Annotated in this window: 47 protein-coding genes, 1 tRNA gene and 3 pseudogenes (1 of these 51 only partly in view); 26 read left to right on the forward strand and 25 right to left on the reverse strand. The window is 54.1% G+C overall.

The features are described from left to right. On the reverse strand, positions 1 to 514 hold the 5' end (the start) of the coding sequence (locus R3C20_12205) for an aldo/keto reductase (protein ID MEZ6041265.1). It extends 1,325 nt beyond the left edge of the window; the window shows 514 of its 1,839 coding nt (coding positions 1-514); the start codon lies at positions 512 to 514; its stop codon lies off the left edge, out of view. A gap of 306 nt (positions 515 to 820) precedes the next feature. Between R3C20_12205 and R3C20_12210 the strand changes: the two genes are divergently transcribed. The 7 genes from R3C20_12210 to R3C20_12240 all read left to right on the forward strand — a co-directional run bounded on the left by R3C20_12210 (position 821) and on the right by R3C20_12240 (position 11,404). Continuing rightward, positions 821 to 1,804, forward strand: a complete 984-nt coding sequence (locus R3C20_12210; GenBank protein MEZ6041266.1) for an MBOAT family protein — start codon at positions 821 to 823, stop codon at positions 1,802 to 1,804. A 1-nt stretch (position 1,805) separates the two neighbouring features. Continuing rightward, a complete protein-coding gene (locus tag R3C20_12215) occupies positions 1,806 to 2,213 on the forward strand; it encodes a hypothetical protein (GenBank protein MEZ6041267.1) in 408 nt (135 codons plus the stop codon). Between the two features lie 93 nt (positions 2,214 to 2,306). After that, positions 2,307 to 4,091, forward strand: coding sequence for a hypothetical protein (locus R3C20_12220; protein ID MEZ6041268.1), 1,785 nt, complete (start codon positions 2,307 to 2,309; stop codon positions 4,089 to 4,091). 744 nt (positions 4,092 to 4,835) lie between these two features. Further along, positions 4,836 to 6,536 (forward strand): hypothetical protein, encoded by a 1,701-nt coding sequence (locus tag R3C20_12225; protein MEZ6041269.1) that lies wholly within the window; start codon positions 4,836 to 4,838, stop codon positions 6,534 to 6,536. 31 nt (positions 6,537 to 6,567) lie between these two features. Next, a complete protein-coding gene (locus tag R3C20_12230; GenBank protein ID MEZ6041270.1) occupies positions 6,568 to 8,502 on the forward strand; it encodes a reverse transcriptase domain-containing protein in 1,935 nt (644 codons plus the stop codon). A gap of 41 nt (positions 8,503 to 8,543) precedes the next feature. Next, a complete protein-coding gene (locus R3C20_12235; protein ID MEZ6041271.1) occupies positions 8,544 to 10,154 on the forward strand; it encodes a WGR domain-containing protein in 1,611 nt (536 codons plus the stop codon). A gap of 56 nt (positions 10,155 to 10,210) precedes the next feature. Continuing rightward, entirely contained in the window at positions 10,211 to 11,404 is a 1,194-nt protein-coding gene (locus R3C20_12240) for a right-handed parallel beta-helix repeat-containing protein (protein ID MEZ6041272.1), read from the forward strand. A gap of 5 nt (positions 11,405 to 11,409) precedes the next feature. On the opposite strand, the gene R3C20_12245 is transcribed toward R3C20_12240, so the two are convergent. From R3C20_12245 to R3C20_12260, 4 genes are all read right to left on the reverse strand, one after another. After that, positions 11,410 to 12,396, reverse strand: coding sequence for a hypothetical protein (locus R3C20_12245; GenBank protein ID MEZ6041273.1), 987 nt, complete (start codon positions 12,394 to 12,396; stop codon positions 11,410 to 11,412). Between the two features lie 3 nt (positions 12,397 to 12,399). After that, positions 12,400 to 12,555 carry a hypothetical protein gene (locus tag R3C20_12250; GenBank protein MEZ6041274.1) on the reverse strand — a complete coding sequence of 52 codons (156 nt, stop codon included), beginning with the start codon at positions 12,553 to 12,555 and terminating at the stop codon, positions 12,400 to 12,402. Positions 12,556 to 12,644: 89 nt separating this feature from the next. Continuing rightward, a complete protein-coding gene (locus R3C20_12255) occupies positions 12,645 to 12,836 on the reverse strand; it encodes a hypothetical protein (protein ID MEZ6041275.1) in 192 nt (63 codons plus the stop codon). Between the two features lie 333 nt (positions 12,837 to 13,169). Then, positions 13,170 to 15,812, reverse strand: coding sequence for a heme-binding protein (locus R3C20_12260; GenBank protein MEZ6041276.1), 2,643 nt, complete (start codon positions 15,810 to 15,812; stop codon positions 13,170 to 13,172). A 300-nt stretch (positions 15,813 to 16,112) separates the two neighbouring features. Between R3C20_12260 and R3C20_12265 the strand changes: the two genes are divergently transcribed. Beyond that, the gene (locus R3C20_12265) at positions 16,113 to 17,048 is read left to right on the forward strand and encodes a hypothetical protein (GenBank protein MEZ6041277.1); all 936 of its coding nucleotides are present in this window, start codon (positions 16,113 to 16,115) and stop codon (positions 17,046 to 17,048) included. Positions 17,049 to 17,284: 236 nt separating this feature from the next. Here R3C20_12265 and R3C20_12270 read toward each other — a convergent pair whose 3' ends face one another. Then, a complete protein-coding gene (locus R3C20_12270) occupies positions 17,285 to 18,901 on the reverse strand; it encodes a family 16 glycoside hydrolase (protein MEZ6041278.1) in 1,617 nt (538 codons plus the stop codon). 301 nt (positions 18,902 to 19,202) lie between these two features. On the opposite strand from R3C20_12270, the gene R3C20_12275 reads away from it, so the two are divergent. Both R3C20_12275 and R3C20_12280 read left to right on the forward strand, forming a co-directional pair. Then, entirely contained in the window at positions 19,203 to 20,984 is a 1,782-nt protein-coding gene (locus R3C20_12275) for a sulfatase (GenBank protein MEZ6041279.1), read from the forward strand. Positions 20,985 to 21,294: 310 nt separating this feature from the next. Continuing rightward, positions 21,295 to 22,017: a sugar transferase gene (locus tag R3C20_12280; protein MEZ6041280.1), complete on the forward strand. Its 723-nt coding sequence runs from the start codon at positions 21,295 to 21,297 to the stop codon at positions 22,015 to 22,017. Between the two features lie 241 nt (positions 22,018 to 22,258). Here R3C20_12280 and R3C20_12285 read toward each other — a convergent pair whose 3' ends face one another. After that, a complete protein-coding gene (locus R3C20_12285) occupies positions 22,259 to 23,032 on the reverse strand; it encodes a hypothetical protein (protein ID MEZ6041281.1) in 774 nt (257 codons plus the stop codon). 634 nt (positions 23,033 to 23,666) lie between these two features. On the opposite strand from R3C20_12285, the gene R3C20_12290 reads away from it, so the two are divergent. The 3 genes from R3C20_12290 to R3C20_12300 all read left to right on the forward strand — a co-directional run bounded on the left by R3C20_12290 (position 23,667) and on the right by R3C20_12300 (position 26,454). Beyond that, positions 23,667 to 24,638 carry a polysaccharide biosynthesis/export family protein gene (locus tag R3C20_12290; protein MEZ6041282.1) on the forward strand — a complete coding sequence of 324 codons (972 nt, stop codon included), beginning with the start codon at positions 23,667 to 23,669 and terminating at the stop codon, positions 24,636 to 24,638. Positions 24,639 to 24,687: 49 nt separating this feature from the next. Continuing rightward, on the forward strand, positions 24,688 to 25,350 hold the full coding sequence (locus R3C20_12295; protein ID MEZ6041283.1) for a hypothetical protein: 663 nt from the start codon (positions 24,688 to 24,690) through the stop codon (positions 25,348 to 25,350). A 141-nt stretch (positions 25,351 to 25,491) separates the two neighbouring features. Beyond that, positions 25,492 to 26,454, forward strand: a complete 963-nt coding sequence (locus tag R3C20_12300; GenBank protein MEZ6041284.1) for a hypothetical protein — start codon at positions 25,492 to 25,494, stop codon at positions 26,452 to 26,454. A 367-nt stretch (positions 26,455 to 26,821) separates the two neighbouring features. On the opposite strand, the gene R3C20_12305 is transcribed toward R3C20_12300, so the two are convergent. Continuing rightward, complete coding sequence (locus R3C20_12305) at positions 26,822 to 27,007, reverse strand: hypothetical protein (GenBank protein ID MEZ6041285.1); 186 nt, start codon at positions 27,005 to 27,007, stop codon at positions 26,822 to 26,824. 140 nt (positions 27,008 to 27,147) lie between these two features. On the opposite strand from R3C20_12305, the gene R3C20_12310 reads away from it, so the two are divergent. Together R3C20_12310 and R3C20_12315 are read left to right on the forward strand one after the other, a co-directional pair. Then, positions 27,148 to 27,465, forward strand: coding sequence for a pyrimidine/purine nucleoside phosphorylase (locus tag R3C20_12310; GenBank protein MEZ6041286.1), 318 nt, complete (start codon positions 27,148 to 27,150; stop codon positions 27,463 to 27,465). A gap of 241 nt (positions 27,466 to 27,706) precedes the next feature. Next, positions 27,707 to 28,444: an isoprenylcysteine carboxylmethyltransferase family protein gene (locus R3C20_12315; GenBank protein MEZ6041287.1), complete on the forward strand. Its 738-nt coding sequence runs from the start codon at positions 27,707 to 27,709 to the stop codon at positions 28,442 to 28,444. A gap of 67 nt (positions 28,445 to 28,511) precedes the next feature. On the opposite strand, the gene R3C20_12320 is transcribed toward R3C20_12315, so the two are convergent. Beyond that, positions 28,512 to 28,584, reverse strand: a tRNA-Lys gene (locus tag R3C20_12320). A 746-nt stretch (positions 28,585 to 29,330) separates the two neighbouring features. On the opposite strand from R3C20_12320, the gene R3C20_12325 reads away from it, so the two are divergent. Further along, positions 29,331 to 30,851, forward strand: coding sequence for a carboxypeptidase M32 (locus R3C20_12325; GenBank protein MEZ6041288.1), 1,521 nt, complete (start codon positions 29,331 to 29,333; stop codon positions 30,849 to 30,851). A gap of 205 nt (positions 30,852 to 31,056) precedes the next feature. Here the strand turns inward: R3C20_12325 and R3C20_12330 are convergent, their stop codons facing one another. Beyond that, positions 31,057 to 31,947, reverse strand: a complete 891-nt coding sequence (locus R3C20_12330; GenBank protein MEZ6041289.1) for a hypothetical protein — start codon at positions 31,945 to 31,947, stop codon at positions 31,057 to 31,059. Positions 31,948 to 32,431: 484 nt separating this feature from the next. Here R3C20_12330 and R3C20_12335 point away from each other — a divergent pair, with 484 nt between their 5' ends. Then, positions 32,432 to 33,088: a hypothetical protein gene (locus tag R3C20_12335; protein ID MEZ6041290.1), complete on the forward strand. Its 657-nt coding sequence runs from the start codon at positions 32,432 to 32,434 to the stop codon at positions 33,086 to 33,088. A gap of 581 nt (positions 33,089 to 33,669) precedes the next feature. Here R3C20_12335 and R3C20_12340 read toward each other — a convergent pair. The 6 genes from R3C20_12340 to R3C20_12365 all read right to left on the reverse strand — a co-directional run bounded on the left by R3C20_12340 (position 33,670) and on the right by R3C20_12365 (position 39,800). Continuing rightward, the gene (locus tag R3C20_12340) at positions 33,670 to 35,280 is read right to left on the reverse strand and encodes a hypothetical protein (protein MEZ6041291.1); all 1,611 of its coding nucleotides are present in this window, start codon (positions 35,278 to 35,280) and stop codon (positions 33,670 to 33,672) included. Positions 35,281 to 35,321: 41 nt separating this feature from the next. Further along, positions 35,322 to 37,016 (reverse strand): hypothetical protein, encoded by a 1,695-nt coding sequence (locus tag R3C20_12345; GenBank protein MEZ6041292.1) that lies wholly within the window; start codon positions 37,014 to 37,016, stop codon positions 35,322 to 35,324. 1 nt (position 37,017) lies between these two features. Beyond that, positions 37,018 to 37,317, reverse strand: a complete 300-nt coding sequence (locus R3C20_12350; GenBank protein ID MEZ6041293.1) for a hypothetical protein — start codon at positions 37,315 to 37,317, stop codon at positions 37,018 to 37,020. Positions 37,318 to 37,436: 119 nt separating this feature from the next. After that, a complete protein-coding gene (locus R3C20_12355; GenBank protein ID MEZ6041294.1) occupies positions 37,437 to 38,588 on the reverse strand; it encodes a hypothetical protein in 1,152 nt (383 codons plus the stop codon). Between the two features lie 330 nt (positions 38,589 to 38,918). Continuing rightward, positions 38,919 to 39,281, reverse strand: a complete 363-nt coding sequence (locus R3C20_12360) for a hypothetical protein (GenBank protein ID MEZ6041295.1) — start codon at positions 39,279 to 39,281, stop codon at positions 38,919 to 38,921. A gap of 117 nt (positions 39,282 to 39,398) precedes the next feature. Continuing rightward, on the reverse strand, positions 39,399 to 39,800 hold the full coding sequence (locus tag R3C20_12365) for a winged helix-turn-helix domain-containing protein (GenBank protein ID MEZ6041296.1): 402 nt from the start codon (positions 39,798 to 39,800) through the stop codon (positions 39,399 to 39,401). 637 nt (positions 39,801 to 40,437) lie between these two features. On the opposite strand from R3C20_12365, the gene R3C20_12370 reads away from it, so the two are divergent. Together R3C20_12370 and R3C20_12375 are read left to right on the forward strand one after the other, a co-directional pair. Then, positions 40,438 to 42,042 carry a proton-conducting transporter membrane subunit gene (locus R3C20_12370; GenBank protein ID MEZ6041297.1) on the forward strand — a complete coding sequence of 535 codons (1,605 nt, stop codon included), beginning with the start codon at positions 40,438 to 40,440 and terminating at the stop codon, positions 42,040 to 42,042. A gap of 97 nt (positions 42,043 to 42,139) precedes the next feature. Beyond that, on the forward strand, positions 42,140 to 44,695 hold the full coding sequence (locus tag R3C20_12375) for a DUF2309 domain-containing protein (protein MEZ6041298.1): 2,556 nt from the start codon (positions 42,140 to 42,142) through the stop codon (positions 44,693 to 44,695). Between the two features lie 583 nt (positions 44,696 to 45,278). Here the strand turns inward: R3C20_12375 and R3C20_12380 are convergent. The 4 genes and pseudogenes from R3C20_12380 to R3C20_12395 form a co-directional block, all read right to left on the reverse strand. Beyond that, positions 45,279 to 45,419: pseudogene (locus R3C20_12380) on the reverse strand (tyrosine-type recombinase/integrase). Further along, positions 45,409 to 45,507, reverse strand: a pseudogene (locus R3C20_12385) (hypothetical protein). Before R3C20_12385 ends, R3C20_12380 begins: the two co-directional pseudogenes overlap by 11 nt. Positions 45,508 to 45,522: 15 nt before the next feature. Continuing rightward, positions 45,523 to 46,635 (reverse strand): integron integrase, encoded by a 1,113-nt coding sequence (locus tag R3C20_12390; protein ID MEZ6041299.1) that lies wholly within the window; start codon positions 46,633 to 46,635, stop codon positions 45,523 to 45,525. Next, positions 46,584 to 47,030, reverse strand: a complete 447-nt coding sequence (locus R3C20_12395) for a hypothetical protein (GenBank protein MEZ6041300.1) — start codon at positions 47,028 to 47,030, stop codon at positions 46,584 to 46,586. Before R3C20_12395 ends, R3C20_12390 begins: the two co-directional genes overlap by 52 nt. 212 nt (positions 47,031 to 47,242) lie before the next feature. Between R3C20_12395 and R3C20_12400 the strand changes: the two genes are divergently transcribed. The 5 genes from R3C20_12400 to R3C20_12420 all read left to right on the forward strand — a co-directional run bounded on the left by R3C20_12400 (position 47,243) and on the right by R3C20_12420 (position 50,520). Then, on the forward strand, positions 47,243 to 47,770 hold the full coding sequence (locus R3C20_12400; GenBank protein MEZ6041301.1) for a hypothetical protein: 528 nt from the start codon (positions 47,243 to 47,245) through the stop codon (positions 47,768 to 47,770). An 82-nt stretch (positions 47,771 to 47,852) separates the two neighbouring features. Further along, complete coding sequence (locus R3C20_12405; protein ID MEZ6041302.1) at positions 47,853 to 48,233, forward strand: hypothetical protein; 381 nt, start codon at positions 47,853 to 47,855, stop codon at positions 48,231 to 48,233. 131 nt (positions 48,234 to 48,364) lie between these two features. Beyond that, positions 48,365 to 48,982, forward strand: a complete 618-nt coding sequence (locus R3C20_12410; GenBank protein MEZ6041303.1) for a hypothetical protein — start codon at positions 48,365 to 48,367, stop codon at positions 48,980 to 48,982. A 57-nt stretch (positions 48,983 to 49,039) separates the two neighbouring features. Next, positions 49,040 to 49,789 (forward strand): hypothetical protein, encoded by a 750-nt coding sequence (locus tag R3C20_12415; protein ID MEZ6041304.1) that lies wholly within the window; start codon positions 49,040 to 49,042, stop codon positions 49,787 to 49,789. A gap of 119 nt (positions 49,790 to 49,908) precedes the next feature. Then, positions 49,909 to 50,520, forward strand: coding sequence for a hypothetical protein (locus tag R3C20_12420; GenBank protein ID MEZ6041305.1), 612 nt, complete (start codon positions 49,909 to 49,911; stop codon positions 50,518 to 50,520). Between the two features lie 61 nt (positions 50,521 to 50,581). Here the strand turns inward: R3C20_12420 and R3C20_12425 are convergent, their stop codons facing one another. The 3 genes from R3C20_12425 to R3C20_12435 form a co-directional block, all read right to left on the reverse strand. After that, positions 50,582 to 51,802, reverse strand: coding sequence for a group II intron reverse transcriptase/maturase (locus R3C20_12425; protein ID MEZ6041306.1), 1,221 nt, complete (start codon positions 51,800 to 51,802; stop codon positions 50,582 to 50,584). A gap of 930 nt (positions 51,803 to 52,732) precedes the next feature. After that, positions 52,733 to 52,918, reverse strand: coding sequence for a hypothetical protein (locus tag R3C20_12430; protein MEZ6041307.1), 186 nt, complete (start codon positions 52,916 to 52,918; stop codon positions 52,733 to 52,735). A gap of 26 nt (positions 52,919 to 52,944) precedes the next feature. Continuing rightward, complete coding sequence (locus tag R3C20_12435) at positions 52,945 to 53,082, reverse strand: hypothetical protein (GenBank protein ID MEZ6041308.1); 138 nt, start codon at positions 53,080 to 53,082, stop codon at positions 52,945 to 52,947. 2,324 nt (positions 53,083 to 55,406) lie between these two features. On the opposite strand from R3C20_12435, the gene R3C20_12440 reads away from it, so the two are divergent. Then, entirely contained in the window at positions 55,407 to 55,964 is a 558-nt protein-coding gene (locus R3C20_12440; protein ID MEZ6041309.1) for a hypothetical protein, read from the forward strand. A 309-nt stretch (positions 55,965 to 56,273) separates the two neighbouring features. Continuing rightward, a complete protein-coding gene (locus R3C20_12445; protein MEZ6041310.1) occupies positions 56,274 to 56,945 on the forward strand; it encodes a hypothetical protein in 672 nt (223 codons plus the stop codon). 218 nt (positions 56,946 to 57,163) lie between these two features. On the opposite strand, the pseudogene R3C20_12450 reads toward R3C20_12445, so the two are convergent. Further along, positions 57,164 to 57,352: pseudogene (locus tag R3C20_12450) on the reverse strand (group II intron maturase-specific domain-containing protein). 116 nt (positions 57,353 to 57,468) lie between these two features. Continuing rightward, complete coding sequence (locus tag R3C20_12455) at positions 57,469 to 57,603, reverse strand: hypothetical protein (protein ID MEZ6041311.1); 135 nt, start codon at positions 57,601 to 57,603, stop codon at positions 57,469 to 57,471. Positions 57,604 to 57,671: the final 68 nt, after the last annotated feature.

Below are 57,671 nucleotides of genomic sequence, written 5' to 3' on the forward strand. Positions count from 1 at the left end.
GATCTGCCGCCGCAACCATGGCTGAATCCGCATCCTGTTCAACGCCATTACTGTCAGGCGGAATTCGAGACTCTGGCTCTGTCGCATCCGGTAATTCGACGGAGGCAGCGGCAGTATTCTGGTCAGCCACAACGGCGCCTGGTGGGTTCGTGGTTTCCGAAGATACCAGACCTTCTGCAATGGCGTCGGATGGAGTCAAATCAGCAGCCTGATGACGATTCCCGGCGGATCGTTTTTCTGCCGACTTCTTCTTTTTGTGTTTCTTCGTTGCCTTTTTGGAGACCGGTTTGCCTGCCGCAGGTTTGCCATCCTTCTGAATGAGTGCATCAGCGTGATCTGAAGTCGTCCCAGCCTGATCCCCGGCCGCAGCACTTTTCGCAGTGCGATCTTTCTTCTTTTTCTTCACCTTCGGCGCAACAGGTTCGTCATCCATATCCCAGGCAAAACTCAGCTGACCCGGAAGCCTCACTGGTACAGAATCACTGGGGTCAGTTTTTTCGAACTCATCAGACATTGCGAACACTCTGATTTCAGGACACATCGAGACGCTGTTGCAGGCCAACCATTCCCTCCAGTGCATCCCTGCTGGCGCGTAACAGGATAACCAGGCTGCTGTCCAATGTGGCGGCGCAACCGAGGATTTTCCTAATTGGTTGGTAAGGGATGAATCGATTACGCAATGCAGTGGATATTTGCCCCCGCATTCCAGCCGTCTGTGACTGACTCAGTTCCGTCAATTGGAAAGCGGTAATTTCAGGAACCGTGCCTGAAAGCCGTTAAATGCATCTCGGTCACCCGGTTCGGATGCCGGGGTAAGAAAATGAACTCACGCCTGATTTGGATGACAGCCCTGCTGACACCGGGACTCTGGGGCCTGTGCGATGGGGTTTCCCCGTTCGTCAGGATGTGCCTGGTTTCATTTTCGCTGTTCTTTCTGATCAAACTGCATGTGCTGGTTGAATTCAGATTCAAATCAAATCCGCTGTCCAAGGTACGGAAGAATGGCGACAGAAATCCCCGTCAAAGCGGCCTGACTGCTCTTTCAAAGCGGGACCAGTGGTTCTGGTTCGTTGCCTGGCCAGGATTAAACGCGGCCGAATTCTTCACCACAGTGCCGGCAAGACACATTCCACGAGAAGACTGGGGGTTCGCTGGAAGCAAAACTGCTGCGGGAGGCTTCTTATTCTGGATTCTCGCCCCGAGAATGCTTTCATGGAATAAATGGGCGGCAGGATGGACCGCGCTCGCCGGTGTCGTCTTCATGCTTCACTTTGGTCTGTTCCACTGGATGGCATTGTTCTGGCAGTCGAAGGGGCGCAATGTTCGACCCATCATGAACTGGCCGGTCATGGCGAATTCACTTGCCGATTTCTGGAGCCGCCGCTGGAATCTTGCTTTCCGGGACTATGCTCACTCACAAATTTTCACACCTCTTTCGCGATGGTTTCAGGAATTCAGTTCGAAACATTCGTCAAAAGAAGACACGGGTCTGAGCAGGAGAATTCGTCGAATCGGCCCGATGCTGGCCATCCTTGTGGGCTATGCCTTTTCAGGCATCATTCACGAACTGGCTATCTCAGTTCCTGCAGAAGCTGGCTACGGGCTGCCGACGCTGTACTTCGCAATTCAGGGTGCAGGCATTGTGACTGAACGTATCGTGAGCCGGCAGCTCATTCGAATCAACGACGGGTGGCTCGGCCGATTCTGGGCACTTCTGGTGGCCGGAGTTCCAGCCGTCATTTTGTTTCATCACGCATTTGTCGTGAAAGTTGTGGTTCCATTGCTGCAGAATCGGGGGCACTAAGATGGCCAGTCTGGAAACGCTGATCTTTATTTCCGGCATCCTGCACCTGGGCACACTGCTTGGCAGCGCACAGGTGCCACGGGAACTTCGCTTCAGAGAAGAACTGCCGCAACTGAATCCGATGCTTCGGCACTGGGTCATTGTGGCCGGTGGCTACATCGTGCTGAACATCGCAGCCTTTGGTCTGCTTTCGTTGTGTCTGACGCGTCAGCTTTGCGATGGCAGTCTCCTGGCTCGGGCCGTGTGTGGGTACATCTGCATCTTCTGGGGCATTCGACTGATCATTCAACTTTTGTTTTTCGATGCGAAGCCTTACCTCAGAAATACCTTTCTGAAAGCAGGCTATCATGGACTGACGATCGTGTTTCTCTGGCAGACCTGCGTCTTTGGTTACGCAGCATTCTGTTAACAAAAGCCATCGCCGATCCTTGAACTCCCGGGAAGAATTCGTCAGCCTTTGCACCACGATCCAACTTCACTGGTGGTGGGGAGCAAACAGGTCATGGCTGCGAAACAGGCGATTCCGCAGGGATCATGGATTCTTGCGGAGGAACTACTGGAAAACGGTGACCCTCGTTTTCTCGACGAACTTCGAACCATACACGACGCTGATCGACTGGGCGCGTTTGCTGTCACATGGTTCAACGACAAGCGAGCTGCCTCTCGGCAACTGTTGCTGCAGTATCTTGAACTACCACTGAATGTTTACCGACACGAAGCGCTGGTCAAACGGCTCTACAAGAATGCCGAAGCAGCAAATGACACTGAGGTTCTGTCGCGATTCCTGCTGGCCTTTGATCGATCTGTCCGCCGCCTGAAGAAAACTCGATGGCGGTACGAATGGTTCAGACGTGAATCCTGGTCAGAGGAAACAATCAGCGTTCCAAACGGCACGATGATGCCCCGTGGAAAGAACGTTCAGCGGATCGATCGTTCAACAGGCAAAATCATTCTGGCCGACAATCAGAAGGCCCATGATCGCCTGCAGTTATTTTCCGTAGCGACACGCAAGTATCTGCGCCGGCGAGTCTGGCGATACTTCCGTAAACTCGCCGAAACAGATCCGCAGCAGTACATCAGCGCGATGTGCGAAACACTTGTTCGATATACAGATGCGGACTGTGCGGACGGACTGGCACTCATCGATAACTGGTCGCTGATGCATATTCTCTTCCATCACAGTGATGTCCTTCGGTATTCGCCCGGCGGCTGGAATCCTGTTGAGGGCAGGTCGCTCAGGGATCTGAAACCGGCGCCGGCATTTGCTGACGCATGGAAGATCTCGGGGCAGCCTTTGCTGAAGTTACTTGATCAGTCCCGATGTCGGCCCGTTCGACAATGGGCACTTGGCATGATCAGAGACCTGCATCCCGGTGTACTGAACTCGGTGCCTGTTGATTCTCTGATTCGATGGATTTCGAGTGAAGACGAATCACTTTCCGATCTTGCAATTGATTTGCTGAAGGCTGGCACGATTGCGGCTTCAGTATCCACGGAAACCTGGATGGAACTGCTGGAGCAGGCCAATCCAAACTCTCTCGACCGCCTTTGCAGTTTGATCGAATCCACACTGGATCCGGCCGCGTTGTCGCTGGTTGAAAAAGTTCGGGTTGCCAGTGCCAGACCGATTCCGGTAGCCAGACTCGGAATGGCCTGGCTGAAGCTGATTACGCCGACATCGTCTGGTGAATGTCAGGCACTCTTGCAGCTGCGCGAAGCACAGGCCGAAGCAATTCGCCCCGAGCTCATCGCGTGGCTTCAGCTGGTCCTGACAGATTCACCACACTTTCAACCACTCGATATTCTTGAACTACTCGACAGCCGACACCCTGATGTTCGGGAGGTAGCTTCGGCATGGCTGATGGGTGATGAACGACTCTCCGGAGACACCCGAATCTGGCAGCGATTGATGGAAAGCCCCTACGACGACATTCAACTACATATCGCGAGACTGCTGGAATTCGAAGCGAACAGGCCAGACCAAGAACCTCTTCTTCGCCAGAAGAATCTGGACCCCGATCTGGTTCGGCACCTTTGGGCGTGTGTATTGCTGAACGTCCATCGCGGGGGACGGCAGAAGCCGGGGATTGTCGCATCCATCATTGATCGTATTTCGAAGAATCCTTCCGAAACCGAATCTTTATTACCATTGCTGTCCATAGCTCTTCGCTCCGTACGATCGACGGAATGGCGAGCCGGACTGACTGGACTGGTTCGTCTGATCGAAACTTCACCAGCATTACGCACAGAATTAACGGCCGCGTTTCCTGAACTCACCCTGACTTAATCGCCCTGGTGAGCTTGCAAAGAGCAAACAGAATGTCGAGAACTACACGACTAACCTTCAGAGTATTGACCGTTGAATTTGTGAATTGAACGGTCGAAGATCAATCATCAATCAGACAACGAAACACAGAAGGAGGAAGAGCGACTACCGAGACTAATTTGCTGCGGTGTTCCGCCGTGGTGCGAGTTTGCCTTCACATGCTTTCCCGAGGTCGTTGTTCGTTCGCCAGACACGTCATTGTGCCGGCGACTGGAGCAACGAGGTTTTCACCAGCACAATGACGTGTCTGGCTTGAGTGAACGCCCTCGGTCGGCCCTTCGAAGTCGGTACCGTTCTCCTCCTTCTGCTTTTCAGGTGGATACTTTTCAAGTTGAATTGACATTTCGAGCCAGCCTGTCAGCGGACCAGCCGAACAACAGACCCAGCCAGAAAACCGATACACCGACCAACGGGAAGGAGATTGAACAACTACCGAGACTAATTTGCTGCGGTGTTCCGCCGTGGTGCGAGTTTGCCTTCACATGCTTTCCCGGAGTCGTTGTTCGTTCGCCACCCAGTCACCTGGCGTGGCAACTGGGGCAACATATTTAGGCCACACCAGGTGACTGGGTGGCTTGAGTGAACGCCTCCGGTCGGCCCTTCGAAGTCGGTACTGTTCATCTCCTTCCCGCCTTTTTCACCACTCGGCATCCGCCACAGAACGTGCCTCAGCCTCATCTCAAACGCCGACAGGAACCAGTCCCCATGGAAATGTCTTTTGCCTATCGTAAGAAAAGTGCGGTTGTGCAGGGGGCTTTTGGGGTTCAGATTGCGTTATCTCCAAACCTGCGACGAGACCGCGTGAGTTACAGTGGACGCCTCCGGGATCCCCTGCGATTCCGAGAGGCGATCGGAGCACTTCACGACATCGTCATCAACGATCTGCGTTACAAGCCGAAGGATCATTCCGCCTACGAAGAATGGAAAGCCGGAGAACGCGCACGTGAATCCGCCATTCGAAGCTCAGCATATCAACAGACAAAAAAAGAACTGACCTCGCAGCAAAGCGACCCGATGCCTCCGAATCTGGAAGGTCAGTTTTTTCAGCAGCGGAATCTCTACTGGAAGGCTCGCCAGCAGTATTCGAATTACCTGCTGCGACACGACAGAGAACTTTGGCGGCTCCTGATGCCTTGCGACCCTGTGATCACCGTCGCAAATGATTCCCTCTTCTTTGAGTGCTTCAGCGCCGATGAAAGCAGTTACGGCTGCCTGACCGTCATGCGGGACGGCTTCGACCACGAACAGGACGTCGCAGTCGGAACAACGAACGTCGACTATACTTGGTCGCTTTATGAACACTTTCAGACCTTGCGCAGTTATCGTGAAACACGATTTGAGGTCGATCCATCAGGATTCGAAGTTCAGACGACAGACACCACAGGACATCGTGAAGAAAAGATAGATCTGCCCAACAGCTGGCTGCGAGGTTTCATGCAGTTACAGTCAGCAATGAGTCTCCCGTTGCGGCGAGTTCCCGTCAGTCGTGAAGGACTTTATGCCGTCCTTGCATTCCTGAAGCGGCATCGAGCGGCCAGAAGCCCTCGCGCGATTCGCTTTGAACTGGAACCCGGCAGACCGGCCCGAATTGTCCTGGAACCCTGGGAGAAGCGAATTGAACTGCACGGCCAGCCCTATCAGGGAGCGAGAGCAGAATCCATTCGAGTCTGGGGACGCGACCGATTGCGGGTTCTGGCACGCCTTCTTCCGTTGACCGACCACGCGGATGTCTATCTGACTGGTTCCGGCCTGCCCAGCTTCTGGGCCATTCACATGGGTGAGATGCGGATGGTCCTGGGACTGAGCGGCTGGACAACCAATGACTGGACGGGGGCATCGGCACTTCAACAACTGGCTCCGCCGGGTGAAATTACTGAAGATTCCCTGAAATCCATCGCTCAGGGTTTTGTCATTGATCCGGCACGCTCTTTCATTCAGCTTCAGTCATCCACAGGAATGCAACCCGCACAACTGGCCGCGGGATTGAATCGCCTCGCGCTCCTCGGTCAGGTGATTCAGGACCTGCCAGCAAACCTCTATCGATGGCGGCAGGTCATGCCAGTACCACTCACCTCAGCACAGGTCGGCCAGGACGACTCCGAAACAACCGCGGCGGCAGCACTGCTGAAAGCGGCAAAGATCACGACGACCCGGGATGATGTTGTCAGTGGCGGACTTCGAGTTGTCGTGGGAAACATCAAAGAGAGCTGGGGCAGTCCCCGCACGATTGAACTGATTCTGGATGCGGACAGTCGAATAGTCCGTGGCAAATGCAACTGCTCACATCACTTCAGGAATGGTCTCCGCAAGGGTCCATGTCGGCACCTGCAGACACTCAGGAATCACTTGCTCAAGAGTGGTCCCGCTGATTCACTGGAAGGTTGGTTCAGGATGTTCGGCAGGTAAAGTTCTTCGACGACTCATCAGGATCTGACGAATGGCTGACGCACAAACGAACAACGCAGTTCAACAGGCGGTGCTTGATTTTGTTCGTTCAATGACAATGTTCACCGCTTACGATGTAACGCTGGCCGTCCGCAATCAGGGCGTCGTCGCGCGGCATGGTGAGGTTCGCGACGTTGTCCACTCGATGTTTCAGGATGGAATTCTTGGCGCAGCCTGGCAGCGGACCGCTGTCGACATCGGCACGGATACGCGCCCGCTGGTCTATCACCACTTCAACCAGGATCCCCGAACGTATAAGTCGCCATCGACAGGATCAGCAGCCAAACCCGCCACCAACAGCGGACAATCAGGGTCGCCAAGCCCGGGTTCTGCTGCGTCCGGAAGCGGAAAGGGATTCTTTCAACGCATCGTCGGAGCGTTTTTCGGCCAGGGACGCAGCCCCGGCACACCCTCGAATCATCCGGCATCCGGCGGGGCTCAGGTTCCCTCACAACCGTTGAGAACGCCGAAGCAACGCCCCCCCATAACCATCGACCTGGATGCATCCGCCTACTTGCCAATTAGTCGAAGTGACCTGTTGTCGGAAGCGAAGAAGACCAATCTTTGGGGAAGTCCCTGGTTCGGGCGTCGCGATCTGATTCCACCTGTAGAAGACGATCGAACGAAACTGATCGATCGAGCAATGTTGACGCAGGGTTTGCTGACCCCCGAACAGCTTACGGAAATCCACCGCGTTGGCGCGGAAATGGACAAGTACCGGCCGGACCAGTTACTGATCAATCAAAAATCTCAAAAGGCTGGTCAGGCCGCTGTCGATGAGGAACGGCAGAGCAAGGCTGCTTTGAAGAAACAGAAGAAGGAAGAGGCGGCTCTCCGAAAGCAACTGCATCGCCAGGCGGTCGCCGATCGAAAAGCGAATGACATCGTCTTTTTAGGACGAGGTGTCTCCTCGAGACTTGGCGATCGCACAAGCGACGACACCAAGCTGCAGGCAGCAGGACTTCCGGTGATGTCAACTCCCTCCGACCTGGCAAACGCACTGTCCATCACTGTGCCTCAGCTTCGCTGGCTGGCGTTTCATTCAGACGTCGCGAGTCGAACGCATTACGTCAACTTCACGATCCCCAGAAAGTCCGGTGGTGTTCGAATTTTAAGTGCACCTCACCGGCGCATCGCTGCTGTCCAGCAATGGATTCTGGCCGAAGTCGTGTCTCGTCTGCCCGTGGAAGACTGTGCTCACGGCTTTGTGCCCAACCGAAGCATCCTCACCAATGCTCGCCCTCACGTTGGGCAGCAGGTTGTGTTGAATATGGATCTGGAAAACTTCTTCCCGGGTATCACCTACCCACGTGTTCGAAGAATGTTCCAGACAATCGGATACTCTGGCAGTGTCGCTACCATTCTTGCACTCCTGTGCACCGAATGTCCAAGGAGAACAGTGACTTGGTCCGGTGAAGTCTTCCATGTGGCTTGTGGCCCGCGCGGGTTACCCCAGGGGGCCTGTACCAGTCCGGCCATTTCGAATCAGGTTGTAAAGCGGCTCGACAGGCGTTTGCAGGGTTTGGCTCGCAAACACAATCTCGTGTTCACTCGCTATGCCGACGACCTGACATTTTCAGGTGGCAGCGACTTTGATACGAATGTTGCCTGGGTGATGGCATGCGTTCGACACATTGCTGAAGACGAAGGTCTGGTCGTCAACGAAAAGAAGAATCGTGTCCTGCGAAGAAACACGGCGCAGATCGTGACTGGCCTGGTGGTCAACGACAAGCCCTCTGTCTCCCGTAAAAAACTTCGCCAGATCCGTGCGATCCTGCATCGCGCCCAGCAGGAGGGACTGGAATCACAAAACAGAGATGGCCACCCTAACTTTCGGGCCTATCTGGACGGGTACATTAGTTTCATTTCGATGACTCGCCCCGAGATCGCTGCAAGATTGAAAGAACAACTGGCAAATGTGTCGTAATGGGCGGTCGCAGATTCGGTATCTAACAAGGAGCGGAAGCAGTGGGGACAAAGCTGGCAAAAGGCGCGTATCCTGAACAGGGTGGACCATCAGACTTTCAGTGTTTTGGGCCTCCGGCGACTCGGGATGGCGAATTCGACGCCGTCAAAATCGCAGACCTCGGATGCTTTACTCAGGATGGTAAAGACAGCAACAAGTACTACCACGCCGCCGTCGTCCAGCATCGAACCAGCAAGAAATGGTACGCCTATTTTGAATGGGGTCGCACCGGAGCAGCGTCGCCCAGTTTTCAGTTTGTTGAATGCAGCACCGAACAGGACGCACAGAGAGAATTTGAATCGCAGCTGCATTCCAAGAATGATCGCCGGGGTGAATGGGTCACTGTTGCCGGACTTCGAACCCTGCGGGCGCGCGCGGGAAAAGACTGCTATCTGGTTCGTCCGATGGCAACTCGAAGTACCGGCCTGCCCGATGCACGCAGCATCAAGATTAACGAAGGGGCAAAGACAGACAAAAAGGCAGATCCTGCTGCAACCGAAGGCACTGGCAGCAAATCGTCAAAAAAGAAAGGCGTGAAGATCGATCAGCAGACGCGAGACCTGCTGCGTGATCTGAGCGTCGCGACGATCGCATATACGCGCGGCAGCATGGCCGACAGCAGTATCCCAACTCAAACAGCAATCGATGAAGCACGCACTATTCTTTCAGAAGCTCAAAACCGCCTGATCAAGGTTGGTGATGATGTAAAGAAGCAGGTAAAGGACAAAGAGCTTCTCGAGATGACAAAGATGATGTATGGCCGTATCCCCAAGAAAAAAGCCCGCAATGCCGAAGCTCATGAATGGCTGCTGACCAGAGACAACATCCTCGCATGGCAAAACGATCTGGATGCCTTCGAATCCGCCCTGTACGCGACAGATATCGACCAGAACAATGAGGCGGAAGTCAATCCGCTGGACGAACTGAATCTTCATATGGAATGGATTTCACCGACATCAACACTTGGCAAGTACCTCTATAAATGGTGGCCAACGGCGACCGCAAACCGCCATTCCTACATCGGGGATATGAAGATCCGGAACATCTGGCAGGTCGATCGACACGACGACAAGGACAAACTACCGCCGGTGCAGAAAAAGATTATCGAAGCGAAGCCTAAAATCGCTGAACGAGCTCTGTTCCAGCCGAAGACCAGAACCGATCTCGCGACGGCAGATCGCAAGCGATACAAAGATTCAAATACTGCATTGCTGTTTCACGGTACTCGAAGTGTTAACGTTCGAGGCATCATGAAAGAATCGCTTCGCCTTCCCAAGACCCTGGTCGGTGTTGTTATTACGGGAGCCATGTTTGGCCCGGGACTGTACTTCGCGGACGACTGGAAAAAATCGGCGGGGTACACCAGTCTTCACAACAGCTACTGGAGTCGCGGAAGCGGAGCAGTCGCCAGTCGTGGTGCATTCATGTTTGCAATGGACGTCGTCCTGGGAAATCCATTTGTCGCACCAGGAGCCAGAGGCTACACCGGCCCACCGGATGACCATCACTGTATCTTTGGTAAATCCGGTGCATCAGGCGTGCAGAACAATGAATATATCGTGTTTGACACGGCCCAGCACCAAATTCGCTACCTTGCCGAATTCGAAGTCTGACCAGGCGAAATACATTTCCAGATACATTGCTGAGATTCTGTTCGGAGACCTGATTCATGCTGAAGAAACTTCCGGCCCCCATTCTGCTGCTGACGACCAGTCTTCTGCCTGCGTTATTCGCTCAGCAGACTCCGCCGGATGTTCTTCCCGTCTCGACATCCATCATTGATGCCTCAAAATACAAGACCCTGCAGCAGGCGTTGGATGCGGTGCCGGCGGCCGGCGGAATGGTTCGAATACCGCCCGGAGAATGGCACCTCGACGCACCTCTGCACATCCACACCACGAATACCCGAATCGAAGGCAGTGGACCGGCCACAAACCTGATCAATCGCAATGAATCCGGAGAACCTGCCATTCTGATTGCCCACCCCGACCGGACGAAGGTAAAAAAAGAGGCGAGACTCTGGCGTGCCAATATTTCAAACCTGCGCATCACAGGAAACCCAAAGTCCGGTGATGGAATTCTGGCGGAATATGTAGAAGAAGTATTCGTGCAGGGTGTGACCGTCACCAAATGCGGCGGAAACGGAATTTACCTGAATCACTGTTATGAGGACCCGCGTATCAGCGACTGCCTGATCACTTACAACGCAAGAACCGGTCTCCATCTCCTGGGTTGCCATGACATCGTGATCTCAGCAAATCACTTTGAGGAAAACCAGGATGCCCTGCACTGCATCGACAGCTTCAATCTTTGTATGAACGGAAATAATCTGGATGATCACCTGGGCAAAGGTGTGCTGATTGAGAATACGTACGGATCAGTTCTGTCAGGTAATATGATTGAGGAATGTAATGGAATTGCCATCACGCTGGATCGAGACTGCTATGGAATTACTCTCAGCGCCAACGTCATCGCTCATAATGGCGGAGGCATCAGCCTGCTGGATGCCCACGGTTGTGCGGTGAGTGCCAACACTCTGACCATCATGAAGACAGATGCTCTGTTCATTGGGCCAAATAGTGGTCGCATCACGGTGACCGGAAACAACTTCAGCAACAGTCACATTGGTCAGGGACCAAAGCTGGTCAAACGTGCGGAGAACGATCTGGCGGCTGCAGGTATGGTGGCCGATGGCTGCCGGGACTGTGTAATCAGCGGCAACGTCTTTTCCGGCCTGACCACCAAAGCCATCGAACTTCGCAACTCGCCTTCAAATCTTCGGTTTGCTTCGAACCTGGTTGTGGACTGCACGTCTGATGTGACGGACGACCAGTCCATACCGGCCACAGCGGTTCAGGAGTGACGGACTCACTGGCTGGTTAACTGATCTAATCGTCGTGTCGCCTGCTGAGGATCATCAAGCACCTGCAGCATAAGTTCTTCGAGCGACATGGGATCCAGTTGAGCAATCATCATGATCGTGCGAGATAAGGGGACGCTCCGCGGTACCACGCTGAGCAGCCTTCGCCACATCGCCGGGCCGGCCTGGAGCAGCCAGGGTTCGTACTCGATTCGATCGGCTTCACTGATCACCGCCTGGTAAGTGGAATCATCAAGTGAGCTCAGACCACGAAGACAGATCAACTCCATCGTTCCCTTCACCAGTTCATGAATCAGCAGTGGAAAGAACCAGGCACGTGCCACGACGATGAACTGATCTCCACGAAGTTCGACCCCACCGTACCCAACGGCGGTCTGGCGAGCGATCTTTGCCTTTATTCCGGTTGTGGGCATGAGATTGCCGAACGCCACATTGCGAGTCATCGTCGCATCAAGCCGCTCTTCAGGAAGATCCCAGATTGTTGAAACGGCGCGGACTGCAAGGTCCTGAAGGAGCCCGGCATGGCCATCTTCCAGCCGCACCAGCTTCAGCGTCAATCGCAGCAACTGAATCCAGCTCAATACCGGAATTCCGGAGACGCCTTTCTGTCGTCCTTCTGTCCGCAAATGGCGCACTTCCTCACGGGCCAGCAGATTTCCGCGAGTCGCCAGCAATAAATGGTTTTCAAACGGCTTTTGTGGCTTAGAGGACCAACCCCACCATCGATTTGGTCGACCGTAAAGAACCGCAATATCACCAATGCTGTAGTTCAGCTGTCCAGCAATCGCGAATTGATCGTAAAGATGGGTGAGTCCCGTATGAATCTGTTCCAGTTCCCTTCTGACCAGGTGACTTGCACTCATAAAAGTGTGAGCTGCTGCTCCCTGAATCAACAGATTCAAAGTCAAACGCTTGTTGATCTCCGATCGTAAGTCGTCGTGCCAAACGGAATGTTCGTTCGATTTTTCAGTCATGGCCTATTGGAGCTTGACCATGGCCTTTGGCTGAGGTTCCTGACGCCCGGGTGGCCACGGAGGATTGAAAGGGTCATCCTTTGGACGCGTCTCCGGTTCATCAGGTGCAGGTCGAGTCCGGGGAGTCTCGGTTGGTGTTTCGACGGGTGCTTCCGGCATAACAATGAACCTGCCTGAGTTGGATTGTGCGAGGGTGAAATTCGACTTCAAGACAGCGTCTACGGTCGAACTGCCGGGTAAGAAAGCTCCTATCGTTCGTTGTATCCGGCCGTCAACCACGTTTGCCAGCGGAATAGTAACTCATACAACCAGTTCCCACATAGCAACCGTATCAGACTCCAGCCAAACACCTGCCGAAATCGAATCTTCGTATTCATCACGTGAACTTTGGATTGATCGCCGCGACCTTCCACTTCCTGTTGAAGGACTCGAAGACACACGATCGGATTCCGACGGACGAACGACCGATGCACGGCGTGGCCGAAGAATCGTTTGTTCGTGGGAAACCTGAACTCGGTCCAGGCGGTTTGTTCGACGCGGATGCCGGGCGGTTGGGATCCAAACCGCCTGTTGGAAAACGGGACTGGCTCGAGCAGGAGACCCGAAAACATGATGGTTTCCAGTCGTCCTGCTTGCCTGTCCCGGTTTTTCAACGGATAGCTAACCTTGAAAGGGAGGCAAATTCGTCAACGGGTAACCTGCCGGAGCCTGCAAGCGGGCGTAATCGCGTTTCCGCAAATCCTGCGCCCGCCTGCCCCTGAACTGGTCAGATCCTACTGTTTGAAATACTCATGAGCCATATCTCCCCCACTGATCAGGTAAGCCATAAGATCCAGAATCTCGTCTTTTGTCATCCGATTAAAGAGCCCGGCGGGCATCGGAGAGGTCGTTGAAACAATGAGTTCTTCAATCTGCTTCCGATCAATATTGACGCGTTGATTGGGATCGGTCAGATCCGTGTTCAGCGTCATCGAATCACCATTCAGATTTACAACAACACCGGTATGTGTCAGTCCATCTTCTGTCAGAACCGTGATTGCCGAAAACTGCTCGTTGATGACTTTGCTTGGGTTCAGCACCTGGTCGAGCAGGTCATGCGCAGAAAACCGTCGGCCCGCGGACGTCAGGTCCGGGCCTGTCATTCCCCCCACACTGCCGAATCGGTGACACGCATAACAACCAGCTGCAGCGAACATCTTCTGGCCATTACCAAAGTCACGCCCGGTCATCTCAGACTGAGCTGCCGCTGACAGCTCATCCAGCGTCCATTTGGTTTCACTGCGACCTTCAAACACAGCCCCAAGATTCTCCAGGGCCGATTTTTTCTCGGGCTTCTTTGCCAGCAAGTCAGCCATGGATTCTCGTTCTGCTTCCGTCAGCGATGCAACAGCATCTGTTCGAATAAACTCAATAAATTTGTCGAAGCTGGCCCCTCCCTTGTAATTGGCGGCCTTCAGGAACCATTCGAAGTAGGCGGTGTGTGTTTCCGGTGTCCACCCGGCCGTCAACAACCGAATAGATCGGGCATATTGCATCTGCTCCTCCTGAGTCGGTGCTGAAGCCATCAATGCAATGGCCTTTTCTGCGACTGTTGGAGACTGCAACCAGGCCAGCGTTTCGCACAACAACCAGTTCAGCTCGGGTGATGTTGATGGAAACATCGGATCAAAACGATGAATCAGCTTCTGCACCATAACATCATCCGGCCGGCCGAATCGGTTCAGAATGATCTGAATCGTTCGCTGCAGGGTCAGCTGTTGCTGCAGCTCCAGAGAAGAGGCGTCGATTGCGACAACTGCCGACAACAGTTGATCCCGCATCTCTTTGTTCACGGCGGGAGTGTCGTCTTTCCGATGCTGCGGACAAACCCCTGAAACGCGTGCCAGAGCCAACAAAGCCTCAACCTGTTTGGCGGGATCTTCTTCCGAAAACGCCTTGTCGGCCCACTCGCTGGTCGGCTGATGCTCAACAGCAACGCGAGCAGCCCATCGAATAAATCGATCATCGTCAGACAGGTATGGCCAGGCCGTCTGAATTGCTGCAGAATCCTGGTGACCATGAAACGATTCCAGAAGATGGCGCGTGTTGCGTGCTTCGCTTACCGAAGGCGCTGGATCTGCTGGCGCTGTGGACTCATCACCCACGTAGGTGACACGGTACAACCCGGACTGAACGCGACGGCCGCCGATTGTGAAATACATCGCCCCGTCACCCGGGTGGATAATTGCGTCCGTAATGGGCAACGGCGCGCCTGTGACAAACTCTTCTCGGGTCGCCTTATACGAAGATCCGTCCGGTTCCAGATGAACGGCGTATAACTTGCCCCAGCTCCAGTCCAGAGCGAACAAAGCGTTCTGGTATCGAGCTGGAAACTTAGCGCCGTAACCAAACGCCATTCCGGTAGGTGATCCTGGTCCGATATCCAGCACGCCCGGTAGATTGTCTGCATAGAAGGGCATTCGCTTGCCAGCACCATTGCGCCATCCGAACTCAGCCCCGCTGGTTACCAGGCATATCCGAGTAGGTCGATACCACGGAGTGTTAAAGTCGTATTCCATATCGGCGTCGTAGGTGAACAATTCACCATCACGATTGACCGCCGCATCGAAGACGTTCCGAAATCCTGACGCGTAAGCCTCGAACTGCCTGCCGTCGGGAGAAACTCGATAAATGATGCCGCCGGGAGCCAGTACACCACGGTTATGACCTCTCCCATCCGGCATGCTTGGCAACAAATGATCTTCTCCCCAGACCTGGGGGACCTGAGACGTTGCCGCCAATGGTGGTGGCGTCGTGTTGTTGCCCGTCACCAGATACAAAGCTTTTCCATCAGGTGTGGGAACAACAGCATGAACGCCATGATCACCCCTGGATTTCACTTCGTGCAGAAACTCAACCTTGTCCAACTGGTCGTCGCCGTCACTATCCGTGATACGATACAACCCGGATGGAATCTTCTGTTCGTAATCGTTGACACCCACATACAAGGCATCGAACGCCCAAACCATGCCGTTGACAGCACGAATATCCGCTGGAACACGCTCAACGGATGATCGCTCGACAGACTGGCCAGCCGCCGGAGGTGTGATGCGATACAAACCGCCAAACTGATCACTCACCAGTAACCGACCTTTGTTGTCGGTACACAGATTTACCCACGAACCCTGATCTTCCCCTGGCACAGAATACAGTAATTCGACCTGAAAGCCTTTGGCGGCCGTGATGCGATCGATGGGCGTTGCCTTGTTGCCGCCAATCGCCGGTCCCACCTTCTGTTCTCGTTTTGGGGGTGCCTTCTTTGCCGTTTTTTGCTTTGTCGCTTTCTCCTGCGCGCGACAGTCTTCGACAGAAATTCCCGGCAGAACAGAAGCCAGCAGGATGCTGGCCAGCAAGGTGAATGGAGAGCGTAAGATCATTTCTTTTCCCAGGTGTGCTTTTGAAACAGGTTGACGAATATTCATGGACATTAGATGTCCCGCTGCGATGAGCAGATTCCGCAAACAGGTGTCCCCTGACTCGGGCGTTGTCACTATGTATCGCAGTTTACCGCCACCCGCACCTCACGGCGAGTCAATACCTGGCAGGATCGGCGTCAACACAAACTGCCATTTTGCCCGCGATAACATCACTCCCGGCAATTCGACTGTCGAAGCTGCAAACAAACAACTATGTTTCGAAACGACAACAGAAGACAATCTGGCAAACAGGAGATTCGTATGTTGCGATTTGTTGTACCCCTCTGCATCGCAATTGCATCATCGGATTCTGCCGCTCGGAATCCGGCGTTTGGCCAGGAAGTCACACAACAGTCTCCGACACCCGCTGCCAGACAACGGGACGACGCAAAAGCTCCCCCTGCATTCGACAGACTGCAGGAAGCAAATCTGCCGTTCGCTCCCATCGAATTCCGTATGGGTCAGCTGCCTGTCCTGGCCCCGGCCGGAAGCTCATTCTCCAGGCCGGATCATGCATACAAATCTGCGGGTCTGGCGGTGGTGGCCACCCTCGACCAGCCGCTAAAGTGTGAAATCGTTGTTGAAGGACACGGCATCGACCTGCAAACAGGGAAAGAGACCTTTGCGATCCAATTCAGTGTGATGCGATCAGAAACAGACAGTCTGACATCCATCTTCCACATTAGCGCACCGCCTGCAGGATGGCCGGATGGCATGCTTCGCCTGCGGACGTCCATTGCAGAATTCCCTCAGGTCTATCAAGACTCCTGGTACTGGATTGTTGACCAGAACAATCAGCCTCAATTTGCCAAACGATTGGAGAATCCACCTCGCCGCTATGAAGCGAATATTCGCGTCGATGTTTTTGCAGACGTGTATGATGACTTCCCGGTATGGATCGAACAGGGAGATGCTGTTTCGATTTGCGGCAGGCTTCCGGCTAAGCCAGTAGAGCCCGGTCAAATTCGGGGCCCGAAACTTCAGGCTCGTATTGTCAGGACAGACACCAAAGTCATCATTAATTCTGCAATCGTTCACTCCCTGATGGATGGAAATCAGGCGTGGTTTGAATGTGTCAAGACCATGCAACCAGACAAGTTAAAGCCAGGACATTACACCCTGACCATTACACAAAGCGGGCAGGAAATCCGAAGAGTGGCCATTGTTGTTCAACCCAAATTGATCAAAGCCGAGTAGATCGCCGCAAGCGGCACAGTCTCCGGTTTCGTTCCAAATTCGAAACTGCCTCGCTCCATTGCCCGCCGAGATCAGGTCGACGGGCAATGGCGAAGTTTCGGAGGATTCCTTCAACCAATGCAACTGCATCGTGATGCGACTGCGTTGAGATGACACTGTGTTGAGATGACACTGTGCTGTGATGACACTGCAATCTTCAGTTGATTGTTCTGAAGGACATCACCATCCGGATCCCTTTACGGATCTCCCGTCAGCGCGTTGATCAGATAGCTGGTGGTCGTTTCGTGCGTCACATCAGGAGCCCCGGGATAAACCAGTTCACACTTGACTCCGTTGTCGGAGCAGTGTTCCTGAAGCTTCACACCAAAGTTGGAGGTGTGGGTTGGATCCTTCTGGTCCTGCCCCAAAGCGGGCGGAGCACTGAAGTACAAATAGACGGGCGGATCGTCAGACGAAACGAGGGCGTAGGGAGAGTATTCTGCAATCCAGGGAAGAATATTGTCACGTTCGGCGAGGAACTGATCGAACTGAGACAGTTTTTTTGCAGGATCACCAGCAAAACCAAATGCATGCCCGCCGTAACGGCTATTGGGAGTCCATTCTTTCATCTGCTTCGGATCGAGCGTTGTCTGAGCCCCATTGACTGCCGCACAAAGCAGGCGGGTCGATTCACGGGCAACAGGATCTTCGCTGGCTGGATCGGCCATATCCGGATGAAAGGCCAGCCAAAGACTGGAGCAGGCACCTGCAGATCCACCCGATGCTGCAATGCGTGCTTTGTCGATATTCCATTCGGCTGCTTTGCTTCGCACAAACTGAAGCGCCCGGGCAGCGTCATGCAACGGCGCCTTGACTGGCGGAACCACACCATCTTCCGTCGCTTCTTTGATAAATCGATATTCCACAGAGGCGACGGAAATCCCGTTCTTCAGCATTTCGGGCAATACGTTTGTCAGGCCCGACAAACGTCCCCCACCCTGCCAGCCTCCACCATGAATAAAAAACAACAATGGCGTCGGCTTTTCTGATTCCGCCTTCCAGAAGTGAATGCGCTGCTTCACGTGAGGACCATACGAAACATCGAACGCCGTAGGATCTGGCAGGGGATTGAATGCCGCAAGCACTCGCTGACCTTCAGCCTTTGAGATCTCTCGAACAAAGATATTTCTCCATCGAATTTCACCACCGTGCGTCTGCAGCATGATGGGACCGCGTTCCGGCAATGGCTGAGTTCGATCCCAGTAGTTTTCCATGATGGCGCCTTCGACGACCGCGCGGCCGTTCAGCCAGACCCAGGTGCGGGCACCAATCTGACGAATCCGAAACTGATTCCACGCACCGAACGGCTTGTCAGCAACCAGCGAAGGGTCGCGCCCAAGTGTCCCCGGCGTATTATTGAAAAGTCCGCCGGAACCCATGTGAGGCAGTCGTGTTGGACGACGTGGATCAAACTTCTGATTCCAATCCCAGATCTGAACCTGCGGTGTCCCGCGCAGATAGATCCCGCTGTCCGCTCCTGCAACAGTCTTGTACTCCAGCTGAAGCTCGATATCACCAAAGTCTTCTTCCGTTGTGGCGTAGGGACCGTGGCCGTCATTCACCAGCTCACCATTTTCGATCCGCCAATGGCCTGGAAATTCTTTTCGCTGCTGCGCCAGGCTGGCCTCTTTTTTTTCTCCTTCCAGCTTCGCAGACAAGTGAGGATTCCAGCCGTACCAACCGGTCAAATCGTTGCCATTAAAGATGGCCCTGAAGCCTTTGGGGGGTGTTGGCGTTTCGGCATTCGTTCTGGCTTCCAGACACGATAAGACAACCACGATCGTCAATTGGGTGATTAACCTGAATGCAGACATAGTGAGGTGGGCTCCAAATTTCGGGGGGCGTAAAGAACAAACCTGGCAGTTTGCCTCGTATTGAAGCTCACCCGGGCAGCCATCGCAAATCAAAGCCATTCACAGGGCAGAAAGGTCACCCAAATCACTTTCCAAAAATGTACGAATCCCGGATTTTCATTCGAACGATTGGGACGGGTTTCGAGACCCATCTCTTCGACCGGTTTTCTCTCCACAACCAAGGCTACGCAGATGCCATTCCTCGCGGCAGAAATGCGACATGGCAGACGGTGCGACGATCCATCTGTCACAGGGAAAATCCATGCCAAAGCAACGCAGCAAGTCGGTCAGCATTCAACGCAGGGCACAGCTCTGTAATCGATCTTTACCGCGAGTCCGGGATCGGATGGATGACGGGAATCTGTTATTGGCGGCGACTCACAATCGCTGTCCATTGAAATCTTCTGCGGATTGGATCAACGTCCCTACTCTACCGACAGATTTTTCCTTCACTCCCCCCGAATGCACCGCCCCCAACGGAAAGCAGCACGAGCCAATGAAGCTGACACCAACAAAGCACACCAACGTGGAAGATCACCATCAAAAAAGCCCTCAGGCGAGATTGCGTGTTCTCTGGCTGCTTGGCCTGATTACGTGCCTCTGCACTGTCGACGACATGCGTACAAACGCTGCAGAGCAGACGTCACGACCGAACATCCTCCTGATCTTTGCAGACGATCTGGGGTGGCGGGATGTAGGCTATAACGGGACGGACTTTTACGAAACGCCCGTTATCGACAAGTTCAGAACGGAAGGAATGGTCTTTCATCATGGTTATGCGGCAGCGGGCAATTGCGCGCCGAGTCGGGCATGCCTTTTGTCAGGAACGTACACGCCACGTCATCACGTTTATGCCGTTGGCAGTACAGATCGGGGCCCGAAGCGATCACAAAGACTGGTCTCAATCCCGAATAAGTCGGGGCTGGCAGTCGATAACATCACGATGGCAGATGCACTTCGAGGCGGCGGGTACGCCACCGGGATTTTCGGCAAATGGCACCTGAGTGGAGCGGACGGTGCGAAACCTGAAGAACAGGGGTTCGACGTTGTCTTTGATTCTCGCGGTGGTAACCCTAACGCAAAACGTGACGTACCTGATGATCCAAAGGGCATCTTTTCAATCACGAAGGCCGCCGGGGAATTCATGGAAAAAAGCCATACAGAAGGCAAACCATTCTTTGCCTATGTCGCTCACCATGCCATCCACACAGCCCTGGAAGCAAGACCCAAAACGCTCGAACAATTCCAGAAGAAGGCCAAAGGGCAGCAGCACAGCCACGCCATGTATGCAGCCTGCCTCTATGATCTGGACGCGGGCGTTGGACAATTGCTGGCGAAACTGGAGCAGTTAGACATCGCGAAGAACACTTTGGTTGTTTTCACAAGTGACAACGGTGGCACGCAACAATCTTCGCAGGAACCGCTTCGTGGCAACAAGGGAGGCTATTACGAGGGCGGCATTCGGGAACCATTCATCGTCCGGTGGCCCGGAGTCACAATACCAGGTTCAGAATGCAGCGTTCCGGTGATCAATGTCGACTTGTATCCAACATTTCTTGCTGCCGCTGGGATTCCTCCTGAAAAGGAACTGGATGGCGAAGATCTGCGTCCATTGCTCAGCCAGGCTGGCCCTCTGACGCGGAAGTCTGTCTTCTGGCATTTTCCCGGTTACCTTGATGGCCCTGTCATTCGCGGACGAGAAGGTGACGTTCAGCTTGGTTTCCGCACCCGGCCTGTCTCTGTGATTCGTAAGGGAGACTGGAAGCTGCATCTCTTCCATGAAGAATGGAAGCTGGATGGCGGCCACGAGAAGATCGCTTCGAACAAAGCTGTGGAACTCTACAACATCGCGAAGGATCAGGGAGAACACACCAACCTCGCATCTTCGGACGCTACAAAACGCGACGAGCTGATTCGGGATCTGCTTGCCTGGCAGCAGGCCGTAAATGCGCAGATGCCAACAGTACCAAATCCGACCCATGAACCTGGAAAAACTGGCAACAAGAGCGGCAAAGCTTTACGAAAAAACAAAAAATCGCCCTGATTCAGGTGCTCCTCTGTCATGCGATGCCAAATGGCCCAGCCCATGCAACCCTGAAGAACGAAGACAAGAATGATCGGGGCGAGATTTTGGCAGATCGGATGCAGGAAGAATGCCTGTACTGAAGTCGAAAAATCAGAAGAAATGGACGGTGGGGGACCAAAACGCACCGTGTTTTCGGGCAGAGTCTGGTGAAAAACTTCTGTGGTCATCATCCGGCCAGCTGCGGTAGAATCGCGGCCCGACGAGTTTGGCAATGAAGCCGAGTTCGATTTGACGCTCATCAATTTCATCCCGCACGGAAGCAGACGTCATGGCCCGACGGTTGTTTGACATCACCATAGCAGCGACTGCCCTTTTTCTGATCGCTCCCATCATGCTTGCAGCGGCGATCGGCATACGCCTGTCGAGCCCCGGCCCCGTCTTCTACAAAGCCAACCGAGTTGGAAGAAACAGGCAACTGTTTACGATGTACAAACTTCGCACCATGCATTGCCGCACGGTGGCCGGAAGTTCCATCACAGCGTCGAACGATCCTCGCGTATTTACCGTGGGTCGCATTCTGCGAGCATTGAAGATTGATGAACTCCCTCAACTCGTCAACGTCCTGAAAGGCGACATGGCGATCATTGGCCCTCGTCCTGAAGCACCGGATATCGTTGAAAAGTATTACACACCAGATTATCTCCGTTCTCTGGCGGTCAAACCAGGTCTCTCGAGCCCCGGAAGCATCTGCTACTACACGCACGGCGAACAATTACTGGCAGATGGAGAAGCCGAAGAGTTCTATGTCACACGGCTCCTGCCCGTGAAGATGGCAATTGATCTGGAGTATCAGGATCGTGCAACAATGGTGGGAGACCTGGGAATCATTTTTCGCACAGCATTGACACTGGCTCAAAAAGCAATGGGACGCAAAGACTTCCCGGAACCACCGCAGCTGGCACAACTTCGAAACAAAGATGCGGAACGCGGATCGGTTCACACGGATCCATCTCGAACAGACTCAGCTCCTGATCTCAGGCGAGCCGCTTAACAGGCCGCTGAAAACCAGACAGACTGCAACCAGGCAAAACAAAAGACCGCAGTGGTTTCCCATCTGCGGTCTTTCGATAATCATGTCTTCTGGAACTGCGACGGTGGAGACGCAGCGAGTCAGGCGAGGATCGAGTCACGTCCAGCGTGCACCCTTTGATGATCCGGGCCTACGCAATTATTTTTGGAACCTCCGTCGGGGTTGCATCTGAAGACATTGACGACACTTCCATCATCGGCATTCAGTCGGCTGAATCTTGCTGTTCCTCCTGAATTCGTTTCCGCCAGGCCTCAATTACTCCCTGCGGGTCCGCGTCGAAAGCCTGCCGACATCCATCGCAACAAACATAGTAAGTATTGCCCTGGAATGTCACGGTCATCGTACCCCTGCCACCAGTCACAATACACTGCCGTTCGTTCGAGCCCTCCTGAGCAAGTCGTTCGCCGGCACGTGTATACCCGACCTCAGCAATTCGTCGAAAAACGGACGCCTGCCCCGAACGCTGCTCCAGCAATACCGTCGCACGAATTTCACTGAGCAGGCGGATGGTGCATCGATACTGGAGTTGCCCATTGGGCTCCTGATCGGCGGATCGAAAGACCCATTTTGATGTGGCGGATTCGCTGGTAATCAATTCACAGTCAACACCTTTACCATCCGGCAGGAGGATGTTCAGCTGCGGTTCGTTCGTTGCCGCTCGCCCGGCGGAGATCGTCAACGCTCGAAAGAGTTTGCCATCGCTGGAACTCAGAGCCATCACAACCGATGGTTCGAACTGCCATGCCACGGCGAGCTTCCCTGTCCAGGCACCACGATTCGAACCGCGTTGCGGCTGCCCAACTCCACGCCATTCTCCAATCAGACCGCCGAAAGCTTTCAGCTGCCGGACCGCCGCTTCACGATCCCCGATCGCGACGATTTCTCCCGCCTTATCGGGCCCGGAAAGGCCACGCACCTCCGATCCGATGGACAGAAGGATAAGGACTGCTGCAACGGCCCCCGGAATTTGTTTCATCGGAATTCTCTCTCGGGCTCACCCTGACTTCGGCAGAAACCGCAGATTGCACGAACTTGAATGAAAATCTGTTTTCAGCTGATTCAGAATAACCATTGTCAACGGAATAACCGGAATCACTCTGTGCGGATCGTACTCAATTGGAGGCAATCGGACCGCTATCACGGCCAGTAAATCCCGATGGAAAGAGTGCGTCACCAGGCACTTCAAGGCAATGTATTTGCAATGTGCATGGCGGATCGAGACAAGAAATTAAGGAACAACTTCATCAGAACATGATGATTTGTGCCTGAAGATCAACACCACGGAAGGTGTTGCTGAAAGGGTCATGGAGGATTTCATGCTGTCAACGCGTCCTGTCAAGATGCAGACCGACACTGCTTCGCAAAACAGTCATCCAGTGCCAATATCCAGTGCCTGGTCTCTGCTGCTGGTGGCCTCCGCAATCATACCCACCATTGGCTGCGCCACCTATGGATTTGGAGTCGCGGATTGCGACTCATGCTCTCCATCCACTTGTCCGCCTTCGGGTAGCTGCAGCATCGGCGGCAGCTGTGGTCCGTCTGCGAGCCAGCCAGCATCCCACTGCACTCAGGCGTCCTGCGCAAACCAGGGCAACTGCACTACTGCAAACATGCACTGTGATGTGCCACGGGAATTGAGAAAGGCAACTTTGCCGGACTACATTATCGAACCTCCGGACATTCTCCTCATTGAAGCCGTTAACAATATTCGACCTCCCCACGCACCCGTTCACGCTGGTGAACCACTGCTCATTCAGGTGAATCGCACAATCCCGTCGGGACTTCAGGATGACCCGGTTTCAAAGCAGTTCAAACAGATCAACAACATCTACATTATTGGCACAGACGGCTACGTAAATCTCGGGCCGGAATATGGCAAGGTTCTTGTTGCCGAACAACCGCTGGCAGAGATTCAGCAACGCGTGGAAAACCACCTGCAGCAGGTACTGACATCGCCACAGGTCATGGTCACCCTGCCCGCGCCCCAGAACCAGCAAATCGTCGCAGGACAGCACCTTGTGCGTATGGACGGAACCGTCGGCCTCGGCATCTATGGCAGCGTTCACGTCACGGGTATGACTCGCGACCAGGCACGGGCCGCTATCGAACGACACCTTTCGCAGCACATCCATAACCCACAGGTTAATGTTGATGTTCTGGGATACAACAGCAAAGTCTACTACGTCATCGCTGACGGAGGTGGCGCCGGTGCACAGGCCGTTCGAATGCCATCGACTGGCAATGAGACCGTACTGGATGCCATCGCTAACATTCAGGGTTTGCCGACCGTAGCGTCCAAGAGTTCCATCTGGGTTGCTCGCCCGTCTCCTGTCATAGACGGCCCCGACCAGATTCTGAAGGTCGACTGGAACGCCATCGCAGAGGGAGGTCAGACAGCAACAAACTACCAACTGTTCCCTGGCGACCGGCTGTACATCAAGGCATCCCCGATGATCACCTTTGATACGAAGCTGGCGAAACTAACAGCCCCATTCGAACGAATGCTTGGATTCACCATCCTCGGCAACGGTACTGTTCGAACAATTCAACGAGGCCAGAATGTGAACGGCGGCGGTTTCTGATCGAACTCCGCCAGCTGTTGAATACGAACCGAACTTCTGGAAGAAGATTATGCGAACTTCAGTGGGCCTGTTCATCGTAGCAACTCTGACATCCGTCCTGCCATGTATGATGCCGGAAACAATGGCACAGTTTGGCGGGGATCGCATTCAGCGCCCGATTAATACACCTGCATTCAGCCCCTACCTGAATTTGTTCCGAAGCGGCGATAATTCTGGTCCTGTGATGAATTACTACGGACTTGTCAAACCGCAACTGAACGCGATGCAGCAGGAACAACAACTGGGACAGAATCTTCAGGCACTGGCCCTGCGGCAGCAGCAGTTGCCCGGACTGGCCGGAACTCCGGGAATGCTTGGGTACTCCCAACTCGGCATGACCGGGCACCCGGTCGCATTTCAGACCTTCTCAAATAATTCCGCGGGCGGCGGATTCGGCGGTGGAATTGGTGGAGGGCTTAGCCCCGGCCTTGGTGGCATCGGAGGAGGAGGCGGATTCGGCGCTGCTGGCATCGGAGGTGGCGGTGGATTCGGAGGAGGCGGATTCTCCGGAAGCCCCTCCTTCAGCGGCGGTGGCCTGGGAGGCAGTGGAGGCTTCGGTGGCAGCAACGCCGGTGGGATCGGAGTCGGAGGCAGCTTTGGAATTGGTGGATTTGGTGGCTCTGGAGGCTTGTCAGGGCATCCAGCTGCGTTCGGCACATTTAATCAGCGTTAAATCAATCAATGATGACTTCATCAGAACTGCAGGTCTGCGCACCCAGAATGCCTCTGCATTTCACACTGCGAAAATTCACACTGCGAAACAACCGGATGCTGAAACGAAAGCCCCGGCATCTTGAAAATCCAGGATAGCAAAATGAAACTGTTTTCATGGAAGAACGTCTTTGCCGCCACAACTCTGCTGAGCACGCTCACCGGGTCCAGCAACGCGGAACATATCATCGAGTTCCCACCGGAACGTCCACAAGTCTCTCCTGCCTGCCTGCCATCCTGGGGCTATCATCAAACATGCTGGCGTCAGTTTGGCCCGGTTGAACCCTGTGACCACTGCCATGATGGTGTTTCCGGGACGTATCCATCCGGCTCATTCGGAGTTTATGTACCGCAGCAAAACTTCGACTCGATCCCGATGAATCAGCCATGGTATGGCACCACTGTTGTTACACCGACAGGCCCGATTAGCGTTTTACCGCAGGGTGCTAATCCATCAGGATCCATTCATCAGGCCCCACCATCCATACCACAACAGCATCATGAAGGAATGAACTTCGGGCCATCAGGATCGCAGGGCCCATCCACCATCCCGCAGCCGCCAGGGATGCATCAGCCACAAGCTCCATTGATGCCACAGCCGCAGCCACAACCCATGCAACAGCCGCAGCAGATACCGTCGAGCGAACTGCCGCCAATCCCGTCACCAATGCAGTCCCGGTATCAAGCACCCGCATACCAACCTGCATTTCAGAATATGCAGGCGCCCTCCAGCCATCAACGATATGGTCAGCAGGTCAATGCAATGCGGCACCAACCAATGACACAGCGAAACACCGTTCAGACCGATCCCGCGACTCTGGCCGCCAGCAATTACAGCAGTCGCTACGGAAACTCCGTTTCTCAGGTCTCCAGGAGTCAGGGATTGGCAGCCTTTCCGATACAACAACCGCGACAATCAGAATTGCCCCACCAGTCTGTAACCCGCAGCGTATCGAGTCGATACACGGCGCCCGTAACAACGGCTTCGCAAACACAACAGGTCGTCCCCGTCGGAAGAGAAGCAGCCGTGCCGCTCATTACCCCCGCCCATCGCTACGGACGATGATCAAATTTGCGATGACGCATGCGATACCGGGCCTGATGCAGTACTGACAGACCGTTCAGGAAAGAACCTGAAACGTCCGCATGGGATTGGTTAACTGCGAAACTGCACCTCGGCAACGCGAATAGCCTTTTGAAAAACAGGACTGGTTCGAGCGGGAGACCTTAAGACACCATGGTTTCCAGTCGTCCTGCTCCCTGTCCCGATTTTTCAACGGACAGCTAACGGGCAATCGTCGCAGAGTGGCTGAACGAACCGCTGAATGATTCTGTACAATAGCTGACAACGCTACGCAAAATTTCCCGGCGACGCGCAACTGCCGATTCAGACAGCTTCCGCCGCTTCCTTCAGCTCGGGCGGGCCGCGAGCTTCATTCAGTCGCGTCGGACGATTCCATTCGCCCGCCCCTCTGAAAACCCAGGTTTTCTGACCATGGCCCCTGAGTCGAATGGAGTCCCTCCGTTTTGTACGCCTCTGCCACAAGAAATGTTCCGCAAAGCTCCCGAATGAAGTCGGGAAAAGGCGCCCAGGCAATAAACAAAAAGGAATTCAACACCCACAAACTCCCGTAATCAGCAAAGAACCGCAGACACCTTTCCCGCGAAAGTCCCTTCGATAAACTCTGCCTCTTTGTGCTCCCCCGAACGGAGCAAATCGGCAAGATTACTCCATCACCACGATCAGTCAGAGGCCATCATGAGCAGATTTAAAGGTGTCGACGTCATTACGAAGGCAAATATTTACTTCGACGGAAAGGTGACCAGCCGTACCATCGAATTCCCGGACGGAACCACCAGGACACTGGGCGTCATGCTGCCAGGCGAATACGAATTCAATACGGGCAAGCCCGAATTGATGGAGATTCAGGCAGGGCGTCTTTCATGGTGTCCGGCTGGTGATTCAAACTGGCGTGAGGTCGAAGGTGGGGGACAGTTCAACGTCGATGGCAATTCATCGTTTCGCCTCAAAGTCACCGAGGTGACGGATTATATCTGCTCATTCATCGACGAATAACAACCAACCTGCGTTTGCCTGATTCTCTGCAGAGAACCGCGGACCTGCAGGCAGAGTTGCTGATTGCAGTGAAATACCACCATAATCACCTTGCGCTAACTGGAGGATTATCAGCAGCCTGGAAAATGTCTGGCCAACCGATCCGTTGAGAATAAGTTCGGGGTAGCAACCGCAGAATCTGATGCTTAAAGAGCAATTCTGCATTGTCTTCCTCAAACACATTTGAATGGATTTTCAACGGATGCTCTCACAAAGGATGGTCAACCAGGGACATCATCTGTTTCGCTTTCGAAGTTTCCTGCCACTGGTCTTCATAGTCCCATTGATTTTCAGCATGTGGGACTTTCACTACTTGTTGAACAGCCATACCGCTGAACAGGTCTGGCTGTGGCTGTGCTTTGCAGTTTCAGTACTGGGCTTTGGGATTCGCATCACGACTGTGGGATTCGCTCCGGAAGGAACATCCGGGCGCAATACGAAGTCACAGGTAGCAAGCCGACTCAACTGCACCGGATGGTATTCCGTTTGCCGTAATCCGCTGTACCTCGGCAACTACATCATGGCACTTGGGATCGTTCTGGCCGCCCACGATGCATTGGTGGCGGTCCTCTACACGACAAGTTTCTGGATTTACTACGAACGAATTGTCGCCGCTGAAGAAGAATTTCTGTCGGACAAGTTTGGTGACAAGTATCTCGAATGGGCGAAAACGACTCCCGTTTTCATTCCGTCATTTCGCAACTGGACGAAACCAGACCTTCCGTTCTGTCTCCGAACAGTGTTTCGCCGCGAGTACCCGTCCGTGCTGCTTCTTGGCCTGACCTACCTGATTCTTAATATTGCCGAATCATGGGCAGCGGAACGCACGTTCCACGCAGACGCCAGTTGGTGCGTGGTCGGCCTTGGATCCATCGCCGTCTTTTTCGTGCTGCGAACGCTGAAGAAACGGACCCAACTGCTAAACGTCGCCGGCCGCTGATCGCATACAGCACAGCGCAAAAAAACGCAGGATTGTAAAATCCTGCGTCCTGTTCCCGACGGTCGAGTGCTCCCACAAGGACTCGAACCTTGGACCTACTGATTAAGAGTCAGTTGCTCTACCAGCTGAGCTATAGGAGCGTTTGCGTTCGGGATGGTAATGTGGGGTTGTCAAGATTCCAAGCATCCGGGCCGCAAAAGAACCCAACTGCTCCGAAACGGGGTTGACCGTGCGTGATCACGGTACGTTTAGTGGATTCTGCCGAGTGCCCCGGAGCCGTCGAATGACTGGTCTTCCCTGTGGGGAAAACCGTCTCCAGTCGACGGAGAGAGCTGCAGATATTCCGAGCCGCCAATTGATGCCGCAGCATGGAAGTCAAGCAATTCGCCATGATGATCGTCCTTTCAGAATCAGTATTCAGAATCGGACTGAGACAGGTCTGGTTTCATCAATCAAGAAAGGCTGAAGCGTCCAGAACCTGTCAATGACTCAGGACACTCCATCGGCTCAATTGTTCGCAGAATCCATACCTCTGGCAACGATTCCGAACACTCAATTCTTTCCATTTGAGCAATCTTCTCAGGAAATCCCCTCCGGAACTTCGCGGCCAGCAGCACTGAGGGTAAAGGACCGTTCAGAAAACCGGATTTGGGAACACTCTAAAAGATGAAAAAACGTTCTTCTCTTCAAATTGAACGAGCCAACGGCCCTGAACAACGGATTGTCTTTAGACGAATTGGCCTGCCGGGTAAACTCCATTTGGTTCAGACGGAAAATTCGGTTTAATCTGTCGATTGATCAAATCGCGACCTTCGTACCGTTCCTGAGTTTTCGACATCCTGAATCGTATTCAGAAACAACCCCTCAATCAGAAACCCGCATTCGGATGAAATCATCAGACGAACGTTACTCCGAGCTTCTGTCCATCACCCAACGAGCAGCAATGCTGGCATCGTGTGGAGCCGTTCTCAGCTGGGATCGTGAAACCTTCATGCCTCCCGGCGGAAACGAGCATCGGGCAAACCAGATGAGCCTGATTGCCGGCGTGACACACGAATGGGCCACTTCGCCTCGAATCGGCGAATTACTGGAAGCCTTATCGGATACCAAGTTCAATACTCCGGACGCAGAAGATCGCAACGCAAACGTTCGCGAAATCCGACGAGCCTATCGTCGGGCAACCTGCCTGCCGCAACGCCTGGTAGAAGAACTCGCACACGTGACCGCTCTCGCCCAGCAAAACTGGGCGGAAGCAAGGAAAGAACAGGACTTCAGGAAATTTCAGCCATGGCTGGAGAAAATCGTCCGCCTGAAGCGTGAGGAAGCAGAAGCCGTCGGATATGCCGACGAAGGTGAGCCATACGACGCTCTGCTCGATGAATATGAACCCGACGCCACAAGCTCGCAGGTCGCCATTGCATTCGATCATCTGAGGCAGGAAATCGTTCCACTCTTAAATGCCATCCAAAACTCCGAGCGCACAGCTCCCACAGAAATTCTTCACCGCAACTACAACGCGATCGAACAGGAACACCTGGCCAGAGAAGCCGCCCAACAAATCGGCTTCGACTTTCACTGTGGAAGACTCGACAAAACAACGCACCCCTTCTGCAGCGGATTCGGTCCGGGAGACTGCCGTCTGACAACTCGCTATGACGAATCGTTCTTCTCTGGCGCATTCTTTGGAACACTTCACGAAGCCGGACATGGCATGTACGAACAAGGGCTTCCCCGCGATTCCTTTGGCACTGCCATCGGAAGCGCTGTCTCGCTGGGGATTCACGAATCACAATCCAGACTCTGGGAGAATCTGGTCGGTCGCAGCCTGGCATTCTGGCAGTACTTCTACCCGAAAACCAAAAGCCGCTTCCCTGACGCGCTGACTGAAACAACGCTGAGTGACTTTCATTTTGCGATCAATGCCGTCGCGCCTTCGTTCATTCGGGTCGAAGCAGACGAGGTGACCTACAATTTGCACATCATGTTACGGTTTCAAATTGAACGTGATCTGATTTCAGGCAGGCTTCAGCCTGCTGATGTACCAAGTGCCTGGAATGATCAATTTGAAAACGACTTCGGAATTCGACCTTCAAACGATGCAGAAGGATGCCTTCAGGATGTCCACTGGAGTGCGGGACTGTTCGGGTACTTCCCAACATACGCGCTGGGAAACATGTATGCCTCGCAATTGTTCGACTCCGCGGGTCGAACATTAGGCAATCTGGACGGCCTGTTTCGACAGGGCGACTTTGTTCCACTGCTGGACTGGCTTCGTCAGAATGTCCACCAGCATGGCCAAAGATATTCTGCAGGCGATTTGATTCAACGTGTGTCCGGTCGACCGCTTTCGGACGAACCGCTAGTAAGGCACCTGCGAAATCGCTTCGGTACGCTGTACGGTGTTTAGAGAGCTGAACAGAACCTGCCCAACGAAGCAGAACGCATTCAGCCGATGCGCACAATCAACCAATGCGCACAATCAACCAAAGTGCACGATCAACAGCCGGTCAAAAAAGAACCCTGCCCGTCAGCAGCGCACTGTTGTCCGATGAATGCCCAAGAAAACGCCCCTCAACAACGCCCGGCTTCTTCCTGTGGTTTTCGATGGACTGTTAATAACGATATTCCACGCCGTTGATCCAGGCGTGGTTTTTAAAATCACCAATGCGAACATAGTCGTGGCCAGTAAACGCTCCCCAGCCGCGTCGCGTCACTCCTATTGTATTGCGAAAATGGAAGAGCCCTGCATCGCCCAGGGTACCAGCATCGATCGCGCTGGTACATCGAATGGGATCTGAAGGAAACCAATCTGCAGAATAGGTCATGTTGAACCCTATCTGGTCCCCGCCCTTCCCTGCCGAATTGCCCTGGTCAAGCATCCAGTTGATCCCCAGCCCCGCGCGAAACTGCCACTTCTCGCTCTGTGCGAATCGATACACAACGTTCAGGTCCCCGGTTGCCAGATGATCTTTATTGCCGGATCGATTTTCGAATCGATCATAGAACTCTGTGTCAATCCCCAGTCTCCAGAGGCCATCCAGAACCATTCGGGCATGCGTTTGAAATAACTGCCCAAAGCTGGTACCAAAGTCAAACTGAAAATCCGCCATCGCATCCTGGCTTTGCGGCACTGTTGGATCAAACGTCATTGAACCCGCGCCACAGTTATAGGGAAAATCCAGATAGGCAGCCGAATCTCCCTGGTCTCCAAGCGCCATTCTGGGGACGGTGAAAGGCGATGTCAGAACAGCTGCTGCAATCATAGATATCGGCGACTTGCAGTCGCATTCGTCATCCAGGCCACCCGACAATGCGCTTCTTCCGCTCGTATGGCAATCATCGTGCTCCGAACGACTTGTCTTCTTCGATTGACTGACGCGGGCACCGCTGTCACTGACTTCGGCACGTAGAAAATCGAGAGACTGCGCAGACAGACGACTATGCCCGCAGAGTAACAGGCAGATCGTCAGTATGAATGCAGTCGTCAGATCGTTAAATCGCATCGGCTGGACGTTCCCAAAGAGCCCGATGGCACCCAAAAGTTCTCGGTGACCGCGCATCGCGATTCTATGGCCAGAGGTCCTCGATCAGCAATATGAACCCGAATCTACCCTTAATGCCCTTGTGGCGACGAATCCTGACGGTGCCGGGCAAGACAGGAGCTGCTGGCACTGACACCGACTGGTATACCGATCCTTGCTCGGGCGAAGAGCATTTGTCCGGCAGGTCGCCCGCTAACTATCCGTTAAAAAGTCGGGGCAGGCACGCTGGGCGGCTGTAAACCGTCCTGTTTTAAGGTCTCCTGCTCGTGCCAGTCCCGTTTTCAACAGGCTGCTAAGACCGCAATTCGCCATTTCTCCTGACCCGTCCGTACTCCGAGCCGAAGAATTATTTGAAGAATTAGTCCGGCACGAACGGCATTGGCGTTTGAAGGAATGTCAGCCCATTCTTTCCACACAAGTCAGTCCGTTATTTCGAGGGTACGCTATGAAACCACTTCGATCCGCTTCAAATTATTGCCAGATTCTCTTCACCTCGGCTTTTCTGATCGCGTTGACGAACCAAATGGTTGCCGCCACCGCTGCCATACCGGATTCGCCTCAAACATTAACTTCAGAGCAGGACAACTTTCGAATCATTTTCCCTGGTAAACCCAGTCTGAAAGTAACGCCAGACAGAAACGATCGCGGCCAGGATACGACGCAACGCCAATGGACACTCGTTACGGATGATTCAATGGGCTTTTCAGTCACTGTGAGCCCGGTCGATTTGGAAGGCGAACAGATCAATAGGTTCCTGACGCTGCTGAAGATTAACCAGATTGCAGAGAATGGAGTTTCAGCAGACCTGCGATCGGATAAGCAACTGACCCTCAAAGGCGGTGTGAAGGCATTCGAAATTGAGATGCCATTGAAGGGCGAATTCAGCGAAGTCGCGAGCAATCGGCAACGATTCTTTGTCGCCGAAGGCCGAATGTACATCCTCACCGTCAGCGGGTTGATAGAAGACGTCCGAAGCCGAAAAGCAGACGACTTCCTGAATTCCTTTGAGCTCATCAGGAGCAGAACAACAACCGTAACAAAACGATCCACTGGCACGACCAAAGTACAAACCCAAACACCTCGCAAAACGTATGGATACTAATCGCGATGGCGACGCAAGACGAGGACCGGCTTCGGTAAAGAGGTCTGGTCCTCTTCTTTCGCCCTGGTCCCCTTCTTTCGCCCTGGTCCCCTTCTTTCGCCCTGGTCCTCTTCTTTCGCCCTGGTCCTCTTCTTTCGCCCTGGTCCTCTTCATTCGCCAGCCGTCCTCCTGAGCGGATTGTGGATTCGAGACCAAAGCGAACGCCACGACTGCTCGTCCAGCCCTCATCACGAAACTGCAAGCCCCGGTTGACACTCGGGCCGAGTAGGTTCCATTCGGTCTCAGTCTCAACACTGCTCACTGGTGAACCCTGACTCTGCGGCAACCGCGGATCAAAGGAGATAGCCAGCGACGCTCGTCACCCTGGCCGCAACAGAGCGTGCGTGAAGCTCCATTGAAAGCCTTCGGCATTTTCCAACAGGTTTATCCGCACCGGATTACGTTCCACCGACCACGCAACTGCCAATCAGTGTCCGTTCGAAGTGGAATGACTTGAAGCGTCCCGGATATGGATGCCCATTGCCGGCCGCCGTGTCGTGGGTCTACCGAGGCACAGTGTGAATCATCAGGAATGATTCAATTTACTGTTGAACGCGGAGTGGTTGGGGGCTGGGAATCAGTTTTGCCAGACAGGCGAGTAGTTCGTAAGTCGAACGCGTATCTGCTGAGCCATTCAGGTGAACTTCTCGTCCTTTCGCTGTCACCTGCACGCTGATACCGTGATCCCCAACCGATTGAATTTCATCGACGCCTGGCTGCGGTGATGTGTTGGCTTGCTGGTAAAGAATGCGTCTTAGTTGCCTGAGGAATGTTCCGTTAATTTCCAGCTGAAGTCCAGCAGCCTGGACTGACGGGCTGTCAGAGATCGAAGCGGCATCAACAGGGAAATCACCATAGTTAAACGAAATGCTCCGGTGATCGTCGGCCTCTGTCACGGATAATGCCGAAAGGAAGTGGCTTTCCGCCTGTCCCTGCACCCGGGATTCTCCGAAGCTGACGAGCTGGCGTACAGAACCGACCAGCCATTCACTGCTTTTCAGACTTGCGAAAGCACTAACATGTTCTGCACGCTCGCCCGTAATCAGAATTTTCGTCAGCACGTCAAAGCCTTCGTTGCTGTCGATTGCCGATAATCCAAGTCCATTTTCGTCAATTTGTATTCCCGGAATGCTTCCTGAAACATGCAGCGTCAGCCCCGTATCATCAGCTTTAAAGCGACGTGGGCTGTGGCGTGGCTGAATCGCCTGCAGCCAGGTTTCAGACCTTGAAGACGCTTCGAATGTGATTAATCCATGGGTTGAAAGGCCCTCTTCACTGGCACACAGCTCCACAAGCCCACTTTCGACGTCAAGCAACAAACTGCGAAACAATTCCATCCGTATTAAGCTCTGGAGTATTCGAGACTTTGATGCCGTGTTGGTCTCGGAGTCATATCTCTGCAGTGCTGGTGCTGCTGTCTTTGTCAACTGATCAATCAATGCGCGACGCTTATTCAAAGGAATGCCATCGGGGCTGAGCCAGATAAATGCCAGTCGCCTCTTCTCACCACCGGAAGGCTGAAGGACGGCGGCAGGGACGTCGTGCAGGGGCGCCTCCCAAAGTTGTTCTTTGCGTGAGGATGACCACAGAAACCCATCATGAAGCCGAAAGAAAGTGCGATAGTGCGGTCGCGATGTCTTTTCGTAGCGGATTGGACCATCTGGTTCACGCGGGAACACAGGGTTCCACGAAAGTGAGTTCACCATAACAGACCATGACTGATCATCAGAATGGTCGATCTCCAACTCGTAATTTGGCCGAGGTACGTCAGGGGCAGTCCATTGCCGCGAGAACTCTTCAACCGCAGCCGCAGCTCCCGTGGCATCAAGAACATACTCGAAATCCAGTCGAAACAGCCCCTTCTCACCGAAGAAAACCGCAAACCCTTTCTGGTACGGAATGTGCTTTTGACGATCGAATCGGCGAACCACAGTCTTTTGCAGATCCCACCAGAAATTCGGCTTCGTTTCAGTTAGGGAACTGAATTCTTCGAGTGCCTGAAGGATCGCCTCAGGGTGCAGCATATCGACGCCGGCCACAGCGACTGGCCAGGCGGTTTGCGAGTGATGATCATCGCCAGCAAACAAATGACTGGCACGGAGCCAGTAGGAGGCGACCAAAATGCAGGAAAACAGAGTGCTTGTCCTGAACATATTTTCCTTCCGGGGATCATCTTTGATGGTGACGAAATGAATTACCAATTCCTGTCAAGCAGGGCAGACGCGATCGCCTGAATGGCAGGCGATGAAGAGTTTTCTGCCTGCATCAGTGCTTTCCGGAACTGGTTCAGGAAATCCAGATGTTCTGGCATCGGATTCTTTGAAAAGAAGTGAACCGGCGAATTCCCCTGCGAACGTGAATAAACCATCCATGCCCGCAGAATCGCTGACTTCACCAGATCGTGATCAACTTCAGCCTCAACAGATGCTTCTATCGCCCGAGCCAGGAGGACTGCATGCAACCCATCACCCGCATGCCCCTGCTCTGCACTGTTTAGAATTCGAATCTGCTCATTCGGGGGCCACGTTGCCAGATGGTCGTACGCAATTTGCCATGTCAGTTCGATCAGGTCACTTCTCTTCCAGACAAAAATACACTGCTGAAGATTGAACAAACTTGCTGGCACGGCTTCCCGGCCTGCAATACGTTCAAGTTCGTCAAAATAACTCAACAAAGACTCTCGAACCCGAGTGAGGCTTTCCGACGTATCACTCGAGATCGCAAGCATACATAATTGACACTTCGCCTTGAGGCGATCACCGGCAGACAGGGTACTGTCAGCTGCAGTTCGTTCGAGGTCCCGCGAAAGCTGATCGAAAGAGGCTCTGGAAGACTGGTTCACCGCCCGCAAATCGCGTCCCCACACAGTATCTGCAACCTGTGCTGTAAGTCGGGATATTGTTTGGTCAGGTTTCAATGTCCGCTCTCTGACAAGTTCGTCAACTTCATTCGGGTTCAGGACTTCTGCCGAGATGAGTCTGCTCGATCGCAGAAACATACCGCGTCCTGAGTCACCAAGTGAAACGACGACTTCTTCAGGAATTGGTATTGTTCCCTCTGCCAATGATGTCCACGCCAACCGAGCATGACGACCTCCTGCCCCGACCGCAAAAAGCAATGTCTGAGAATCGACAACCTCCTGATCTAAGGTCCTCGGCGGCTGGGGACGTGTTGGATACTGTAGATCGCTGTTCCACTCGGTATACCTGGCGTGCCCCCCTCGCCTGACACAGACCTCTGGTAACCAGCGAGGAGGTGTGCAGTTGCGGTTCAACCGCAATGAGTTCCAGTGCTCTGCTCTGCCTTCACCGATACCCTGCACAACCGTTTGCCTTACAGTGCATGTCGACTGCGTCACCTTATCAGCCTTCACGGAAAACAGAATCTCGCGATCGGCCAAGTCTCCTGAGTACTCCAGCGAAGTTGCGGAGGGAGCATGCGTTTCTGATATCCATTTTGCAGTGAATTCGGGCAGCGACCAGGCGCGCGAACGTAAATCCGCAAAATGAATACTTCGCAACCATTCTCGATTCGACGGAGTACAAAGTCTCGGCAAATCAGAAACTCCGAATTCTTCGGGAACATCAAAGCTGCGACTCCACAGCGTCGTTCCAACATCTCTAATTGAAAGGAATCTTGAACCGCCGAGGAGTGGATAGTACCGGACTCCAATCCAGTCCGGAATAATCGACGTGGAAACGAGCAACCACCGATCAGTGGTCACTAAGTACTCTGCAAAAACAACGGTGGTGTGGTTTTCCTGAGGAAAGTGCAGTGTGATGACATATTCCGCTCGGACGCCTCGCTGCAGTTCGTCGGCTGCAGCAAACGATGAAGTCCAGACTGAAAGGCCGACAACAGCAAGCCCGAACATGCGTAACCATCGCATCTCAGTTTCCCTCCATCGTGATGACGGGCCGACCCCTCAGTGAATCCTGAATGAGCTGAGGAATTGTGGCGAGTGCGGATATGGACTCCTCTTCAGGAGACCCACTGTTTTCCTGAAACAATTCCGGCGGGAGATCCGAAGCCCACTGACGGTGTTCCTGCGAGTAAACGTCTGTGAGGACTTTTGCCGCAGAAACCTCGTCAGTGCGATCTCGGGCAAACACAATCACAGCAAGAGTGACCAGACAACAAAGGCCCGCAATGCCTGCCGCGATTTGCCTAATCGACGCATGCCGTGACATCTTCTACTCCTGAAATCAACAACGGACCCAATACCATTCAGTTCGCGGGATCCCGCTGCAACTCACATTGAGGAAACTATCAGACTCGATTGATTTACCGAAGCCCATGTCGTTGTGCGTCACGGTAACGGAGCGGGTATTGCACTTACATAGCACCGTGCGCTGGCGACACCGATCGATGCACTAGCGATTGATGTGCCGGACGCAACTCCCGGAGAGATCTCCGGAAGCCACGAATTGTCGGCATCGTTTGCCGAACCAGAGTTCGACACTTTGGCATAACACATGAACGGAATCGCGATTCTGGAATCGTTTGTTTCGGCATGCACCGAACGACTGGGTGTGGGCGCACCGTTTGAAACCTTAAAGTGAGTATCCTTCATGACGGCTGTCACCTGACTGCCCCATGAATATTCTCCACTGAGAGACCCTGAGAACTCCGGTTCCCCACTTTCGCGTGACCTGGATGTAGCTTCGCCATTGAATTTTGCGGAAACGTTCTCTGAAGTTGCGATAGCCATTTCCTTGCCACAGTTTCCGCTTACAAAGCGATCTTCGACAAAAAAAGGCAATCTGACCTCCGAATCAGGGCTGGGCGGATTCTTGCAAGGACAAGGATGCTGCCACTGCACATGGGCCGTTGCGTCGCCAATGCTGGACGCCTCATACGACGCAAATGAGTACGCTCCCTCAGCTGAAACAGATGATGTGGCATTTACGTTGACGTCCAGAATCAGACCAGGGAGCTTGGGGTTGTCGGCGTCCGGATGCGTCAGAATCTCCCAAACAAACTCCCCACTAATCCGAGCTTCGGGGTGGGTATGCCCAGCAGGAAAGCCTATCTCGACGGTAAGACTCGACCAGTCAACCAACTGCCATGACTGTGACGCCAGTGCTGTAGCTGATGCTGCACCCGACTGAGGAACATCATCAAAGCCGACAAACACTGCGATTGCTTTTTGATAACACTCGTCATCCCCATACCACAAGTCATTGTCCGGAAAGTCATTGTCCGGACCATTGAAAGGATACCAACCGAATTCACGCGAGGTGGATGCTCCACCTTTTGAATGCCCTGCCGATGCTACCGGGAACGCCCCAGACCACGTGACTGGCGTAGACTTACAGCAGTCGTTATCTCCCGTTCCTGTCGTTCCCGTTCCTGTCGTTCCCGTTCCTGTCGTTCCTGGAATTAAGGTACTCGTTTGCGCAGTTACCGCAGCAAAACAAGCCAAAGGAAGTAGCATCAAGAAAGCACGAATAAGAAACATCTTATACCTCTCGACTAAAGCACCTACTGAGAGACCAAAGGGTAGCTCACCTACTGACGATGAAACACCCACCACATTGAAACGATACCTCCGAGAAACACAACCAAACCTCGAACATCACACACCAGCATGAATAAAACCACCAACCTAAAGCGACTTTCACACCAAAACCATGGGTGCAAAAATACATCACACCCACGTAATTTAAAACTCAATCCCCCCGCGTCAACCCAGAAGACTGACAATATCCCGGAGGGCCGTGAATACCTGCGGGGCTATGCACTGGGGTCGGAACACCGAAAGGAAGCTCACCGCGACGGTGACTGTTCTTCATTCCGCATGATGGTTGAGCGGCCCCACTCGCAAACGAAGATTCAACGGAGTTCTTACCAATCCTGTGGAGGTTCCGAGATTCGTCGGATTCTTACGAATCCGGCTACCACTGTTGTGTACCGCCATCGTGCGATTTACCGCCTGACAGGCTGAGATGCGCGATGAGGCCCGGAAGGTTTTGCCGGGACTGACATCCACAGCCTTTCGGTCGACCCACAGCCGAATGGCGACTGCAAATGGGGGGAATACAACGGGGCAATTGCGTCTTTGACTGGTCGCTCGAATTCGTACGAATCCGGCTACCGTTGACGTGCTGTCGCGTTGGGTCGATTGATATCCACTGAGTTTGGCGGGGGTCATTCACCCGCATTTGCAGCTGACGCCCGGGATCTCAGGATCTCGAGGATCGGTCGGAATAAAATGAGGCAGGCACATGCCCCCCCATTCTTCTTCCCTGAGTATCATTTCCCTGAGTCTTCAATGGTCATCGACCGCCATCAGTGACAACAAGTCACCAATGCTGCGATGTGATTCTATCGCGTGACGGAGGGGCCTGTCCGGGAGGATGCGATAGTGGTTCTGCCGTCCCACTTTTTCCCGCTCCAGAATGCCGGCCTCTTCCAGGTCAGCAATGATCCGCTGCACCGCTCGTTCAGTGATGCCAACCTGAGTGGCAACATGCCGCAGCACAACATCAGGTTTTCGGGAAATCAGAATCAGCACGTGGGAATGATTGGTCAGAAACGTCCACCGGGCCGCAGCGGATTCGACAACATTGGCTGCCCCACTCGAAGCAGACGCTGCCGCCTTTGAGGCCATCGAACGCCCCGAACCCCGTTCTGCCGCAGCAGAAGAACTGAGCCGAGTTTTCTTCTTCATAGGTTTTCCTTCGCGAGGGCATGCCCCTGGACCACGGGGATGTGAATCCCCTGATCGTGATTTCAACAACTGGATAACAGCCCGGTAACGGCAAGCGGGGGGACGTGAGTCCCCTGATTTTGCCGGATTCCCATCTGATTGGTGTATCGATTGTGAATGTGAATCCTGACGTCTTTCGTTAGTGAAACCGGACACTGACGTACCCGGCTCGCCGATTTTCTTGTGGAAACGTCTGCAGTTCTCTAACTGTTGGCGAGCGGGGGACATGAGCCCCCCTGATGCCTTCTCAGCAGAACGTTGACCTGCCGACACTGATTCCAAACCGTCCAATCAACCCGGATCTTATCGGCGAAATACGACACATCAATCGCAAACCCAGTGTCACGAATTGACTCGAAACACTCTTCCGCAGCAATTCGATTTAAGATTTCCGAGAAAACTGGCGACACTCAATTGACGACATTCATGTCGTGCTTTATTGTTCGCAAATCGCTGCGTGTAGACAGTCCTGCCGACACCGATGCACGCACAGCAACCGGATACTTTTCCGCGGGTCAACGCCGCGCCTCCGAGCGGCAGCACGCTGTGGGGCAAGGGCCGGGCTCTTGTCAAAGATTTCAGAAGAAGGGGTCGATTCGTGCCAATCCTGCAATCCTGTCTGGCCGTAGTATCACCAGTTCTACTTCTGCTGTTCGGCCTGGTGCCGTCTGGCTTTGCGAATCGTCATGTCGGCCTGATGCGACGTGCGGCAAAGGTCACCGCCGGACTTGCATTCTTTCTGGCGATGGTGACGGCGGCGATGCTGGTGCGAGTGGGTTCGGTTGATGTGGCTCTGGCGACACTGACCTGGCCAATCAAAGTGAGCCTGGGGGTCTACCTGGATTCTCTGTCAGCCATCATGCTGCTGCTGATCACGTTTATCGGAGCCATCATCATCCGGTATTCCATCAGCTATCTGGATCGTGATGCGACTCAGGGACGATTCCTCAAGTGGATCGCCTTCACTCTGGGTGCTGTGCTGCTACTTGTGGTGTCACGGAACCTGGTGATGTTCACTGCGGCCTGGATGCTGACCAGTTTCGGACTGCACAAGTTGCTCACGCATTACTCGGACCGATCGTGGGCCATCTGGGCAGCTCGCAAGAAGTTTCTGATCAGTCGGCTGGGTGACGTCATGCTGTTGGCCGCTTTGGGACTGACGTATTTCTGCTTTGGCAGCGTTGAGTACTCAGAAATCTTTGCTGCGGCCGAAAAACTGCAGCAGGGTTCGCCTGGCAGCGTCTGGATTCCAGTCATTGGCAGCCTGTATGTCCTGGGAGCCATGACCAAGTCGGCTCAGTTTCCGTTTCACAGCTGGCTGCCCGACACGATGGAAACTCCCACGCCGGTGTCCGCTTTAATGCACGCCGGAATTATCAACGCGGGCGGATTTCTGATCCTTCGACTCAGCCCCCTGATCGCTCAGTCTCATCTGGCTCTGGATTTTCTGGCTTTGACTGGAGCGTTCTCCGCCTTGCTGGGAGCCATCGTGATGCTGACGCAAACCAGCGTCAAACGGCAACTGGCCTATTCGACAATGGCTCAGATGGGTTTCATGATGCTGCAGTGCGGACTCGGTGCGTTCTCTGCCGCATTGCTGCACATTGTGGCACATTCAGTCTATAAGGCTCATGCGTTTCTGAGTTCCGGAAGCGTGCTTGATACAGCGGCTGGTCTGAAAACGAACAGCGGCCGGGTCCATTCCGCTACACGAAGTCTGGTCATGCTGCCGCTGGCTCTGACGGTAGCCTTCGTGATCTGCGGCGCGACCGTCTCTACGCTGACGGATAGTTTTTTTGCGAAGCCCGGAGCCGTCGTCCTGGGTCTGGTCCTCACGATTGCGATGACGCAACTGCTGTGGCCCGCATTTTCTTCCGGATCTCTTCGTCTGGCCGCATGGGGTGTCCTGGCAGCGACGGCTGTCTGCTGTGGCTACTACGGGGCCTGGCTGGCGACGGACACTCTGCTGGCCTCGTCGGTGTCTCATCTGAAAATCATACCGTCATCGTTTGATTCGCTGGTGACAGCGTTCGTCGGCATGGGCTTTGTCGGCATCTTTGTACTCCAGGCGACAACTCGGCTGGCAACACCGGGGCCGCTGCTGCGATCGCTGTACGTCCACGCGGTTCACGGCTTCTATCTGGATGTTCCTGCTCGCCGTGTCACGGCCTGGGCCTGGGGGCAACAGGGGCCCACTCAATAGCGGTTCATAGATCCTTGCAGGCTCCTTCATCCACCAACCACGGACTCATTGCGATCACAACCTGCGCTCAAAAACTTTTGCGACCGGGAGAAACCGAATGTCGAAGCTCAGTTTTGCAGAACAAGCCACAGAACAGACCACTGATATCATTTCGCATAACGCTCCGTTGGTGACAGGCAGACAGCAAGCCGACCAGTTGCACCTGACGAAGGTGCTGGACGAGTTGCAGAGCATCATCCCACCGCTGTGGCCGCTGCGAGACTATGTGGCCGTGAATCCTTTTCTTGGTCTGTCCGCAAGAACGTTTCTTGATGCCAGACAACAGCTATGCGGAATCCGGGACTGTGATCTGCTGATGCCGCAGACTTACTTCCAGTCGCTGCTGGAAAACGGGGAAATCACACCGACGGACATCGCTGAAGCTCTGCAGCAGTGTCGCGGTGAGTATCCCGGACTGTATGCAGACATCGCGCCTGACCATGTGAAGAACTGGGCGATGCAACCATGCAGCCACGGGGGATCGGAACGCACGATCCACACCATGGCCGACGTTGTTGATCAGCAGGAAGGCAGCACGTGGAACAGCCACATCGTAAATGACATTTCGCGGTACCTTTCCGCCCATTACGACCAGGGACAGGCCGTCTGGAATAATCCATGGAAAGACCAGCCGCTGTATCACGCCTGGCGCGAAACGGCCATGATCAGTCTCCGAATGGAGCACCTGGGGATTCCCGGGTTTCGCAGCTTCGTGGCGGAACTCCCTTCGTCGCCGATGCAGGCCATTGCAAACATGCTGGAACTGCTGGAAGTGCCGCCCTTTGCATGGCGATCATTTCTGATGTGCGAGCTGTTCTCTGTGAGCGGCTGGGCGTCGTATGTTCGATTTCAGGGCTGGAACCCTGCAGCCGAACCGCAGGTGAATGAAGACCTGATTGGGCTGCTGGCGATTCGACTCGCCTACGACGTCGCGTTGCTCAGATGCCATGATGTGATGTGGCCGGCATCCTCATGGCCCGGCGCTGCGGACAAGTCAGGCCTGCAGCAGAAACCGACGCTGTCTCCACCGCTGGACGTTGTGGCTCGGTATTGTCTGCAGGTCGCCGCTGAAGTTGCGTATCGACGAAAACTGTGTCGCACGGTGTCGCAACAAGTCGTGCCGCCCGGGATGAAGACGCCCAGGTCGCTGCAGATGGTGTTCTGCATCGATGTTCGTTCTGAAGTGTTTCGACGAAATCTGGAATCGGTGGATCAGGGAATCGAGACCTTCGGCTTTGCCGGATTCTTTGGGATGCCATTCGAATATGTGCCGCTGGGCGCGTCTTCCGGAGCGGCTCAGTGTCCCGTGCTGCTGAGCCCCGGCTTTCAGGTTCACGAAACAATCCAGGGCAGCGACGAAGTTGCCGTGAACGAAGCCCAAGAGGCACGAAGCATTCTGAGAACGGGACGAAAGCTGTGGAAGTCGTTCCAGGGTTCAGCAGCATCATGCTTTTCATTTGTCGAATCCATGGGCCTGCTTTACTTCGGAAAGCTGCTCGCAAATTCGCTGCAGTTGACTCGCCCGGCGTCTGCCACAACAGGTGATGGCGTCACCAAATGCAATCACAGTCGGTTGGGACCGGATCTGAACGGACCGGATCACAGCGGCCTCAGTATCCAGCAGAAAGTAACGCTCGCCGAAAACATGCTGCGAAATCTGGGGCTCACCCAATCGTTTGCTCGCATCGTGGCCATCTGTGGTCACGCAGCGGATGTCACCAACAATCCATACAAGTCCGGGCTGGATTGCGGAGCGTGTGGTGGTCATTCCGGCGAACCGAACGCTCGAGTGGCCGCCGCTTTGCTGAACGACGCACAGGTTCGGGAACAGCTTTCGCAACGAGGCATAGAGATTCCGGAATCGACCTGGTTCGTGGCGGCCGTCCACAACACGACAACCGACGAGATTCGATTTCCGGATGTGGACACGATTCCCGAAACGTTCGTGGACATTTTCCAAAGTGTTCAAAGCTGGACGGTCGAGGCCGGGCGACTTTGCCGAGCCGAACGATCTGCACGACTGGGCTCAAAGACAGATACGGACGTGCTGCGACGCGGCCGGGACTGGGCCGAGGTACGACCTGAATGGGGACTGGCGAACAACGCAGCCTTCATCGTGGCCCCTCGATCCAGAACCGCCGGTCTGAATTTGACCGGCCGAACCTTCATGCACAGTTACGATCATCACCAGGATCCTGATCTTCGAGTGCTGGAACTAATCATGACCGCGCCGATGGTTGTGACCAGCTGGATCAATCTGCAGTACTACGCTTCCGCAGTCGACAACCGATCCTTCGGCAGCGGAAACAAGCTGATCCACAACGTCGTCGGTCATTTGGGTGTCTTCGAAGGAAACGGCGGAGACCTGATGACCGGCCTGCCCTGGCAGTCGGTTCACGACGGCGAAAAATTCCAGCACGAACCTCTGCGACTGCTGGTTCTGATCGAAGCGCCTCGAAAATCCGTTCAGCACATCATCGAGAAGCACGCACATGTTCGTGACCTGGTCACCAACGGCTGGCTCTCACTGATTGTACTGGAAGGTGAGCAGTTTTATCGGTGGACAGCCACGCAGAAATGGGAGTCCCAGTCTGTCGCTGCTGCCAGTTGCTGAAAGCCGGAAACGCACCTACTGAAGCGCACCTGCTGAAACAGTCTTCCGCTGTTCTTCGGTGCATCCATTTTCTCAGGATGAAAGTGAGAACAAACCATGAGTACCATCCTTATCCCAGCCGCCCTGTGGATCGCCGCCGCATTCCTCGAACCCACTCGCCACTGGCGATGGAAATGAAACTGCCGCTGAAAATGAAACACAGCTTCAGATGCATGGCAAAGCGTTAAGAAAAGCAGCTTTCATCGTTGTGCTGACGTCCGCGTGACCGAGCAGATTGATTGAAGAAATGTGTCTGCCCCCAATTGCCATTCCAGAACTGTGCCTGCCGCTCGTTTAACCCGACCCAAAGGGGAGGCTAAGTCAAGCGAGGTGTCTGTCCCTAACGGTTTCCGGACGCGTGCAGACGGGACGACGCCTGCAGACAGACTTATCCTAACTGTTTCCAATCCATGTTTCACCAATACGGATCCAAATCAGTTCATGGGTTCATGGAGTTCATGAAGACATCGTTTGACAGCGGTCCTCAACACCGCCGGACAGGCGAGGTGTCTGTCCCCAATTGCCGAACCGGCCCAGGCTTGTTCATCATGTGCGTGTAGATCATTGTCGTTTGCACGTCCTTATGACCCAGCAGTTCCTGCACTGTTCGAATATCCTTCCCGGCCGCCAGGTAATCGCCTTTGTACGATCGCACGCTACAGTCGCTCGCCCGCTCACAGTCGATCCAGCGGGCTTTTGACTCCCGGCGGGCCTTGTTGCAGGCCGTGAGTGTAGATCATGGTGGTGCTGGCGTCCGCATGGCTCGGCAGTTCGAGTCAAGACATGTGTCAGGCCGTCGGGATTTGCTCATTGGGTTCACCGGTCCCGAGCGGCGTTGATCTCAGCCGATCCGCCGGACTGCGAACGGCCAGTCCCGGCTTGTTCATCACGTGCAGATAAACCATTGTGGTCTGCACGTCTTTGTGTCCGAGCAGGTCCTGCACCGTGCGAATATCGGCGCCGTCTTCCAGCAGGTGAGTCGCAAAGCTGTGTCGCAGAGAATGCGGCACGGCGTTTTTGGCAATGTCCGATCGATCGATGGCAGCCTTAAAGAAGTCGGCAAAGTAGTCTTCGCCCACATGATGCCGACGGTGTTCTCCGGTGCGAGGGTCTCTGGACAACCGTCGGGCCGGAAAGATCCACTGCCAGCCGAATTCACTGCTCTCGTTCGGATATTTTCGTTCCAGTGCATAGGGCAGATACACTTTTCCGAAGCCGCTCTGCAGGTCGCGACCGTGTTGTCGCCGGACACGATCTACCTGCTCAACGAGTTCCTGTCGGCAACTGTCCGGCAGAACCGTAATGCGATCCTTCTCCCCCTTTCCCGACCGGACCACAATGTGCCCTTCATCAAAGCACACATCCTTGACTCGCAGTCGGCGGCATTCCGCGTGCCGCAGGCCGGCCCCATACATCACCAGAAACATCAGTCGGCGCAGTCCTTCGAATTCCGGCAACGCTCGGCGAATCTCTTCGCGGCTCAGGACAACAGGCAGTCGTTGTGACTTGTCGGCGGGGACAACGTCCAGAAAACCGATCTCTCGGTTCAGCACCTGTCGATATAAGAACAACAGCGCCGACTTCGCCTGATTCTGCGTATTCGGGGCCACATTCCCTTCGACGGCCAGTTGAGTCAGAAACGCGCGAATCTGTGACTCGTCAAGATTCTGCAGGGCCGCCACCGCCTGACTGCGGCGCATGCCCGCGATCGCGGCTTCGGACAAAGGACGTTGAATGGACGCACCATTTTCTGTGACTCGCTCGATCGCGCCATCCGCCTCGGGTGATTGAGGTTCAATGCCACAGAATCGCATGTATCGTTCAATCCATCCGATGTACGCGCGCTCCGTCAGAAGTGCTTTGCCCTGAACTCGTAATTCGCGTCGCGTCTCCTGAAACACCAGGCTCGTAGGGTGGATGGCACTGAATGGTCTGCTGCAAGAGCCCGCTCCTGCGTGGGATCCGGAATTTCCGCGCCGCCAAAGGCTCGCTCCTGCTCGGCCAGAGTTGCCAGTTTACGAACCATGTCCGAAAGCAAAGGCTCATCAGACTGCAGGACCATGTCACGATAGGCACACAAGGCACGAACAGCCTGCTTCCTCTGCCATGCCGGTACACCGCTGGCCAGCAATTCTCGTGAGAATTCCAAAGCCCGTTCGCGAGTCAGAGTCAGGCGTGAGACGTCATCCGTGCCAACGGCCTCGGCAAAACGTTTGAGCCAGGCAGGAAACCACTCCTTATCCTTTGCTCCAAAGTTCCCATTCCGAACGAGTTGCTTAAACTGCTGTACGCTCATGTTTTCTGATCACCCGGGCAGATTCGGCTTTTGACACACAGTCCGTATCCCGGCGTTCTACTTTTTATCCCGGTCTGGCACACCCAAGCCTTGCAGAAATCCTTACACCCGAATAAAAATGCCCCCACACCGGGATAAAATCGGTGATATTGACTTTATCCCGGTGAATTTCCGGGTTACTTACTATAGTTATCCGCGAGAGTACCGTGACCATGAACGCAAGACACAAGTGGACCGTCGCATTTTATCTCGCGCTCAGTGTGTATGTCGTACTGCAGAACCTTGAATCAAAGACGATCATTACGCCGGTTTCGTCCAGAGCGGTGACTGACATGAAAGGCGCAAGCATTCCGCACTCCTATTTGTCCAATCTCCCAGAGGTTAAACGGAACGGCGGAGTCATCCCGGAGCCCATTCGGAGTGCTGATGCCGTTCCGTATGTGGTTGAGGTCCATCGCGGATGGCCGGTGTACTTTCAAAGCGAATACGGATACCGCTATGAGATCGTGAATCCAGCGGCAGGCACTTCATTAACACTCTCGGGGTTTCCTAAACCGCAGGGCATAGCGTGGTCTCGACTACTCCTGAACTTTGCTGGCGTTTTGCTGGTTGCAATGACACTACATCTTTCCATTGTCCTCTTGATCTCGTCACTTCCAATCGACGGCTCTAGTCGTTTCCAATACCCATTAGCGGATAACAAGGCGGTCAACCCGAGCGGCGGTTCGGGCGGGCTCTGAAATCGAAGGTTCTTGGCCGCCGCCGGGTTACCTTGGTCGTTCTGCCGCTAGTCGCTCCCAACAGTTAGGACATGCCAAACGGATGGCCGTTACCATCTCAATCAAAGACCATCCCGATACAGACCACCTGTTCTTCGAGGACGATGATCCTCTCTACTGGTTTCTCTATCCGTACTTCGAGGAGACCTACCGCCAAGTTGAACAAATGGTCGATCTGTATGGCAACGCGGAATTCTTCGCCGAAGAGCTGCTGGCCTTCTTCTTGGTGCTCGAAAATGCGGAACGTGATGTGCGATCTCGGGGCGACCAATGGAATGTAACGATCGGCTACCACGGCGAGGATCGAACGCCGATCGACAAACTGATCATGAAATCAGACGCACTTGATCGCATCGGGGCGCTTAAACAAATGCTCAATCATGCGTACAATATTGATCGCCGCGTGGTCTGCCTCGGCGATTGACGAACGACAACCATGCGCGGCAGAACAAGGCCGTGAACCGGAGCGGCCGACAACGTCGGTTTTGAAATCAAAGTCTCTCGGCGGCCGCCCGGTTACGGCTGTCGTTCTGCATCCAAGGCACCACAATACACATGAATGACGACCGAATTTCAGTGATCGATGCCGCACAAGCGGTCGGCTACGGGAAACAGGCCGTCTTCAAGATTCTTCGCCGACTTGGGATTGAGACCTTCAAGGAACAGAGCGCGAATCACAACGGACAGGCCATCGCTTACATCTCCATCGAAGACTTTCAAACCCTCCAAACCGATGTTGCTTCGAGACAAACCGCTGCCGCTGACGAATCAGACAATGATGGGAATACACCGGGGATTGATTACGGTGTTTTTTATCTAATCCAACTGGAACCGGAACACGATCCCGGTCGTTTCAAGGTTGGGTTCGCTACAAATATCAACGACCGTTTACGTTCGCACAAGTGTTCCGCGCCCTTCGCAACCGTCTTGAAAACATGGCCATCCAAACGGCTTTGGGAACGGACAGCGATCGACTGCGCCACCTTTGGCTGCGACCAATTGCACACCGAAGTATTCCGAACAGGCGACATGGCAACGGTGATAGACCGGTGTAATCAATTCTTCACTCTGATGCCGGATCTTGTCGACGACGCAGGCTTTTCTCGCACATCAGAAGATGCAGAACAATGCGGTGAACGGGAGCCGCCGATGACGCGGGTTTTGAAATCATAGTTTTTTGGCGGCGGCCCCGTTACCGCCGTCGTTCTGCCATCGAGCCAAGCTACTGACATGGATTCAGCCTCTGACGAATTCTGGTGCCCGACCCGCGTCCAGCATTACCACGACTACATCCAGCGTGGTCTTCCGCAAGGCGCATTCGTGACCTATCGTCGGGCCTACATCCGTAACATCTCGTATAGTTTCCAATACATGGAGTTCACTGCCCACCAACTCACAAATACTGCGCTTCACAGTGTCGTCGAAAACCAGCTGCGCAAGACCTTCATTATCGCTGGCTGCAGTATCATCGAGTCGATTCTGTGGATACTTCTCAAAGGAAATGGTCACCAAAAGCAGGAATACTGGGAAGAACTCCAATGCCGGGAGACCAACACGTTCTCAGATGGAACCAACGAATTCAAATACGAAGTGACGCACTATCAAAAGCGTGCTGCACCAATTGACGTTCAAATGCGTTTCGTTGACATGTGCCGCCGTGTCGAGAAGAAAAAAGTGCTGGGGATTTCATCCGATGTGTACGCGAAGATTGGCCATCTTCGTGGCCTCCGCAATCGCGTGCATATTCACGCAGTCCAACATGATCGCGATAATGATTGGTGGGTATTTCGGTCTCAAGACGTTGAAACCATGAAGGATGTGCTGCGAGCTGTGCTTAAGGCTGACATCTTCGATCCATTCCCAAAATATCAGGAATTGTTTAGTTGGCTCGACACGTCGGTCACTCCGGCCGCTGCGGTGGAAATGGCAGAACCAAGCGGTGAACCGGAGCTGCCGATCACGCCGGATTCGAATTCATAGTCCTTTGGCGGCGGCCCGGTTACCGCAGTCGTTAGCTGGCAACTCAGTCGCAACAGATGGCACGCAACAGAAACAAAACCTGCCCTCTCGCATTCCTGAAACCAATTCGCCTTTGCCGCATGCCCGAACCTGATTCACCACCGATCCCGACGAAGCTGGAAGATCAACTCGAAGTTCTCGATACCTTCGTTGAATCAGCCGACGAACTCGCTGGATCTACATACATCAAACAACTGCAAGCCAACGGTCTTTCGGTAATACGACAATGGACACCAAATTCACTCACCGTCACGACAACCAGCCCTGACCATGAGGCTGCCAAGGCGGTGGTGCTTACCCTTCGGATGTTTTGCCAAAACAACGACGCAACGTCGCTCGGAAACATCGCAAGCATGCTTGCGAATATGACTGCTGACCCGACTGCATTGTCGAATTTCCAAAAGTCTCGCGACAACTTCAACGCGTATTTGAATTCGTCTCCTTCCATCACATTTCCCAGCGACGCCAAAGCCAACACACGTCGCCAAATATGGGACACGTTCCTGTACGGCATGTTTGCTCACGCGCGCATCGGGAAAAGGCGGACCATCAAAAACTGGCAGTCGCAACCATATGCAGATGATGTTCGTATGCAGTTCGACTTGATCATCCTAGAATTCATCAAAGCTGTCACGATCATGGCGAAAGCGTGTAAGACAATTGCAGACTCGAACCGATCACTGGCCAGCTAAATCGGGTAAGGGCCATCATTGCTGAGGGCCCTCCCCACACCACCTGACGTGCGGGTCCGCATCAGGCGGTTCGACGAAGTGGATCCAGTTCGTTCCACAGAGATTTCAGGCTCAACAATCCCATCGCTTCAAGCATTGCGTTCGTAAAGCCGACACCGCTGGCAATGGTCTTCGCCATACGCCAATAACCCTTGCGGCTTTTCGCGTGACGAATCGCCTGACGACGGGGAACTCCCAGACGCATCAGTTCTCGACTGCGTGTGCGACTGTGTCGCCAACGTTTCCAGAAACACATGCGAATGCGACGACGGATCCACTGATCGAGCTTGTCGAACAGTTTCAGTTCCATCGCCAGGCTGAAGTACCCCGCCCAGCCGCGAAGATAGCTTCGCAGTTCGCTCAAGCGGCGTTCCATCGACACTCCCCAGCTACGGCCGGTGAGTTCTCGGACACGACGTTTGAAGCGCTGCAGCGATTTGTCAGTCAACCTGATCCGCAAGTAGCGGCCACGGACACAGAACCCGAGAAATTCGAGTTCCTGCCACGGCACCACTTTGCTCTTCGTTTCGTTCACGACGAGGCGAAGGTGATGGATCAGGTAACGCTGCACGGAAGAGAACACTCGCTGAGCGGCACGTTCTGATTTCGTGAAGATCACGAAGTCGTCGGCGTAACGCACAAACGGCAGACCACTTTGTTCCAGTTCCTTGTCCAGGTCATCCAGCAGGATGTTGGCAAGCAGTGGAGACAGCGGACCACCTTGTGGTGTTCCTTCGGTACTCGGTTGCAGTTCGCCGTCTACGATCACGCCCGCTCGCAGGTAGCGGCCGATCCGTTCAGCAGCAGTGAGTCCGAAACGCGACGAGCGATTCGGTTCATCAGCACGTCGTGGTTGACTTTGTCGAAGAACTTCGACAGGTCCATATCCACGACATAACACCGCCACCTCTGATCGTCCGCCGAACTGTTGCATGGCTCCGTGAGCGGATCGATTCGGGCGAAACCCGTGGCTCGAATCGCTGAAGTGCGGGTCGAACACAGGTGTCAGGATCTGCAGGATGGCCTGTTGAATCACGCGGTCCAGCACGTTGGGAATACCGAGCTGCCGAGTGCCACCATCCGGCTTGTCAATGGTCACGCGTCGTACGGGAGACGGACGATACGTGCCATCCAGAAGCTGTCGTCGAATGAGATCCCAGCGTGGACGGAACCAGGCGATGAATTCGTCCAGCGTGATCCCGTCGGGGCCGGGGCTCCGCGGTTCTGCCGAACTTTCTGCCATGCTCGTTCCATGTTGGATTCATTGACGACGGCTTCCATCATCATCTCTGGAAACAAACGTTCGACCGTGGAACCACGGTCGTTCAGGTTGGCTGCTTGTCCAACGCCGACGCGGTTACCCCCTGGCGGGAGACAGAAGCAGACCGCCGAGCGGCCCCTTCCCCTCGTGTCGAGTTGGTCGAAGACTCCTTCCTGGAATTCATCGTTCGGTCCTTCCTGTCGTCAGTGGTGTATGGCGAAACAGTACTACGACCTCTGCTGACTTCCGTCGATCACGAAACGTGTTGGCCACATTCCGCTCTGCCTTTGAGCAAGCTCTTCTGACAGATACGAACGACGGATCTCCCTGGCCACCATTCGGTGGTTCGTTGGAGCTTCAGCTCCGAATCGCTATCCGAGCGGTAGCTCGACCAAAGCGGCCGTGCCGCCCTGGATAAGACGTGTGACTTTCGCTGCACAAGCTCTCGATTTACCAATGCGAGGGAACGGAGACGGTTTCGTGATGATGGGCTCACTCACCTGCCCGCACCGGCCTTGTATCGAGTTTCTGTCCGTAACCTCGCAGCTTTGACGAGAGGATGATCGGCGGCGACAGACAGGCCGACGCCCCAAAAGACGAAAAACAGTCGCGCGCTTACTGCGCAGGCTTCCTCCCCACGGATCGTTACCTTCCTGCAGTTGCCCTCGTCTCGTACTTGATTCTTACGATCAACGGATGTACCATCCTCAGCAAGACCTCCATTCTCCTACAGGGGACTTGCACCCATAAAACACCGCCATGCCGGGCGTACCAAGGCCATGCACGCCGAGCACGCGATCGGCCGTTTTTGACATGCTGGCTCTACTCGCGCGTGCCGGGTGATGGCCGCCGTTCTGCCGTGAAGATGATGAATGGATACGTTTGACGACACACAACGACCGTTCCCGCTCTTCAAAGCACCGATTGCCCACGCGGCGGCTCGATGGCCCTGGCGAATGTGTGCGATGCGGCAAACACGTCGGGACGCGATTCCACGAGGCTTGCTACGATTGCTTCTGCACCGGCGAACTGGACACGGTTATGGACACCGAATTCGGAATGGTCACTCGCGATGACGCAACTGCTGGTCGTACGCATGGGATTCCGCTCACGATCCTTCCGCCCTAAACGGATATACGCTGACTCAACATCCCATCGATCCTCGCTTCCCCGATGACTGCTGGTATCACGTCCATATTGATCCCGAGCACCTTGCTGAACTGCTCGAACTCCGAAATATCATACTTGGCAAGGAGAAACATGGCTTTTCTGCTGCCAACGTCCGATGGTCTTTCGTGGCTCCTTGCCTGCCGACATCTTCACTGATGACCTGATCTGCTACCATCTGAGATAGAAAGATTCCTTGGCACTCCAGACTGGAAACAGACGGTTAGAGATGGTCACGGATCGTACACCTACTACGTTTTCACATGTTCCGTTTGCGGTGCACTTCGCCACAACGACGACTGCGATTGAAACCGAAATACGGCAGAACCATCCAATGCACCCGAGCGGCGAGTCGGGCGTTTTCAAATGGACAATTTCTCGTCACCGCCGGGTGATTGGTACCGTTATCCGAAAACACACACACGCACACACGCATGCCCAGCTTCTTCGAATCCGACCCAGACGAGCTACGTGTTCGGGAAAATGTTTTCCTGGACTTCTTTAACCTCTACCCCGAACTACCATTCGATTCGACACTCTCACATCTACAAGGCCTCAGTGAGACCGAAGTGGTCTACTCTGCCCAGTCGGCTGAAGGATGGCAAATTAAGTTACCTTCTGTGACTGTCTATTCTTACTCGATACGCACTTCCACGGAGCATCGACGCTCTTCTGTGCTGAAGAATCTGTCACAGACAAAACGATGATGCTTGCATTTCTTGGTTGCTTTCTCCCGCTCATTCGCGACCATTGGAAATCAAAAAGTGGCTCTAAGTCCTAGTTTGGGATCTATCTTGTGAAGTGGACCCTAGGGCAGGATTTTCTTGGCTTACTAACCTTCTGCTGCTGATTAGTTGCGGGATTCGGCTGGACTTCAAACCCTGCGGAACCCCGTCGGATAAATCGGGTAGCCGCGGCCATTGCTGGCCGCGGCCCCCACCACCTGGCGTGCGGGTCCGCATCAGGCGGTTCCTGAAGAGACACAGGCTCCGTGTCAGAGTTGCCGGAGTAAAGCGACCACAACAATCGCTCCAAAGGCTGGCAGGACACGAACCGCCAAACCGGTAAACTCCGTTCGGAGTACGAGATTAATCTGCCGAGCAGACCATCACCCTCGGTTCGAGATCAGTGAGTGCTCGTCCTTATTCTTCAAGGTTCGGTCCTTCCTGTCGTCAGTGGAATATGACGAAACAGTACTACGACCTCTGCTGACTTCCGTCGATCACGAAGCGTGTTGACCACATTCCGCTCTGCCTTTGAGCAAGCTCTTCTGACAGATACGAACGACGGATCTCCCTGGCCACCATTCGGTGGTTCGTTGGAGCTTCAGCTCCGAATCGCTATCCGAGCGGTAGCTCGACCAAAGCGGCCGTGCCGCCCTGGATAAGACGTGTGACTTTCGCTGCACAAGCTCTCGATTTACCAATGTGAGTGAACGGAGACGGTTTCGTGATGATTGGCTCACTCACCTGCCCACACCGGCCTTGTATCGAGTTTCTGTCCGTAACCTCGCAGCTTTGACGAGAGTGTGATCGGCGGCGACAGACAGGCCGACGCCCCAAAAGACGAAAAACAGTCGCGCACACTCGCAGGCTTCCTCCCCACGGTTCGTTACCTCCCCGCAGTTGCCCTCGTCTCGTACCTGATTCATGCCGACCAATAGTTGTACCATCACTCAGCAAGACCTCCATTCTCGTACAGGGACTTGCACCCCATAAAACACCGCCATGCCAGGCGTACCAATCGCGTGCACCCGAGTGCGCGAGTCGGGCGGTATTGAAGTTGAAAATCTTTCGCGCGTACCGGGTGGCGCGTGACGTTATTTTGTCAGAGGCGACCAGCGCGGACACGTGGACGGCGTTCTGGTTGTTCGCCCAAATCAATCGAACCGTATGCGGAAGCCGTCCGTCGGCTGATGGCCGGCGAGAGCTTTTTCGTATCAGACGGCTCAATGGTCATGCTCGTCCGGAGCCACCGCTGGTCACCTGAAGACTGCTGCGGGCGAGAGCTGTCCGTGAGCTGAAAAAGAATTGGACGCCTGAATCTTTCACCAGGCTATTGCCGTTTGTTCGCCGCAATGCCAGAATATTTCCGGAGTTCCCAGTCAGACAAACCCGGAGCTTTCAGGCCGTCCGACTTCAGCGGTCAGGGCGGACTCAGTCGTGTCCAGAACAGAACAAAATAACAAGGCCATGCACCGGAATTGGACAACCACCTCAATTTTCATGGAAACCCAATCCGTTGATGGCGGGCGTTACACGCTCAATGCAACATCATGAATCCCTGGCAACTAATCAAAGATGGCCGATTTTCCGAGGCCGTTGACGAATACACGCAGCAACTGGCTGAGGCGCCAACAGTCCCATCCTTCCGAAATCGGGCCATCGCCCACCTGAACCTCGGTCAGCTTGATCATGCGATGGCGGATTATGAATCAGCCGAGAGGATCGACCAGTCCCGAAGCGATGGCAACTTAAGAAGCATTGGTGTGGTCCATTGGCTCGCCGGTCGTGAAGCAGACGCGGTAGAGGCTTGGGCAGAAGCTGTTAGATTGCTGGAACGAAACGAGATTGAGTACACAGATGGGGCGGGCGGGGTGCAGTCGCCCTGCTTATTGTGGTTCGCAGGCGCACGACTCAAGGATTTGACCCTCAAAGATTCAGCCAATTCTTTATTAAAAAGGTTGCTGAAGCGTCGCCGTGCGAACAATTGGCCAGGACCAATCGGGCGGTTTTTGATAGAACAGGTAGATGCCGAATCTCTTCGCAGTTCGGTTTCGTCTGTACCAGTGCTTCGTGAGCGAGAGCTCTGCCAGGCAGAATTCTACATTTCAGCGCAAGCATTGGATGATGATGGGCGGCAACATTACATAGACGGTTTGCGGCGCGCAAGTGACCATTCTGCCGCGATTCTCGAAGACGAATTCTACCTGGCCAAATTTGAGCTGCGACACGCCATTCCGGAAAAGAGCGTGTAACCATCGCATGCAGCAGAGTTGCGGTGGTTCGGTTTTGACATTGGAAAATCTTCTCCCGCAACCTGCGGATGCGGGCGTTATTTGGCAGGGTACTCGATCGGACTACGAATGAACCGCCCTTGGTCGACCTGGATTCTCGTTGCGGCATCAATCGCAGTCGCTGCCGTCGTGCTTGCCGCGAGTGTCTGGAATCGGTCCTGTGAACCAGCCAGTCTCCAACCCACCGCTGAGTTGGCACATACTGCCAAGCAACGCCCGGAGTCCCTACTGTCCCGCGAGACCAGCCTCCGTGCAATTCGTGACCTGGCAATGATTGATATGGACTCGTCCGGTCGCCTTGTTGGCGTGTCGTTCTACGATCCGGTTGGGCTGTCTGACATAGGATTTCCGCCACGTAAACTCGTAGACTCCGACCTCCAATTGCTATCGCCTTTTCCCAATCTCAAGCAGTTGGACATTGCTGGAACTGCAATCACCGATGAAGGGCTAAAGCACCTCAAAGATCTTAACGAGATAGAAAAACTGAACATCAATTCAACCGCGATCACGGGATATGGCTTGCGCAGCCTCAGTGGCATGAGTCGACTACGCATGCTCGACCTCGTGGATATCCCTATTGACGATAGCGATCTGGAATTTCTCTCCGGGTTTGCTGAGTTGCAGCATCTTTCAATTTCGAGCCCTCTCGTTTCAGATTCTGGACTCGCACACCTTCACAAGCTTGGCGAACTCAAAGGTCTTTACCTCGGACGACTTCAAGTGACGGATCAAGGAATTCGACATCTGGCAAAGCTTGCTTCACTGAAACACGTCACACTCGATGGCACTCCTCTCAGTGATGGTGCTGTACCGTATTTTGCAAAATTCACGCAATTACGCTATCTTGGTCTTAGAAGAACGAAAATCACCTTAAAGGGCGCTGCCAATATTCAGTCAGCACTGCCCAATTGCACAGTTAATCGTGACGTCGAATATCCCTGAGGTACCCATAGTCCTATGACTATTCAGTGCCGAACCACCATCGCCGTCACCCTCGGCACAGCCAGATAACAAACTTGTGAATCGGATCAATCAATCACGCTGCAACTGAAATCAAATAGTGCTGTTTGGTGTTGCGGACTGCGGCGGGCATTCTGTTACTGAACTACAGAATTCGATCCACCGCGGCATGCTGAACACGACACCATGGCAGAATCGCGTCACAGGGTGGACTCGGCGTATGGCCAACGACGACGCCACTGATTCCAGAAGCACATCCGAATCCGGCGGCGGACCCGCCCATCCAGTTTGTCGATGAAATCAAACTGCCAGGCCAGACCGAAGTAACCTGCCCAGCCTCGCACGTAACGATTGAGGTCAGACAGACGACGTTCCATCGACACTCCACGGCGCGACCGCTGAGCGCTTTGACCCGCCGTTTAAAGGTCCTCAATTTCTTCGGAGCGATGGCGATCGTTACACCCTTGCCCGTAAATGCAAACCCGAGATATTCGCAGTCGCGGGATTATCTCACGCGACTCTTCTCCTCGTTCACGACGAGTTTCAGATCACGCATCAGATAGCGCTGCATCGACAGCAGCACGCGTTGTGCTGCTCGTTCACTGCGCACGAAGATGACGAACCAGATCCTCTTCTTCATTCCCGAAGTCGAAGGTCTGCTGCGTGGCACCTCGATCTGAATTTTGCGGTCGCTCCTCCCTGTTCTTC

The sequence above is a fragment of the Planctomycetaceae bacterium genome, from assembly GCA_041398825.1.
GTDB lineage: Bacteria > Planctomycetota > Planctomycetia > Planctomycetales > Planctomycetaceae > F1-80-MAGs062.

Coding starts and splice junctions, on each gene's coding strand:
- R3C20_12210 (MEZ6041266.1), top strand. CDS start 821: ATGAACTCACGCCTGATTTGGATGACAGCCCTGCTGACACCGGGACTC.
- R3C20_12215 (MEZ6041267.1), top strand. CDS start 1,806: ATGGCCAGTCTGGAAACGCTGATCTTTATTTCCGGCATCCTGCACCTG.
- R3C20_12220 (MEZ6041268.1), top strand. CDS start 2,307: ATGGCTGCGAAACAGGCGATTCCGCAGGGATCATGGATTCTTGCGGAG.
- R3C20_12225 (MEZ6041269.1), top strand. CDS start 4,836: ATGGAAATGTCTTTTGCCTATCGTAAGAAAAGTGCGGTTGTGCAGGGG.
- R3C20_12230 (MEZ6041270.1), top strand. CDS start 6,568: ATGGCTGACGCACAAACGAACAACGCAGTTCAACAGGCGGTGCTTGAT.
- R3C20_12240 (MEZ6041272.1), top strand. CDS start 10,211: ATGCTGAAGAAACTTCCGGCCCCCATTCTGCTGCTGACGACCAGTCTT.
- R3C20_12245 (MEZ6041273.1), bottom strand. CDS start 12,396: ATGACTGAAAAATCGAACGAACATTCCGTTTGGCACGACGACTTACGA.
- R3C20_12250 (MEZ6041274.1), bottom strand. CDS start 12,555: ATGCCGGAAGCACCCGTCGAAACACCAACCGAGACTCCCCGGACTCGA.
- R3C20_12260 (MEZ6041276.1), bottom strand. CDS start 15,812: ATGATCTTACGCTCTCCATTCACCTTGCTGGCCAGCATCCTGCTGGCT.
- R3C20_12265 (MEZ6041277.1), top strand. CDS start 16,113: ATGTTGCGATTTGTTGTACCCCTCTGCATCGCAATTGCATCATCGGAT.
- R3C20_12270 (MEZ6041278.1), bottom strand. CDS start 18,901: ATGTCTGCATTCAGGTTAATCACCCAATTGACGATCGTGGTTGTCTTA.
- R3C20_12275 (MEZ6041279.1), top strand. CDS start 19,203: ATGCCAAAGCAACGCAGCAAGTCGGTCAGCATTCAACGCAGGGCACAG.
- R3C20_12280 (MEZ6041280.1), top strand. CDS start 21,295: ATGGCCCGACGGTTGTTTGACATCACCATAGCAGCGACTGCCCTTTTT.
- R3C20_12285 (MEZ6041281.1), bottom strand. CDS start 23,032: ATGAAACAAATTCCGGGGGCCGTTGCAGCAGTCCTTATCCTTCTGTCC.
- R3C20_12290 (MEZ6041282.1), top strand. CDS start 23,667: ATGCACTGTGATGTGCCACGGGAATTGAGAAAGGCAACTTTGCCGGAC.
- R3C20_12295 (MEZ6041283.1), top strand. CDS start 24,688: ATGCGAACTTCAGTGGGCCTGTTCATCGTAGCAACTCTGACATCCGTC.
- R3C20_12300 (MEZ6041284.1), top strand. CDS start 25,492: ATGAAACTGTTTTCATGGAAGAACGTCTTTGCCGCCACAACTCTGCTG.
- R3C20_12310 (MEZ6041286.1), top strand. CDS start 27,148: ATGAGCAGATTTAAAGGTGTCGACGTCATTACGAAGGCAAATATTTAC.
- R3C20_12315 (MEZ6041287.1), top strand. CDS start 27,707: ATGCTCTCACAAAGGATGGTCAACCAGGGACATCATCTGTTTCGCTTT.
- R3C20_12325 (MEZ6041288.1), top strand. CDS start 29,331: ATGAAATCATCAGACGAACGTTACTCCGAGCTTCTGTCCATCACCCAA.
- R3C20_12330 (MEZ6041289.1), bottom strand. CDS start 31,947: ATGCGATTTAACGATCTGACGACTGCATTCATACTGACGATCTGCCTG.
- R3C20_12335 (MEZ6041290.1), top strand. CDS start 32,432: ATGAAACCACTTCGATCCGCTTCAAATTATTGCCAGATTCTCTTCACC.
- R3C20_12340 (MEZ6041291.1), bottom strand. CDS start 35,280: ATGTTCAGGACAAGCACTCTGTTTTCCTGCATTTTGGTCGCCTCCTAC.
- R3C20_12345 (MEZ6041292.1), bottom strand. CDS start 37,016: ATGCGATGGTTACGCATGTTCGGGCTTGCTGTTGTCGGCCTTTCAGTC.
- R3C20_12350 (MEZ6041293.1), bottom strand. CDS start 37,317: ATGTCACGGCATGCGTCGATTAGGCAAATCGCGGCAGGCATTGCGGGC.
- R3C20_12355 (MEZ6041294.1), bottom strand. CDS start 38,588: ATGTTTCTTATTCGTGCTTTCTTGATGCTACTTCCTTTGGCTTGTTTT.
- R3C20_12360 (MEZ6041295.1), bottom strand. CDS start 39,281: ATGACCCCCGCCAAACTCAGTGGATATCAATCGACCCAACGCGACAGC.
- R3C20_12365 (MEZ6041296.1), bottom strand. CDS start 39,800: ATGAAGAAGAAAACTCGGCTCAGTTCTTCTGCTGCGGCAGAACGGGGT.
- R3C20_12375 (MEZ6041298.1), top strand. CDS start 42,140: ATGTCGAAGCTCAGTTTTGCAGAACAAGCCACAGAACAGACCACTGAT.
- R3C20_12395 (MEZ6041300.1), bottom strand. CDS start 47,030: ATGAGCGTACAGCAGTTTAAGCAACTCGTTCGGAATGGGAACTTTGGA.
- R3C20_12400 (MEZ6041301.1), top strand. CDS start 47,243: ATGAACGCAAGACACAAGTGGACCGTCGCATTTTATCTCGCGCTCAGT.
- R3C20_12405 (MEZ6041302.1), top strand. CDS start 47,853: ATGGCCGTTACCATCTCAATCAAAGACCATCCCGATACAGACCACCTG.
- R3C20_12410 (MEZ6041303.1), top strand. CDS start 48,365: ATGAATGACGACCGAATTTCAGTGATCGATGCCGCACAAGCGGTCGGC.
- R3C20_12415 (MEZ6041304.1), top strand. CDS start 49,040: ATGGATTCAGCCTCTGACGAATTCTGGTGCCCGACCCGCGTCCAGCAT.
- R3C20_12420 (MEZ6041305.1), top strand. CDS start 49,909: ATGCCCGAACCTGATTCACCACCGATCCCGACGAAGCTGGAAGATCAA.
- R3C20_12425 (MEZ6041306.1), bottom strand. CDS start 51,802: ATGGCAGAAAGTTCGGCAGAACCGCGGAGCCCCGGCCCCGACGGGATC.
- R3C20_12430 (MEZ6041307.1), bottom strand. CDS start 52,918: ATGCGTACGACCAGCAGTTGCGTCATCGCGAGTGACCATTCCGAATTC.
- R3C20_12435 (MEZ6041308.1), bottom strand. CDS start 53,082: ATGTTTCTCCTTGCCAAGTATGATATTTCGGAGTTCGAGCAGTTCAGC.
- R3C20_12440 (MEZ6041309.1), top strand. CDS start 55,407: ATGGCGGATTATGAATCAGCCGAGAGGATCGACCAGTCCCGAAGCGAT.
- R3C20_12445 (MEZ6041310.1), top strand. CDS start 56,274: ATGATTGATATGGACTCGTCCGGTCGCCTTGTTGGCGTGTCGTTCTAC.
- R3C20_12455 (MEZ6041311.1), bottom strand. CDS start 57,603: ATGAAGAAGAGGATCTGGTTCGTCATCTTCGTGCGCAGTGAACGAGCA.